General features: G+C 67.3%; 53 protein-coding genes (2 of these 53 only partly in view). 29 read left to right on the forward strand and 24 right to left on the reverse strand.

From position 1 onward, the window contains the following. Both AC4AMJ_RS11840 and AC4AMJ_RS11845 read right to left on the reverse strand, forming a co-directional pair. Positions 1 to 229, reverse strand: partial view of an ABC transporter permease gene (locus tag AC4AMJ_RS11840; protein WP_489918118.1) — the start only. 1,409 nt of this gene lie to the left of the window's left edge; the window shows 229 of its 1,638 coding nt (coding positions 1-229); its start codon is at positions 227 to 229; its stop codon lies off the left edge, out of view. Beyond that, a complete protein-coding gene (locus AC4AMJ_RS11845; RefSeq protein ID WP_489918119.1) occupies positions 193 to 1,221 on the reverse strand; it encodes a thiamine ABC transporter substrate-binding protein in 1,029 nt (342 codons plus the stop codon). The genes AC4AMJ_RS11840 and AC4AMJ_RS11845 overlap by 37 nt, the downstream gene beginning before the upstream one ends. Positions 1,222 to 1,406: 185 nt before the next feature. Here AC4AMJ_RS11845 and AC4AMJ_RS11850 point away from each other — a divergent pair, with 185 nt between their 5' ends. The 4 genes from AC4AMJ_RS11850 to AC4AMJ_RS11865 all read left to right on the forward strand — a co-directional run bounded on the left by AC4AMJ_RS11850 (position 1,407) and on the right by AC4AMJ_RS11865 (position 5,506). Then, the gene (locus AC4AMJ_RS11850; RefSeq protein ID WP_489918120.1) at positions 1,407 to 2,390 is read left to right on the forward strand and encodes an Rv1157c family protein; all 984 of its coding nucleotides are present in this window, start codon (positions 1,407 to 1,409) and stop codon (positions 2,388 to 2,390) included. 319 nt (positions 2,391 to 2,709) lie between these two features. Next, positions 2,710 to 3,537 carry a hypothetical protein gene (locus tag AC4AMJ_RS11855; protein ID WP_489918121.1) on the forward strand — a complete coding sequence of 276 codons (828 nt, stop codon included), beginning with the start codon at positions 2,710 to 2,712 and terminating at the stop codon, positions 3,535 to 3,537. Positions 3,538 to 3,569: 32 nt separating this feature from the next. Continuing rightward, positions 3,570 to 4,793 carry a lipase family protein gene (locus AC4AMJ_RS11860; protein ID WP_489918122.1) on the forward strand — a complete coding sequence of 408 codons (1,224 nt, stop codon included), beginning with the start codon at positions 3,570 to 3,572 and terminating at the stop codon, positions 4,791 to 4,793. Beyond that, the gene (locus AC4AMJ_RS11865) at positions 4,790 to 5,506 is read left to right on the forward strand and encodes a lysoplasmalogenase family protein (protein WP_489918123.1); all 717 of its coding nucleotides are present in this window, start codon (positions 4,790 to 4,792) and stop codon (positions 5,504 to 5,506) included. The genes AC4AMJ_RS11860 and AC4AMJ_RS11865 overlap by 4 nt, the downstream gene beginning before the upstream one ends. Positions 5,507 to 5,519: 13 nt before the next feature. Here AC4AMJ_RS11865 and AC4AMJ_RS11870 read toward each other — a convergent pair whose 3' ends face one another. Further along, on the reverse strand, positions 5,520 to 7,040 hold the full coding sequence (locus AC4AMJ_RS11870) for a sugar porter family MFS transporter (RefSeq protein WP_489896440.1): 1,521 nt from the start codon (positions 7,038 to 7,040) through the stop codon (positions 5,520 to 5,522). Positions 7,041 to 7,171: 131 nt separating this feature from the next. After that, positions 7,172 to 7,699: a hypothetical protein gene (locus tag AC4AMJ_RS11875; protein ID WP_489918124.1), complete on the reverse strand. Its 528-nt coding sequence runs from the start codon at positions 7,697 to 7,699 to the stop codon at positions 7,172 to 7,174. A 32-nt stretch (positions 7,700 to 7,731) separates the two neighbouring features. On the opposite strand from AC4AMJ_RS11875, the gene AC4AMJ_RS11880 reads away from it, so the two are divergent. After that, the gene (locus AC4AMJ_RS11880; RefSeq protein ID WP_489896442.1) at positions 7,732 to 8,295 is read left to right on the forward strand and encodes an HhH-GPD-type base excision DNA repair protein; all 564 of its coding nucleotides are present in this window, start codon (positions 7,732 to 7,734) and stop codon (positions 8,293 to 8,295) included. Positions 8,296 to 8,367: 72 nt separating this feature from the next. Beyond that, positions 8,368 to 9,294, forward strand: a complete 927-nt coding sequence (locus AC4AMJ_RS11885) for a hypothetical protein (RefSeq protein ID WP_489918125.1) — start codon at positions 8,368 to 8,370, stop codon at positions 9,292 to 9,294. Here the strand turns inward: AC4AMJ_RS11885 and AC4AMJ_RS11890 are convergent. Further along, entirely contained in the window at positions 9,264 to 10,607 is a 1,344-nt protein-coding gene (locus tag AC4AMJ_RS11890; RefSeq protein ID WP_489918126.1) for a WS/DGAT domain-containing protein, read from the reverse strand. The two genes, AC4AMJ_RS11885 and AC4AMJ_RS11890, sit on opposite strands and share 31 nt — an antisense overlap. A 212-nt stretch (positions 10,608 to 10,819) precedes the next feature. Next, positions 10,820 to 11,338: a hypothetical protein gene (locus AC4AMJ_RS11895; protein ID WP_489918127.1), complete on the reverse strand. Its 519-nt coding sequence runs from the start codon at positions 11,336 to 11,338 to the stop codon at positions 10,820 to 10,822. A 127-nt stretch (positions 11,339 to 11,465) separates the two neighbouring features. Between AC4AMJ_RS11895 and AC4AMJ_RS11900 the strand changes: the two genes are divergently transcribed. From AC4AMJ_RS11900 to AC4AMJ_RS11915, 4 genes are all read left to right on the forward strand, one after another. Further along, entirely contained in the window at positions 11,466 to 13,853 is a 2,388-nt protein-coding gene (locus AC4AMJ_RS11900) for an acetyl-CoA acetyltransferase (protein WP_489918128.1), read from the forward strand. Between the two features lie 109 nt (positions 13,854 to 13,962). Next, the gene (locus tag AC4AMJ_RS11905; protein ID WP_489896447.1) at positions 13,963 to 15,261 is read left to right on the forward strand and encodes an AI-2E family transporter; all 1,299 of its coding nucleotides are present in this window, start codon (positions 13,963 to 13,965) and stop codon (positions 15,259 to 15,261) included. 157 nt (positions 15,262 to 15,418) lie between these two features. Continuing rightward, positions 15,419 to 16,654: an acyl-CoA dehydrogenase family protein gene (locus tag AC4AMJ_RS11910; protein ID WP_489918129.1), complete on the forward strand. Its 1,236-nt coding sequence runs from the start codon at positions 15,419 to 15,421 to the stop codon at positions 16,652 to 16,654. Between the two features lie 24 nt (positions 16,655 to 16,678). Continuing rightward, positions 16,679 to 17,821, forward strand: a complete 1,143-nt coding sequence (locus AC4AMJ_RS11915) for an acyl-CoA dehydrogenase family protein (RefSeq protein WP_489896449.1) — start codon at positions 16,679 to 16,681, stop codon at positions 17,819 to 17,821. Between the two features lie 62 nt (positions 17,822 to 17,883). Here AC4AMJ_RS11915 and AC4AMJ_RS11920 read toward each other — a convergent pair whose 3' ends face one another. Then, complete coding sequence (locus tag AC4AMJ_RS11920) at positions 17,884 to 18,651, reverse strand: hypothetical protein (RefSeq protein ID WP_489918130.1); 768 nt, start codon at positions 18,649 to 18,651, stop codon at positions 17,884 to 17,886. Between the two features lie 132 nt (positions 18,652 to 18,783). Between AC4AMJ_RS11920 and AC4AMJ_RS11925 the strand changes: the two genes are divergently transcribed. After that, on the forward strand, positions 18,784 to 22,011 hold the full coding sequence (locus tag AC4AMJ_RS11925; RefSeq protein ID WP_489918131.1) for an ATP-binding protein: 3,228 nt from the start codon (positions 18,784 to 18,786) through the stop codon (positions 22,009 to 22,011). On the opposite strand, the gene AC4AMJ_RS11930 is transcribed toward AC4AMJ_RS11925, so the two are convergent. From AC4AMJ_RS11930 to AC4AMJ_RS11940, 3 genes are all read right to left on the reverse strand, one after another. Then, positions 22,004 to 23,731 (reverse strand): class I adenylate-forming enzyme family protein, encoded by a 1,728-nt coding sequence (locus AC4AMJ_RS11930; RefSeq protein WP_489918132.1) that lies wholly within the window; start codon positions 23,729 to 23,731, stop codon positions 22,004 to 22,006. The two genes, AC4AMJ_RS11925 and AC4AMJ_RS11930, sit on opposite strands and share 8 nt — an antisense overlap. Before the next feature lie 124 nt (positions 23,732 to 23,855). Then, complete coding sequence (locus tag AC4AMJ_RS11935) at positions 23,856 to 24,632, reverse strand: SDR family NAD(P)-dependent oxidoreductase (RefSeq protein ID WP_489896453.1); 777 nt, start codon at positions 24,630 to 24,632, stop codon at positions 23,856 to 23,858. Between the two features lie 48 nt (positions 24,633 to 24,680). Continuing rightward, entirely contained in the window at positions 24,681 to 25,343 is a 663-nt protein-coding gene (locus AC4AMJ_RS11940; RefSeq protein ID WP_489896454.1) for a TetR/AcrR family transcriptional regulator, read from the reverse strand. Between the two features lie 107 nt (positions 25,344 to 25,450). Between AC4AMJ_RS11940 and AC4AMJ_RS11945 the strand changes: the two genes are divergently transcribed. Further along, the gene (locus tag AC4AMJ_RS11945) at positions 25,451 to 26,803 is read left to right on the forward strand and encodes a cytochrome P450 (protein ID WP_489918133.1); all 1,353 of its coding nucleotides are present in this window, start codon (positions 25,451 to 25,453) and stop codon (positions 26,801 to 26,803) included. Positions 26,804 to 26,814: 11 nt separating this feature from the next. Here AC4AMJ_RS11945 and AC4AMJ_RS11950 read toward each other — a convergent pair whose 3' ends face one another. Then, positions 26,815 to 29,079, reverse strand: coding sequence for a glycoside hydrolase family 3 C-terminal domain-containing protein (locus AC4AMJ_RS11950; RefSeq protein WP_489918134.1), 2,265 nt, complete (start codon positions 29,077 to 29,079; stop codon positions 26,815 to 26,817). Between the two features lie 109 nt (positions 29,080 to 29,188). Here AC4AMJ_RS11950 and AC4AMJ_RS11955 point away from each other — a divergent pair, with 109 nt between their 5' ends. From AC4AMJ_RS11955 to AC4AMJ_RS11975, 5 genes are all read left to right on the forward strand, one after another. Beyond that, on the forward strand, positions 29,189 to 31,489 hold the full coding sequence (locus AC4AMJ_RS11955; protein ID WP_489918135.1) for a carbon starvation CstA family protein: 2,301 nt from the start codon (positions 29,189 to 29,191) through the stop codon (positions 31,487 to 31,489). Further along, positions 31,486 to 31,680: a YbdD/YjiX family protein gene (locus AC4AMJ_RS11960; RefSeq protein ID WP_489918136.1), complete on the forward strand. Its 195-nt coding sequence runs from the start codon at positions 31,486 to 31,488 to the stop codon at positions 31,678 to 31,680. The genes AC4AMJ_RS11955 and AC4AMJ_RS11960 overlap by 4 nt, the downstream gene beginning before the upstream one ends. Positions 31,681 to 31,810: 130 nt before the next feature. After that, positions 31,811 to 32,914 carry a hypothetical protein gene (locus tag AC4AMJ_RS11965; protein WP_489918137.1) on the forward strand — a complete coding sequence of 368 codons (1,104 nt, stop codon included), beginning with the start codon at positions 31,811 to 31,813 and terminating at the stop codon, positions 32,912 to 32,914. 15 nt (positions 32,915 to 32,929) lie between these two features. Then, positions 32,930 to 33,562 (forward strand): HhH-GDP family DNA glycosylase, encoded by a 633-nt coding sequence (locus tag AC4AMJ_RS11970; RefSeq protein WP_489918138.1) that lies wholly within the window; start codon positions 32,930 to 32,932, stop codon positions 33,560 to 33,562. 278 nt (positions 33,563 to 33,840) lie between these two features. Continuing rightward, positions 33,841 to 34,158, forward strand: coding sequence for a transglycosylase family protein (locus AC4AMJ_RS11975; RefSeq protein WP_489896460.1), 318 nt, complete (start codon positions 33,841 to 33,843; stop codon positions 34,156 to 34,158). Between the two features lie 36 nt (positions 34,159 to 34,194). Here AC4AMJ_RS11975 and AC4AMJ_RS11980 read toward each other — a convergent pair whose 3' ends face one another. Further along, complete coding sequence (locus AC4AMJ_RS11980) at positions 34,195 to 35,436, reverse strand: cation:proton antiporter (protein WP_489900971.1); 1,242 nt, start codon at positions 35,434 to 35,436, stop codon at positions 34,195 to 34,197. Between the two features lie 107 nt (positions 35,437 to 35,543). Here AC4AMJ_RS11980 and AC4AMJ_RS11985 point away from each other — a divergent pair, with 107 nt between their 5' ends. Continuing rightward, a complete protein-coding gene (locus AC4AMJ_RS11985) occupies positions 35,544 to 36,278 on the forward strand; it encodes a hypothetical protein (RefSeq protein ID WP_489918139.1) in 735 nt (244 codons plus the stop codon). A gap of 79 nt (positions 36,279 to 36,357) precedes the next feature. Next, positions 36,358 to 36,855, forward strand: coding sequence for an acyl-CoA thioesterase (locus tag AC4AMJ_RS11990; RefSeq protein WP_489896462.1), 498 nt, complete (start codon positions 36,358 to 36,360; stop codon positions 36,853 to 36,855). Positions 36,856 to 36,948: 93 nt separating this feature from the next. Here AC4AMJ_RS11990 and AC4AMJ_RS11995 read toward each other — a convergent pair whose 3' ends face one another. The 3 genes from AC4AMJ_RS11995 to AC4AMJ_RS12005 all read right to left on the reverse strand — a co-directional run bounded on the left by AC4AMJ_RS11995 (position 36,949) and on the right by AC4AMJ_RS12005 (position 38,725). After that, positions 36,949 to 37,335, reverse strand: a complete 387-nt coding sequence (locus AC4AMJ_RS11995; RefSeq protein ID WP_489918140.1) for a hypothetical protein — start codon at positions 37,333 to 37,335, stop codon at positions 36,949 to 36,951. A gap of 155 nt (positions 37,336 to 37,490) precedes the next feature. Beyond that, entirely contained in the window at positions 37,491 to 38,543 is a 1,053-nt protein-coding gene (locus AC4AMJ_RS12000) for a PHP domain-containing protein (protein WP_489918141.1), read from the reverse strand. Beyond that, positions 38,540 to 38,725, reverse strand: coding sequence for a YtxH domain-containing protein (locus tag AC4AMJ_RS12005; protein WP_489896465.1), 186 nt, complete (start codon positions 38,723 to 38,725; stop codon positions 38,540 to 38,542). The genes AC4AMJ_RS12000 and AC4AMJ_RS12005 overlap by 4 nt, the downstream gene beginning before the upstream one ends. Positions 38,726 to 38,764: 39 nt before the next feature. Between AC4AMJ_RS12005 and AC4AMJ_RS12010 the strand changes: the two genes are divergently transcribed. Continuing rightward, on the forward strand, positions 38,765 to 39,475 hold the full coding sequence (locus tag AC4AMJ_RS12010; RefSeq protein WP_489918142.1) for a guanylate cyclase: 711 nt from the start codon (positions 38,765 to 38,767) through the stop codon (positions 39,473 to 39,475). 26 nt (positions 39,476 to 39,501) lie between these two features. Here the strand turns inward: AC4AMJ_RS12010 and AC4AMJ_RS12015 are convergent, their stop codons facing one another. Continuing rightward, positions 39,502 to 40,560 (reverse strand): oxygenase MpaB family protein, encoded by a 1,059-nt coding sequence (locus AC4AMJ_RS12015; RefSeq protein ID WP_489918143.1) that lies wholly within the window; start codon positions 40,558 to 40,560, stop codon positions 39,502 to 39,504. Positions 40,561 to 40,670: 110 nt separating this feature from the next. On the opposite strand from AC4AMJ_RS12015, the gene AC4AMJ_RS12020 reads away from it, so the two are divergent. Next, entirely contained in the window at positions 40,671 to 41,267 is a 597-nt protein-coding gene (locus AC4AMJ_RS12020) for a TetR/AcrR family transcriptional regulator (RefSeq protein ID WP_489896468.1), read from the forward strand. Between the two features lie 134 nt (positions 41,268 to 41,401). Next, positions 41,402 to 42,718 (forward strand): S1C family serine protease, encoded by a 1,317-nt coding sequence (locus tag AC4AMJ_RS12025; RefSeq protein WP_489896469.1) that lies wholly within the window; start codon positions 41,402 to 41,404, stop codon positions 42,716 to 42,718. Positions 42,719 to 42,874: 156 nt separating this feature from the next. Here the strand turns inward: AC4AMJ_RS12025 and AC4AMJ_RS12030 are convergent, their stop codons facing one another. Both AC4AMJ_RS12030 and AC4AMJ_RS12035 read right to left on the reverse strand, forming a co-directional pair. Beyond that, entirely contained in the window at positions 42,875 to 43,846 is a 972-nt protein-coding gene (locus AC4AMJ_RS12030) for an isopenicillin N synthase family dioxygenase (RefSeq protein WP_489918144.1), read from the reverse strand. Beyond that, entirely contained in the window at positions 43,843 to 44,367 is a 525-nt protein-coding gene (locus tag AC4AMJ_RS12035) for a nucleoside deaminase (protein ID WP_489896471.1), read from the reverse strand. The genes AC4AMJ_RS12030 and AC4AMJ_RS12035 overlap by 4 nt, the downstream gene beginning before the upstream one ends. 86 nt (positions 44,368 to 44,453) lie before the next feature. Here AC4AMJ_RS12035 and AC4AMJ_RS12040 point away from each other — a divergent pair, with 86 nt between their 5' ends. Continuing rightward, positions 44,454 to 46,073 carry a PucR family transcriptional regulator gene (locus AC4AMJ_RS12040; RefSeq protein WP_489918145.1) on the forward strand — a complete coding sequence of 540 codons (1,620 nt, stop codon included), beginning with the start codon at positions 44,454 to 44,456 and terminating at the stop codon, positions 46,071 to 46,073. A 3-nt stretch (positions 46,074 to 46,076) separates the two neighbouring features. Here AC4AMJ_RS12040 and AC4AMJ_RS12045 read toward each other — a convergent pair whose 3' ends face one another. Further along, positions 46,077 to 47,498, reverse strand: coding sequence for a purine-cytosine permease family protein (locus tag AC4AMJ_RS12045; protein ID WP_489918146.1), 1,422 nt, complete (start codon positions 47,496 to 47,498; stop codon positions 46,077 to 46,079). A 102-nt stretch (positions 47,499 to 47,600) separates the two neighbouring features. Beyond that, positions 47,601 to 48,053, reverse strand: a complete 453-nt coding sequence (gene cynS, locus AC4AMJ_RS12050) for a cyanase (RefSeq protein ID WP_489896474.1) — start codon at positions 48,051 to 48,053, stop codon at positions 47,601 to 47,603. A 117-nt stretch (positions 48,054 to 48,170) separates the two neighbouring features. Between cynS and AC4AMJ_RS12055 the strand changes: the two genes are divergently transcribed. Further along, entirely contained in the window at positions 48,171 to 48,638 is a 468-nt protein-coding gene (locus AC4AMJ_RS12055) for a PNPOx family protein (protein ID WP_489918147.1), read from the forward strand. 15 nt (positions 48,639 to 48,653) lie between these two features. Further along, entirely contained in the window at positions 48,654 to 50,030 is a 1,377-nt protein-coding gene (locus AC4AMJ_RS12060) for a diacylglycerol/lipid kinase family protein (protein WP_489896476.1), read from the forward strand. 18 nt (positions 50,031 to 50,048) lie between these two features. Here AC4AMJ_RS12060 and AC4AMJ_RS12065 read toward each other — a convergent pair whose 3' ends face one another. Next, on the reverse strand, positions 50,049 to 51,950 hold the full coding sequence (locus tag AC4AMJ_RS12065) for a multicopper oxidase family protein (protein ID WP_489918148.1): 1,902 nt from the start codon (positions 51,948 to 51,950) through the stop codon (positions 50,049 to 50,051). 138 nt (positions 51,951 to 52,088) lie between these two features. Here AC4AMJ_RS12065 and AC4AMJ_RS12070 point away from each other — a divergent pair, with 138 nt between their 5' ends. After that, complete coding sequence (locus AC4AMJ_RS12070) at positions 52,089 to 52,442, forward strand: Fe-S protein (RefSeq protein WP_489896478.1); 354 nt, start codon at positions 52,089 to 52,091, stop codon at positions 52,440 to 52,442. 38 nt (positions 52,443 to 52,480) lie between these two features. Here the strand turns inward: AC4AMJ_RS12070 and AC4AMJ_RS12075 are convergent, their stop codons facing one another. Continuing rightward, positions 52,481 to 53,095, reverse strand: a complete 615-nt coding sequence (locus tag AC4AMJ_RS12075) for a TetR/AcrR family transcriptional regulator (protein WP_489918149.1) — start codon at positions 53,093 to 53,095, stop codon at positions 52,481 to 52,483. A 57-nt stretch (positions 53,096 to 53,152) separates the two neighbouring features. On the opposite strand from AC4AMJ_RS12075, the gene AC4AMJ_RS12080 reads away from it, so the two are divergent. The 3 genes from AC4AMJ_RS12080 (at position 53,153) to AC4AMJ_RS12090 (ending at position 55,360) form a co-directional block, all read left to right on the forward strand. Then, positions 53,153 to 53,536 (forward strand): cytoplasmic protein, encoded by a 384-nt coding sequence (locus tag AC4AMJ_RS12080; RefSeq protein ID WP_489896480.1) that lies wholly within the window; start codon positions 53,153 to 53,155, stop codon positions 53,534 to 53,536. 129 nt (positions 53,537 to 53,665) lie between these two features. Further along, a complete protein-coding gene (locus AC4AMJ_RS12085; RefSeq protein WP_489918150.1) occupies positions 53,666 to 54,556 on the forward strand; it encodes a formate/nitrite transporter family protein in 891 nt (296 codons plus the stop codon). Positions 54,557 to 54,577: 21 nt separating this feature from the next. Next, on the forward strand, positions 54,578 to 55,360 hold the full coding sequence (locus AC4AMJ_RS12090; protein WP_489918151.1) for a maleylpyruvate isomerase family mycothiol-dependent enzyme: 783 nt from the start codon (positions 54,578 to 54,580) through the stop codon (positions 55,358 to 55,360). Positions 55,361 to 55,375: 15 nt separating this feature from the next. Here AC4AMJ_RS12090 and AC4AMJ_RS12095 read toward each other — a convergent pair whose 3' ends face one another. Next, entirely contained in the window at positions 55,376 to 56,389 is a 1,014-nt protein-coding gene (locus AC4AMJ_RS12095; protein WP_489918152.1) for a YihY/virulence factor BrkB family protein, read from the reverse strand. Between the two features lie 77 nt (positions 56,390 to 56,466). Next, positions 56,467 to 56,565, reverse strand: the end of a protein-coding gene (locus tag AC4AMJ_RS12100; protein WP_489918153.1) for an HIT family protein. Its footprint extends 396 nt past the window's final position; the window shows 99 of its 495 coding nt (coding positions 397-495); its start codon lies beyond the right edge, outside the window; the stop codon is at positions 56,467 to 56,469.

The raw sequence follows: 56,565 nt of genomic DNA on the forward strand, positions 1-56,565 counted from the left end.
ACAGCGCCGCCTGATACAGGGTGAACCCCAACAGATCCAGCGCATGGGTTCGTCGCAGCAACTCGCCCACCCCGACGCCTGCGCGCACGTCGACAGCCCGCTTCACCAGCGCCCCGAGCGGCCACATGAAGAAGACCAGGATGAACGCGGCCGGCACGACCCGCAGCGCGAGTGCGCCCAGCCGTCCGGCGGTCACCGTCCGACGGCCTCGCGCCACTGCTGCAGCCACATCTCCCGATTCTGCGCGACGTACGCGGGTGGCAGGCTGACCGTCCACGAGGGCACCGGCGCGCGTTGCGCCCAGCCGTCGGGCAACGGGGTTCCCTTCTGCACCGGGTACACATACATCGACGAGGGCAGCGCCGCCTGCAGGGTGGGGCTGAGCATGAAGTCGACGAGCTTGCGCGCACCCGCGGCGTTGTCGGTGCCCTTGAGAACGCCGACGTACTCGACCTGCCGCCAGCAACTGTCGAGCAGCGCCGAGGTGCCCGGGGTGGCCGCCGGCGACGACGCATACGACAGCACGATCGGCTTGTCGCCCTTGCCCTCGCCTGCCGAGAACAACTGGTTGTATGCGATCTCCCATCCGGACACGACGGTGGCACCGTTGTCGGTCACCGTCTTCCAGTACTGCTGCCACCCCTGGGGAAAGACACCGATGGTGGTGAGCAGGAACGCCAGGCCGGGCGATGACGTACCGGGATCGAGGAGCACGGTCTGCGCCGCATACTTGGGGTCACGCAGATCCCGCAAGCTCTTCGGTGGTTGCTCGTCGTGGGTGGCGTACCAGTTGTCGTCCACATTGAGGCACACGTCGCCGCGATCGACTGCCGTCAACTCGTTGTTCGATCCCGGGATCGCGTAGTCGGCAGCGCCGTTCGCTGCGAGCGGCGACGCATACGGCTCCAGTGCACCGGCGTCGATCGGGCGCGACGCGAAGGTGTTGTCGATGCCGTAGACCGCGTCCGCCTTCGGCGATCCGGGTGTGAGCGACACCGTCGACGCGAGTTGTCCCGCGTCGCCGGATTTGACCACCTTCAGCGTCATACCCGTCTCCTGACGGAACGTGTCGAAGACCGAGTCCGGGAGTGTGAAGGAGTCGTGGGTCAGCAAGGTGACCTCGGCCCCGGGTTCCGAATCATCACCGCAGCCGACGAGAGAGGTGGCGAGGGCCGCCAGGGTGGCCACCACCACGGCGCTTCGGATCACATACGTACGCATACCGACACTGTGCCCGATCCGCCGGGCTCGCCTCGCACGTCGTCTCACCACGGGTTGATCTAACCAGTTCCTCGGCCACGGCACGAACGGGCGGACGCTGATCCCATGAGTAACAATTGCATCAATAACCTCAGGAGTCACACCGCGGGGCGTTAGGCTCCCTGGACAGTGCCCACGATCGAGGCATGCATAGAATGACGCGCGACGCCGATCCGGCGTCGGAGTCACTGACCGCGGAGTGTGTGGCCACGACCGGCCCACACCGACGACCGATTGGACCGGAAACAGTGCGTCTGCCTGTACTCCAGAGCCTGCGCTCCCGCCGAATTCACAGCCCGGCCAGCCCAGTACGGCGCGCCGCGGTGGTGGCGATCAGCATCGCGGCCGCGACCTCGCTGGGGCTGCCCGCCGTCGCCCACGGCGCCCCCGCACCCGCCGCCGAGCAGTTCACACCCGGCAACCTCAAGGTCGACCGGAACGTTCTCGACTCGATGGGCGCCTTCGCACCGGCGATCATCGGCGCGGTCGCCACCAAGGGCCCGGACGGCAAGATCAGCCCGAAGCTCATCGAGCAGGCCAAGTCCTTCGCGGCCACGCCCGGCCTGCCGCCGCAGGTCAAGGAGATCTGGCAGGAGGTCATCGACTTCCTCGGCGAGCCAGGACGCGTGGCACTGGTGCGCCAGAAGGCCGCCGAACGCAAGCCGGGTGAACCGGAGATCCCACAGGGGCCCGGCGCCCCGAAGATCCAGGAATTCCTCTACCCGACGCTCGGTTTCGGCTGCATGCCCGGCAACGGGAGTCCGACCGGAGGCAACTCGCTGGGACGGGCCCTGCTCACCGCGGGCCCGCAGGACGCTCCGGCGCCCGGCCCCAAGCGCGGAGAGGCAGGCTACGTCTACACCAGCCTGGGCACCGGCCCCGCGATCAACAACCCGAACCGCAAGCTGTGGGTGACCTGGCTGAACATCGACAACGGTCGTTCGGGCCAGACCCAGCTGAAGCGCAATCCGAAGATCAACGTCAAGGACGGCCCGGGAACCTTCACCGCCATCGCCAAAACCGGCAAGGGACGCGTGATCTCGACCATCTACGGCGACGTCACCACGAAGAACGACAAGCGCATCAACTCCTGCACGATCGTGCCGACCATCGGTCTCGCCATCGTCTGATCGCCATCGTCTGATCGCGCTCCGCGATCGCCCGCACGACACCCCCGGCCCGCCACGGCCGGGGGTGTTGTCGTCCCAGCGCACCCGGACCCCCGGACGCAACCTGATCGGAACGTGATCCAGAACACACTTTGACCTGCGCAAAGACCAGAAATCGGCCGTCCGGTCGCCTCCTGGTCGCGGCGACGTCACAGGTAGGACTCACGACTTGCCGATTGGCACCACATCGTGCTCTCTTGTAACTTGAGCAACATCTGCAACACGAGTAACACCGGCGGGGTCCCACCCCGGCGGGTCCCGGTCAATGAAGGAGAACGCCATGTCCGGCACCCCTGCGCCACACACGAACCGTCGCCCGCACCGACTGCGGGCCGGTGCCGTCGGCATCGCCGCGGCGGCCGCCGTGGCACTGTGTGGGCCGTTGGTGTCCGCTCCGGCCATGTCTGCCGCGGAACCGCTGGTCGCGCCGGACACGCTGACCATCCCGGCCATCCCCTATGACAGTGAGCTGGCCGCCGCGGTGCGGATGCTCAAGGACGCCGGAGTCGACCGGATGGCGCTCGACGCCGCGCAGGCGATCATCACCAGCGTCGGACAACTGTCGGCCGATCAGGTCGCCGCACGCGGCGCCGCCGCCCCGGCCGCCGGGACCGACCCGATGGCGATTCTTCGCACATTGGGCGTACAGCCACTCAGCCCGTCCGTGGCACCCTTCTGCGCCGCACCGACCGCCGACAACCCGCTCGGCCTCGTCACCGCCGGTGCGGGCGCGGTTCCGGGCCCCTGGCCGATGGCCACCGAACCCCTCGCCCCCCTTCAGGCGCTGTTCGGCATCACGATGCCGAAGCTCAACCTGGTCGACGACGGGCAGACCGCCTACGCGTTCGTGCCCGCCGAGGCCGGCACCGCCTCGGACGGCAAGATGCAGGTGGCCTGGTTCAATGTCAGCACGATGCAGGGTGGATTCGCCGATCTCGAACCCGTGACTAACGCGCCCGTTCTCAAGCTCGTCCCGTTGCTGTCCGGAGTCCGGCTCACACCGGTCAAGACCGGAAACGGAACCGTGCTGTCCGCGGTCTACGGGACGGCGACCAACGGCGGCCGGACCTGTTACTTCCTGCCCGCAGTCGGCATCGTCGAGGCCTGACCTCTCCCTTCACTCGAACCGGACCTGACCCCATGCAGACCTTTCCGTCCCGCCGACGCCTCGCTCGCCACAGACGGGTGGTGCGATCCGCGGCCGCCGCCCTACCGGTGGCCCTCACCCTGATCTGCGGAAGCGTCGGTGTCGCGACCGCGGCACCGACACCCCTGGCCGCCACTGATGCCGCCGGTGTCGCGGCACCCGCTCCGGCACCCGCCGGCGCACAACCCGGGACGGTGTTCGCCAACCGCGACCTGCCGAGGAACCGCCTCGTACCGCGGGCCGGTTCCGGTGATGCCTTCACCTACTGGAGCACCGGCACCGACGGTCGCCCACGGCTGTCGACCGGCGCTGTCCAGGTCCCGGGCGGGCGCGCACCGAAGGGCGGCTGGCCGATCGTGGTGTGGGCGCACGGCAGTCGCGGCATCGCCGACCAGTGCGCGCCGTCCGCACGCCCGACCCAGGACGACAGCGCCGAGATCGGGCGATGGGTCGATCGCGGGTACGCAGTGGTGATCCCCGACTACGCCGGACTGGGAACGCAGGGCACGCCGGAGTATTTCGACACCTATACGACGGCTCACAACATCGTCGACGCGGTCCGCGCGGGCCGTGACGTCGCCGACGGCCTCGCCCGCCGATGGGTGGTCGTCGGCGAAGGGCAGGGCGCGGCCGCGGCCATCGAACTGGCCCGACAGGCGACCCGGTATCAGGGGCCCACCCTGGACTATCGTGGGTCCGCGGCGTCGTCGGTGCCCGTAGAGTTCGACACGCTGATCGGCAACCTCGGTCCGACGACCGGGACGATGCCCGCCGGCGTGTCCGCGGAGATCCTGTTCACGCTCAGTGCGATTCGCAATGCCCACCCGAGTGTCAAGCTGGATCCGTACCTCACCCGGGGTGGGATCGACTGGCTCAACCGTGCTGCCGGGGTCTGTGCGGACGACCTGACCGACGAGATCGCGGGCACATCGCTGGGCTCGCTGTTCAGCCAACCGCTGGCGGGCAACACGGCACTCCTCGACGCGGTCTCCCGTACCCATATGATTCCGATCAAGGGGTTCACCCGACCGGTCATGATGACTCAGAGCCTGTTCGACCAGACCGTCATCGTGCCGCTCTCCCTGCGCTATCTCAACGACGCGCAGGCCGCCGACCGCCGCGTCACCGCCCGCACATACCTGGCGATCAACCAGCAGCAGTCCGAAGCGTTGTCCGACACCGACATCCGTTGGTTCGTCTCGCGGCTGGCGAGGTGAGGGTCGCCGATCCCCGCCGCCGAGCACTGACGCGACGCACCACAGCGTTCGCCTACGTGGCGGCCGCGGCGGCGGCGACGGCGGCCGGCGCCCTCCATCAGCGTCGGCCGGCCGAGTTCACCAAACCGGTTCCACTTCTCCTGTTGGGCGTCCATGCCGCACAGGGCTTCCGACGTCGCAGAGCGATCGACAACGCGCTGATCGCCGGTGCGATCGCATTCTCGGTGGCCGGTGATCGCGCCATGCTCGGTGAGGAGTTCGCCGACGACACCGCCGAGAAGGACCGACATCTACAGGTCGGCGCCACCCTCTTCGCGGGGGCACAACTCTGCTCGGCCGGCGCCATGATCCGTCGCGGTGCACGTCCGACGCCGACCGGAATGCTCACGCGTACGGCGATCCTGGCCGAGTCGGCGAGCGTGCTCGCGGTCCATCGCCCCCGGCTGTTACCGGTGCTGGGCGCCTACGGCAACACCCTGGCATTGATGTCGGCGACGGCCGCCGCGATCACGCGTCCACAGCCGACGATGCGGGCCGGCGGTTGGCTCTTTCTGCTGTCGGATCTGACGATCATCAATCGACGGCACCTGATCCGGGACCGCCGCCTCGCCGCGCTGAGTGAGGCATGGGTCCTGGCAAGCTATTTCGCTGCACAGTGGTTGCTGGTGACCGGCTTGTGCGAGCCGGCCGAAACCGACCCCGGGAGCAGCTGAAACGACCGCCGGGTCAGCCGTGGCTGCCCTTGGCCGCGCGGACGGCCTCGAAATTCGACAGGCGGGTGGCGGCGGCCGCGTCCATGTCCTCGAGCTCCATCCCCTTGGTCTCCTCGACCTTGGATCTGACGAAGAAGAACGACGCCGCGGCACAGAACGCGAAGAAACCGTAGATCCAGCCGAGTCCGAGAACCTTGCTCATCTCGGGGAACAACATCGAAATGGTGAAGTTGGCAACCCAGTTCGCCGCGGTGCAGACCCCGAGCGCGACGCCGCGAATCCGGTTGGGGAACATCTCGCCCAGCATGACCCACATGACGGGACCCCAGGTGGCCGCGAAGAACACGACGAAGAGGTTGGCGCCGATGAGCGCAACCACACCCCAGTTGCCCGGCAGCGTCAGACAATCCGCATTCGTGTTGCCCGCGTTACACACGGTGTCACCGACCGTTCCCGACTGTTTGTACGAGGCCTGGGTGAACGCGATACACGCCATGAGCAGACCGACGAACATGCCGACCGAACCGGCGAGCAGCAGGAAACGACGGCCGACCCGATCGACGAACAGGATTGCGACGAAGGTCATCCCGACGTTGATCGCCGACGTGATGACCGACGTGACGAACGCCTGATCGGTGCTGAAGCCGACCGATTGCCACAGGGTCGTCGAGTAGTAGAAGATCGCGTTGATACCGACGAACTGCTGGAAGATCGCCAACCAGATGCCCACCCACACCAGCGGATGCAAGCCGAAGGACGGTCCTCGGATGTCCTTCAACGACGTACGCGCCTCACGCTTCACCGTGATCCGGATTTCCTTGACACGTTCGAGCGGGTTGGCCTCGCCGGTGACGTCCTGCAGGATGCGAGCTGCTTCTTCATCCCGGTGCTTGCCGACCAGGTAGCGGGGTGATTCCGGGATCAGCAGTGCCAGCACGCCGTAGACGACGGCCGGGACAACGCCCACGAGGAACATCCACCGCCAGGCCTCCAGACCCCACCAGAGATCGTTTTCCGGACCGTCGGCGGCGTTCTGCAACAGCGTGTCGGACAACAGGGCGGCGAAAATGCCCAGGGTGATCGCGAGTTGCTGCATCGACGCCAACGCGCCCCGGTACCGCGCCGGCGAGATCTCCGAGATGTAGGCAGGCGCGATCACCGATGCGATACCGATCCCGATGCCGCCGAGCACGCGCCACAGCAGCAGATCCCCGACGGTCTGGGTGTATGCGGTTCCGACCGCGGAGATGATGAAGAGCGCGGAACCGAGCAGCATCACCCGCTTTCGGCCCCAGACATCGGCGAGGCGACCGGCGAACCAGGCCCCCAACGCGCATCCGAGCAGTGCGATGGCGACCGCGAAGCCCGTGAAGAGTTCGGCCAGCCCGAAGGTGTCCTGGATCGAGTTCACCGCTCCGTTGACGACCGAGCTGTCGAAACCGAACAGGAAGCCACCGACCGCTGCGGCCACCGTCACGCCGATGACCTTCGCTGTGTGCTGCTCAGCGGTTTCGGGATTGTGCGCCTGCGACATCAGCCACGTCCTCACCATCGAGTGCCGCCAGTGGTTGGCGGAGTTCGTTAGTCAGGCTACTAGCCGAATCGCGGTGTTCCGTGGCAATTCTGCGCACTTTTTGGTATCGAATTCCGGCGCGCCGGGTCAGATCAGGCCGACGCCCGCCCGCTGCAGGTCGAGTATTGGGCGTTGACCATCGGTACCACGACCATCAGCCCGATCTTCTGGCGAATGGTGAACGCCACCTGCCCACGTCCCGGATGCAGGTCGACCTGCCAGGTGACGGTCCGCGCCCGGCTCGGCACCGTCACCGAACCTGTCCGGCCAGTGGCCAGATTGCGCCAGGTGACGCGGGTTCCGATGGTGTAGTCCAGGATCGCCGGCTGCGCGCGGTTCGAGGCGATCAACGAGATCGCCGGTCCGGGGAGGCCGTCGGCGGCGCGCGGAATCTGGTTGAACACGTCGACATGAACCGGGATCGGCGGCCCGGGCAAGGGATTGATGCTGTCGCAGCGCAGGGTGGTGACGAGGTTCGGCTCGGTGTACTCCGGGATCGCCTGAGCCGTGTTCGCACCGACCGTGAGGCCACCGACAGCGGCTGCCACAGCGGCGAGCATGACACCGCCGATCCGCCTCCGATGCACGCCCACACCGAGTCCCCTCCATCTGATCCCCATGGGCCGAGTGTAGGGGTCTCTAAGATGAGCCCATGGCGAATCTCCAGATTGCGCAGGACCCGGCGGCCGATGCGCTGCTCTCCGCCGATGCGTTCGCATTGCTGACCGGCATGTTGCTCGATCAACAGTTCCCGATGGAGCGTGCCTTTGCCGGACCGGCGAAGATCCGTGACCGGTTCGGAAGCATGGACCCCGCCGCGATCGCGACGGCCGAACCCGATGCGTTCGCGGACCTGTGTGCCACGCCGCCCGCGATTCATCGATACGGCCGCTCGATGGCCGGACGGGTACAGGCCCTTGCGCAAGTGGTCGTCGACGAGTACGACGGCGACACGGAGCGCATCTGGACCGAGGCGAAAACCGGCGACGAACTGTTCCGCCGACTCCGCGCACTGCCCGGATTCGGCGACCAGAAGGCCAAGATCTTCACCGCCCTGCTCGCCAAGCAGCTCGGGGTGAAGCCCGCCGGATGGACCAAGGTGGTGGGTGACTACGGCAAGGTCGGCTTCCGTTCGGTGGCTGATGTGACCGACCCGGAATCACTGCAGAAGGTGCGCGACTTCAAGAAGGCCGCGAAAGCCGCCAAGAAGGCCTGAGTCGTCGCCGGCTCGACCCGATCATCCGGTTGCCACTCCCGCCCGACCCTGACATCACCTAGTGTCAGATTCATGAACTCGAAGAACGACGGCGCGCGCAGCGTCGTCGAGTGGCCCTTTCGACTCGGCTTCGCCGTGACCGGTGTGGTGCTCACCGCCGCGGAGTCGGCGGTCACCATCACCCGACTGACCGCGACGAGCGTCCAGCACGAGGTCGGCAACGCCCTCGGGCTCTCCGCCGAGGGGCTCGGCGGTGCGCGTACTCCCCTGGCGCTTCTCAATCAGCTGGCCGAGTTGCTCAGCCCGGATCGGCCGTTCGGCCGTATTCTCGCGGCCGGTGGCCCGTTGGAGCGCCTGCTGAATCCCGACGGTGTCATCGATCGCCTCACCGCTCCGGACGGCCTCCTCGAGAAGCTCACCGCACATGGCGGCCTCCTCGACCAGATGACCGAAGAAGGTGGAATCCTCGTTCGCCTGAGCGCCAAGGACGGACCTCTCGATCGGCTCACCCGCCCGGGTGGGGTCGTCGACCAGTTCACCGAGAACGAGGGCATCCTCGAGCGCCTGACCTCGCAGGGCGGGATCGTCGACAAACTGACCTCTCCTGACGGCGTGCTGGAGAAGGTGACCGCCCCCGGCGGCGTGCTCGACCGCATGGCCGACGACGGCGGCCTCCTCGACCAGTTGGTCGGTGAGAACGGTGCCGTGGAGCGCGCGATCGCACCCGGCGGTCCGCTCGACCGGATCACCGAACTGACCGAGGTGATCGGGCAGCTCGCCCCGAACCTGCTCGCCATGCAGGACACCGTGCACGAACTCGCCGAGACGGTCGAATTGCTCAACCAGACGGTCGCGCCACTCGGAGGCCTCGCGGAGCGTCTGCCGAAGCGTCTGACACGGGGTCCGAAGGGCGGCTCGGGTTCCTCGTCGGGAACGCCGTCGATCACCGACGGTTCCGAACGCAACGGCTACTCGCGCGGGGAATCCGACGAACGCTGAGCCGCCCCGATTGCCTTGAGGCGATCGAACGCATCATCGAGCAGACGGACATAGCGGTCCACATCCGGCATGATCTCGGGGCTCGTGGTGATCGACAATGCGATCGTCTCACCGGTCCCGTGCACGCCGTGGGTGAGTCCTTGCATGGGCGACAGAGCGGGGAATCCGGTGCTGAACAGGATCGGCGCACCGGCCAGTTCCAGATCTGCCGGTCCGCGGTACACCGAGGACACGACGGTCACTCCGGTCACCCGATCAGGTCGTCTGGTGGGATCGAATTGCCTTGTTCCCCAGTACGCCAGGACGGCCGGCGTAGCGTCGTCGGCGGCGCGCTCGGCACGTCGCACCGGGTCGTCGTCGGCAGCGCGGACCCGCGCCACCTCTTCGGCGATGGCCTGCGCACGAGTTCCCGGATCCGCGATGTCGCAGTGCAGGTCGATTCCGACATTGCGAAAGTTGTTGCGTGACCGGGATGGTCGATTTCCGCCCACGGTCAGTTCGGCACCGATCGGATCGGCCGGACCGCCGCCGAGGTATGCGGCGAGCGCAAACGAGATCACGGTCAACGCACCGACGGTGACGGTGTGGCCCGACGGAAACCTTGCGCGATCGACGACCACGACCCGAAGAACGCGGTCGGGTCCGGGTTGCCGATTCAGAACCGTCGGCGCATACCCTGCGCCGGGTGCCCTCGGCCGGTCACGAACCGCCCGGAATGCGGTCGCGCCATGCCAGAGCATCTGGCCGACGTGCATCGGCATCGACACCAGCCCCCAGGCGGCCGTCGCCGCACCCATGGCCTGTCGCGGCGGCGCGAACCGGGCGGCCGACCGAGGATGCGGGCCCCCGATCGGTACGCCGCCGAACAGCTCCCGCGCGATCCTCGACACCCGTCGACCATCGCCGAGCGCGTGGCTGATCTGGAGGACCACCACAACGCCGGCACCACAAGGGCCATCGGACACCGGACCGAGCAAGTGGAGACGCCAGGCATGGCGGGTCGGGTCGAGTTGGTCGCCGGTCAGTGCGGCGATGCGCTCGAGACATCCGTCCCAGGTACCGACCGCACCATGGATCACGAACTGATCGTCAGTGATCGGGCAGCCCACCCACAGCGGGTAGTCGAGCACCCCCGGCACGTCCAGCACCGACAGCCCCAGATCGGGGATGTCCTCGGCGCGCCTGAGCAGGTGTTGAGCCAGCGAGCCCAGCGGATCACCCTGATCCGCAAAGCAATACACCAAGAACTGGTCGTTCGGGATCACCCGCGACAACCAGTGGGTTCGCGCGTCCACGGGCGCCATCCGCGTCATCGCTGCACGGTAGCGCACATGGACGCACTGTAGTGACGACGCAGGGGCCGAGGAGGTCCGGAGCGCCGGCGAAGGACCGTCGCGAAGCTGACCGACGTCGCTCCCTCATTACGCGTTCGCTCCCTCGATCGAGGGAGCGAATCCCGAACGAGGGAGCGATAACTCGCAACCATTGCACCCGCCGATCGGCCCCGAGGTCCGCACGGCAAGCGTCAGTCGAGAGTGGGACCGGCCTCGCGGACCTCGTCGACCCGGCCCATCGCCTCTCGGAGATCGGACAACCACGAATCAGTATGTTGTCCAACAAGTTTGACGCACCACGACAAGGCGTCGGCGCGGCTTCGCGCGACACCCGCCGCGACGAGCGTGTCGAGGACCTGACGTTGCGGCTGGCGCAGTCGGGTCATGACCGGCACCGCGAGGTGGGTGAACAACTGCGAGGACTCACCGCAGCGCACCCCCCAGGCAACCTTGCGATCGAACCGATGCTCGGCCTCGCGGGCAACCTCGATCCGTGCGTCGCGGGTGGACTCGCGGAACCGTGAGATCCGCCCCGCCTCGGCCTGACGTTTCGACGCCTCATCGGCGCCCTCGTCCACATCGGGGGCCGCGATGGTCCCGATGATGGTGATCTCCTCACGATCCACTCGCACCTCGGGCGGACCGCTGAACAGATCGTCGGGCAGGCGTCCCGTCAGCCAACCGCTCACAGAAGTCTCGGTCTCGGTCATGGCAACTCCTCACCATTTGATTACTTGTAATTATTCTTACCACGCAAACCCGCTGCTGTCGCCTGTCCTCGGCCGCAACCCAGGGCCGGTATCGCCACCGGCGACCGATGGCGGATTAAATGGACACATGCCGAGATCTGTTCCAATCAGCGCCCTCGACCCGAACACGCCGGTCATCATCGGAGTCGGGCAGGCGTCCGAGCGTCTCAGTGATCCCGCCTACCAGGCGCTCTGCGAGGCCGATCTCGCTGCGAAGGCCGTCGAGCAAGCTCTCGCCGATTCCGGTGTCGCGGCGCCGACCATCGCGGCCGAGGTCGACACCGTCGTGGGTGTGCGGACGTTCGAGGAGTCCAGCCCGTTGTCATCGAGCCCGTTGGGGCGACCCGACAACATGCCACGTGCGGTGGCCAAGCGCATCGGGATGGACCCGCGGCGAGCGGTACTCGGGGTCACCGGAGGTCAGAGTCCGCAGAGCCTGCTCACCGAGTTCGCCGGCGAGATCCACGCGCAACGATCGTCGGCCGCAGTACTCTTCGGCGCCGAGATCATGTCGACGGTTCGCCATCTGACGGCAACCGTCGCTGACGAGCGCCGGCCCAGCTACGCCGAACAGGTCGGTGGTCAACTCGAGGACCGCGGCGTCGCAATCGCCGGGCTCACCTCCCACCAGGAAGCCCGTCACGGACTCATCGCACCGGTCACGCAGTACGCGGTGCTCGAGAATGCACGGCGACACCGGATCGGCCTGGGGCGAAGCGACTACGCCGCGGCCATGGGAGAGCTGTTCGCTCCCATGTCACGCGTGGCCGCCGGCAATCGGCATGCGGCGGCGCCGACGTCGCGGACACCCGACGAACTGATCACACCGAGTGAGGGCAATCGGATGGTGGCCGATCCGTTCACCCGGCTGATCGTTGCGCGAGATCAGGTCAACCAGGCGGCCGCCGCCGTCATCGTGTCGGTCGGCCTCGCGCGCGACCTCGGGATCGATCCGTCGCGCTGGGTGTTCCTGCACGGACACGCCGACACCCGCGAGCGGACACTGATGCAGCGTCCCGACCTCAGCACCGGCCCGTCCGGATCGGCGGCCGTCCGCCACGCCCTCGACGTCGCAGAGGTCGACCTCGACGGCGTCAGGTTCCTCGACATCTACAGCTGCTTTCCCATTGCGGTCTCCAACATCATCGACCCCCTGGGGCTCGCCGACGACGACCCCCGCGGACTGACCCTGACGGGCGGGCTGCCGTTCTTCGGCGGTCCGGGCAACAACTACTCGATGCACGCCATCGCCGAGGCCGTCGATCGGGTCCGGACGTCGCGCGGCGACCATGCACTCGTGGTGGCCAACGGCGGCATCCTCAGCAAGACCTCGGTCGGCGTCTACAGCGCGTCCCCCGCGAACTGGCGGCCCGGCGACTCGGCCGGGGTGCAGGAGCGTCTGGACGCGGCCCCGGTCGTGCGAGCACGCGATCACGCCGACGGACCCGCCGTCGTCGAATCGTTCACCGTCGTGCCCGGCAGGGACGGCGGGCGCAAGGGCATCGTCATCGGACGGCTGGACGACGACACACGCTTCGTCGGCACGGTGAACACCGACGACGACGCGATGTTCGAACTGCTCGCATGCGACGATCCCATCGGTGCCCGGGTCTACGCCCGATCATCGTCACAGGGCAATCGGGTGTTCACGAATCGGGCGGCGATGCTGCATCGACACCCACCGAGCACTCCGTCGTTCCGCGATCAGTACTCCCACGTCGAGGTGCGCCGCGACGGTCGTCTACTCGAGGTCACCATCAACCGACCCGAGGCCCGCAACGCGTTGCATGCAGCCGCCAACGCCGAATTGGACGAGATCTTCGACGCCTATTTCGCCGACCCGGACCTCTGGGTGGCCATCCTCACCGGGGCGGGCGACCAGTCGTTCTCTGCCGGAAACGACCTGGCCCAGACCACCGGCGCCGGGCTCGAGATCCCGAAGAACGGGTTCGCGGGTCTGACCTCCCGACGAGACCTACCGAAACCGATCATCGCCGCCGTCAACGGGTTTGCCCTCGGCGGCGGTTGTGAGATCGCACTGGCGTGTCACATCGTCGTCGCCGACGAACGCGCCACCTTTGGTCTGCCCGAGGTCAGAGTCGGACTGGCCGCGGTCGCCGGCGGTCTCGTCCGCCTGCCCGCGGCGGTGGGCGGGGCACTCGCCCGGGACATGATCCTCACCGGTCGGCGCCTGGATTCATCCGAGGCACTGACTGCCGGCCTGGTGAGCCGAGTCGCCCCCGCCGGCCAGGTCATGACCCTCGCACGCGAAGTGGCCCAGGAGATACTCGAGGGGTCACCGACGTCCGCACGAGAGTCGTTGCGGGCGATGAGCGTGGCGGCGAGCATCGCCGACGAGATCGATGCCATCGAGGCCACGTCGACCGCGCTCGACAGCCTGCTCGTGAGTCAGGACACCGTTGAGGGCATCACCGCTTTCGCGTCCAAGCGGGCGCCACGCTGGACCGGCCGCTGACCCGTCCACCTTCCAGGCCATCGGCCACACCCGGGGGTACGATCAGCCCGACCATGGGCCGATCGCACCAGACCCACGGTCGTACCGAGAAGCAAAGAGAGGCCCGGGTATGACACTTGACCAGTCGGCGAAGCGGTCGACCGCGGATGAGGCGAGCGGCTGGTCGATCCCTCGCGGCACGATCGTCTTGCTGACGATCACCGGACTGATCGTGACGGTCGGCGGGATGAAGGCGGTATCCGGCCTGGTCGGCCCGATCTTCCTCGCGCTGATGCTGACGGTGGCGGTTCAGCCGATCCCGGCCTGGCTCCGGCGAAAGGGATTGCCGACGTGGCTGGCGTTCGTCGCAACGCTGCTCGCCGTCTACGGAATCCTGTTGGGACTGTTCGGGTCTCTGGTCTTCTCCATCGCCCGGCTGGCGACGATCCTGCCGGAGTACTCCGACAAGTTCCAGCAGCTGATCGACAACTTCCAGAAGACCTTGACCGATCACGGGGTCAGCCCGGAGAAGGTGCACGACATGATCTCCCACATGGACCCGGGCAAGGCGCTCGGCTATGTGACCGCCCTACTGGAGAGCACGTTGTCGGTGACGTCGGCCCTGATACTCGTGATCACGCTGCTGCTGTTCATGTCCGCCGACGCCATCTCGTTCGACAAGAGAATCAATGTTCTCCGCGGCCAGCGTCCCGAGATCGCCGCCGCGTTCAGCTCGTTCGCCCGCGGAACTCGCAGCTACCTTCTCGTCTCGACCGTCTTCGGCCTGATCGTCGCGGTCTTCGACTCGGTCGCGCTGTGGGCCATCGGGATTCCCCTCCCGATCCTCTGGGGCCTGTTGTCGTTCATCACCAACTACATCCCGAACATCGGGTTCGTCATCGGGGTCATCCCGCCCGCACTTCTCGCTCTGCTCGATGGCGGATGGCAGCAGATGCTCCTGGTCATCGCGGTCTACAGCGTGATCAACGTGGTCATCCAGTCGGTGATCCAACCCAAGTTCGTGGGCGACGCGGTGGGACTGTCCACCACCCTCACCTTTCTGTCGCTTGTGTTCTGGGCGTGGGTCATCGGGCCGCTCGGTGCGATCCTCGCCGTGCCGCTGACGCTCATGTCGAAGGCGTTGCTCATCGACATCGACCCGTCCACGCGGTGGGTGGACGTCCTGCTCGCGTCGTCGGCACCCAAGGAACTCGCCGCCCAGGCGGCATCCGTGGGATCGACGGCAGGATCTGCAGGATCGACAGGACCCGCGACAGATGAGCCGGCCGAGTCCGATGCCGGATCGACATCCGCGACGCAGAACCGCGACGCGACGCAGAACCTGGACGCGGCACAGAACCCGGAGAGCCGCGGCACGGAGTCCGAGGGCCCCGACACGGAGTCGGACGGTCCCACCCAGAAGGGCTGAGCGGCCGCCCGGGCCCGCGCCCCCACAGAACGAGCATCCCCGCAGACCCGGGCCGGCCTTCCTACGACGGGCGTCGGTGAAGTACATTCGTCAGATCAGATATATTTGATACGTGGCGCCCGCGTGGGGTCAGTGACGACAGGGGTGACAGCTCGAGATGGATATGACATGGTCGGACGCCGATATCGCGTTTCGCGACGAGGTTCGCGAGTTCCTCGAGGCCAATCTCACCGATGAACTACGTGCCGCCGGGCGACTGCGCACCAGCGTCTACACCGATCACGAAGCATCCATGAAATGGCAGGCCATCCTGCACGAGCGCGGCTGGGCCGCACCGGCCTGGCCGGTCGAATACGGCGGCTGCGACTGGTCGCTCGGGCAGCACTACCTGTTCAGCCGCGAATCCGTGCTGGCGGGTGCGCCCGCACTCTCGCCCATGGGTATTCGGATGGTGTCGCACGCGATCATGGCCTTCGGCACACAGGAACAGAAGGACTTCTTCCTCCCTGGCATCCTCGACGGCAGCGTCTTCTTCTGCCAGGGCTACTCCGAACCCGAAGCCGGCTCCGATCTCGCGTCGCTCTCGATGGCGGCCGTCAGTGACGGCGACGACTTCGTGGTCACCGGCAGCAAGATCTGGACGACCCATGCCGCCGAGGCCAATTGGATCTTCTGCCTGGTCCGGACCTCACGTCAGGAACGTAAGCAGCAGGGCATCACCTTCCTGCTCATCGACATGACCGATCCCGGAATCGAGGTCCAGCCCCTGGTCATGGCGTCGGGTGAGCAGATCCAGGCGCAGGTGTTCTTCGACGGCGTCCGTGTCCCGAAGCGCAACGTGCTCGGCAAGGTCGACGAGGGCTGGACCGTCGCAAAGTATCTGCTCATCTTCGAACGAGGTGGCGGCGCCGTCGCGCCGGCACTGCAGGTGACGTGCGAGAACATCGCGGAACGCGCCGCATCGGTCACCGGACCCTCGGGTGTACCGCTCATCGACGAGCCGGCGTTCGCAGCGAAACTGGCCGACGCCCGCGTGCGGGCAAAGATCCTCGAGGTCCTCGAGTACCGCACCCTCGCCGCGATGAGTTCGGGCGGCGACGCCGGATCGCTCGCCTCGATGCTGAAGATCATCGGAACCGAGCTGAGCCAAGCGATCACCGAACTCGACCTCGAGGCCGCCGGACCACACGGCCGGGTCTACCAGCCGCATGCGGCGGCGCCGGGCGGACCGATCAACCGCTATGAGCCACCCAGTGATGGCTATGTGAGTGGTGAGGCGTGGCAGGCTGTCGCACCGCTGCTCTACATGAACGACCGCGCGGGTTCGATCTACGCGGGCAGCAACGAGATCCAGCGCAACATCCTGGCCAAGGCCACCCTGGGACTGGGCTAGAGAGACGACGGAGCACAGACAACCATGGACTTCACCCTCACCCCCGAACAGCAACTCCTGCGTGACGGACTGACCAAATTTCTCGGCGCTCGCTATGACCTCGAGGAAAGCCGCGAGGCCGCCAAGGTCGGTGCGGGCTGGCAACCCGAGATCTGGCGTGCCTTCGCTGACGAACTCGGCGTGATCGGCGCGTGCCTACCGGAATCGGTCGGTGGCGACGACGGCGGACCGGAAGAGCTGATGGTCGTGACCGAAGCGCTCGGTCACGGTCTCGTGGTCGAGCCCTTCGTGGACGCGGTCGTGCTCGGCGCGCGACTTCTCGAGCGGACCGGGCATCAGCGAGCACTCGCGGTGGCCAAGCAGATCGCCGAAGGCAACGCGATCACCGCGCTGGCTGCGGTGGAGGACGGTTCGGGCGGCATGCTCAACCACGTCACCACCCGGGCGGAGCGCTCCGGCGACACCTGGATTCTCAACGGCAGCAAGGCCGTCGTCACCACGGCGCCGCTGGCAGATCACCTGATCGTCAGCGCCCGGACCGCCGGTGACACGCGGGACCGCGACGGCGTGTCATTGTTCTTGGTCGACGTCTCCTCAGACACGGTCGACGGATTGACCATGCACGCGGTTCGAACCATCGACGACCGGCGTGCGGCGGACCTGACCTTCACCGACCTGGTCGTGGACGCCGATTCCATGATCTCCGAAGGTGATGCCCTTCCGTTGCTCGAGCAGGCGTGGGACGAGGCGACTGCGGCCGTGGTGTCTGAAGCTGTCGGCGCGATGCGAAAGGTGTTCGACGACACCGTCGAATACACCAAGCAGCGTCAGCAGTTCGGACAAGCGATCGGCAGTTTCCAGGCGCTACAGCACCGCATGGTCGACATGTACATCGAACTGGAACAGGCCGTCGCCGCGCAGTACTACGCGATCCTCACGCTCGGTGCGCCGGCGGCCGAGCGTGCCGCGGCGGTGTCCGCGGCAAAGGCCACCATCAGCAGGGCGGCGAGATTCATCGGCCAGAACGCTGTGCAGCTGCACGGCGGAATGGGCATGACCGAGGAACTGGCGATCGGCCACTACTTCCGCCGTCTCACGGCCGTGGAGTACGAGTTCGGTACGGCCGACGCTCATCTCGCTCGTTTCGCCCGGCTGTCCCGCAGCTGAGCGGGCAGACATCAGGGCCGCTGCGCAGCCGGGGGTGCGCAGCGGCCCTGATGTCGTGGCGGTCAGGGGTGTTCCAGACGCGGCAGTCCTGCGCTCCGCCGATCGCGGATCATCAGCACACCGATGGCGATGACCGCGATTCCCCGCGGCGCTTCGTAGATGAAGCCGGAGATCCCCGCGACCGCAGGCAGCGGGAGCATGAACCCGACCATCCCGACGAGTGTCAGCGCGCCGATCCACACCGGAACCGCCCGGTTGCGGATCAGACTGATGCCCAGCACACCCAGACCCGCGAGCATCACGAGACCGCCTACGGTGTTGAGCATCTCGAACGCGCTGGTGCCGACCATCGTGTCGTCGCCGGCGATGATCCAGGCCTTGGCGGGATCGTGGGCGAACGGGTACGCCACGAACAGTTCGACGGTCAGATGGCCGGTCGCGGTGACCAGGTTGCCGACGAAGTAGGCGACGACCCCGATGAACCCGGCGACGCCGGTACGCGGAGCGAGCCAGGCGTACATGCCCGGGAGGCCCAGCAGGAGGAGTGTGGTGCCGACCGCGAGCAGGATCTGTGCCCAGGGCGCGCCGGCACCGAGCAGCGCATCCACCGAATGGGCCTTCCCGGCGACGATCGGGTGCAGTGTGCCGCCGGCGATGCAGGCCGCGCCGCCCGCAGCGAGTGATCCGCCGCTGAGGCGACGAAGGGTCGGCCAGGACGGAGACCGGAACGGGCCGGGCAGGTCGTTCGGGTCCGGCGAGTGGCCAACGGTCGTGGTGGTGTTCGTGATCTTCGCAGAGGGGGTTATGGCAGAGGGGGTGGTGTGTGTCATGTCGTCAAGGTTTGCCTGGGCTGCTGGTGTTAACCTTGTGCGCGACTGGTGCCGTCGTCGACACCACATTCGGACCAGGTCAGCCCGGTTCATCGATGACCGTGCCGACCGCTGACCTACCGGACGGCGTACGTGGGAGATCCCGATCGACACATCCCCATCAGGGTTCTCGGCCCCCTGTCGGTGACGGCTGCCGACGGATCGACCATCGAGATGTCGGCGCGCAAGCACGCGGAACTGCTCACCATCCTCACCGTCGAGCGCAGCGCATGTTCGCCCGCGCGTATCGCCGATCTGCTGTGGCGTCAGAACCCGCCCCGCTCCGCGCCGAACACCTTGCAGGGCTACGTCTCGCGGCTCCGGAAGCTTCTCGAGCTCACCGGATCGGTCCGCATCGACACCGTCCCGGCCGGCTACGTCCTGCGATGCGATGGCGCGGGAACCGACCTCGACCTCCTGGATCGGCTCAGTCAAGACGGACTGCAGCTGATCCGCAGCGATCCGGCCGCAGGCATCGAAAGGCTCACCCGGGCGCTGGCACTGTGGCGTGGTGATCCGTTGATCGAGATCTCCGACATCGCCGACTATGCGCCCGAACTCGTCCGTCTCGACGACATGCGGTCCGAGCTGACCGAAACCGTCGCCGATGCGCACCGGACGCTCGGGGAACATCGCCGCGCGGTGTCGCTGCTGACGCCGTTGTGTCATCGACATCCCTATCGGGAGGTCGCGTCGCGTTCGCTGGCCCGGGCACTGCACGACGACGGACGAACGGCGGACGCGCTCGCCGAGCTCCGACGCCTGCGCGCGGCGCTCGGCGACGATCTGGGTCTTGACCCGAGCGCGGAAACCGCTGCACTCGAGGCCGAACTGCTCTCCCCGACAACCCCCCTCACCGCCCCACCGCCGGTTCCCGACTCCAATGACGCCCCGCGCCTCGTCGGCAGGTCGACCGAGACCGAGATGCTCGACCGCATCTGGCGCAGCGGCGCGACCCGGCCGACCGGTGTCGTCCTGATCGGCCCGTCCGGCATCGGGAAGACCGCGCTGGCCGAGGACCTGATCGCGCGCCACGGCGCCGCACCCCGCCGTTTCGTCGGACGCCCAGACGCCGGTGCGACCGCATTCGGCGCGATCGAGGAATTGATCGGCGGTCCAGCTCGCACCGAGGGGGCGACCGCGAACCTGCTGGCCGACGAACTCACGTCGACGATCTTCTCGGACATCACCGGGAGCGGAAGGGCAGTACTGCTGCTCGATGACCTGCAGTGGATCGACCGCGACTCCGCGGGCGTGCTGGCCCGTGTCCTGTCCGCGCTCCCCGGGGCGCCCGTGACCGTGATCGCCGCCTGCCGGAGTGCCGATGATGCCGGCGCCCAGATCGTGGGATCCGCGCTGCGTCGACATGGTCATTTCAGTGAGTTGCAGGTCCCGGAACTCTCCTCGGAGGACACCGAGACCCTGATCGAACTGCGGTTCCGTGATCTCGGCATCGCACCGCCGGTCGACCGCGGCGAGCTCGCGCGACAGAGCCTCGGCCATCCCGTCATCGCAGAACAGTTGTGCGATGCGGTCGCGCTCGACGCCGGCCGCGATCTGCGACACCCGGCGGTGACCGTGGTCGGACGGCGCCTCGACGAGCTCTCCGCCCCGAACCGTCGATTGTTGACCCTGCTGGCCGTCGCCGGCGGGTCACTTCCGTCCGATGTCCTCGACGCGGTGTCCGACGGCGACGGGGTGACCGCGGGCGCCGATGGCGCACGGAGCGGATTGGCCCGGCTCGACCCCGACGGCACACTCCGGGTCGCCCACGACTCCGTCCGCGAAGCCCTCGTCGCGACAACCTCGCGGACGCAACGGATCGACGCCCACGCACAGCTGGCCGCCGCACTCGCGACAACTCGCCCGGACGAGCCGGCGGCTGTCGCCCTGCACCTCTGCGAATCGGCAGTGGATGCCGACTCCACCGCACGCGCGGCACTCGCCTGCCTCACGTCAGCAGCCTCGGCACTCGATGCGGACGCTGATCATCTCGCCCTCGACCTGGCCCGACGCGGCCTGCGCCTACCCGACGTCGACGAATCGGTCACCCTCGAGCTCCATCGCATCGCGGGTTCGGCCGCGACGCGCGTCGGCGAGTTCGCCTCGGCCGAAGCATCTTTCCAGGCGGCCGCCCAACTGAGCAGGTCCCGGGGCGACTGGGCGGGACTCGCGGCGACGGCGCTGTTGTCCGCGCCGCACGGTGTCGGCGGCTACTGGTCGGGCTACGGAGTTGTCCAATCCGCCGACCTCTCGCTGATCCGGGAGGCGTTGGCGCACAGCGATCAGATCGACGCCGAGGAGGCCGCGCGCCTGCACGCGACCGAAGCAGCCAGGCTCAGCATCGTGGGCGTACCCGGCGCCGAAGACCATCTGGCAGCAGCCCAACTGACCGCCGCAGCTGCCGGCGGCGCGGTCGCCTACGAGATAGCGCTCGCCGACTTCCTCATCCGCTGGGGCGCCGACACCGTCGAGGATCGTCGCAAGATCGCCCGGGCCCTGTACGAGATGTCCGCGGGGGACGTCCATCGCCGGGCGACAGCACTGCATCTCCAGCGTGTCTGCGCCCTCGAGGCGGGCGATCTCCGGTTGGCACGGCGCATCTCGACCGAGTACGCACGTCTGGTCGACCGTCGCGACGGAAACGATCTGCACACCATGCAGGTGTGGTGGCAGGTGATGCTCGCGCTGCTGCGCGGCGACTACGACGCGAGCCACACACTGGTGGAGCAATTCGTCGCAACGCTGGGCACACTCTCCGAACGCGCCCGGCTGCTCACCGAGGCGTCAGTCCTCACGAGCCGATCGATCGAGGCGTGGCACCGCGGACAGCTCCCGTCGTCCTCGTCGGAGTTCGACACGCTGGTCGACAAGGTCGACGACGACTTCGCCCTCGTGATCGCCCTGGGAGCGGCAGAGGCGGGAGACCTCGACCGGGCGCTGCAGATGGCCACCGAACTCACCTACGACGCCGACCAATGGACCGGACCACGCGTCCAGGTACGCGCTCCCCTGCTCATCGAAGCGCTGTACGCGATCTCGCTCGACCCGGACCACGCACCCGCGGCACGCGACATCTGCCGGCGACTCGAACGGTTCGCCGACAGCTGGTCCAGCGGCCTGATCGTTCAGTGGCCCGGGCTGGTGTGTGTCGGGCCGGCGAGCCTGTATCGCGGCACCGTCCGCACGATCCTGGGTCAGGACGGATCAGACGATCTGCGGGAGGCGGTGCGCATTGCGCGCGACGTCGGGGCCCGACCGTACCTGGCGCGGGCGCAGCAGCGTCTCGCGCGCCTCGCACACCGACCGGCCGTCAGCTGAGCCGAACAATCGCCCCCGGGTCGTCGAGCACCTGCTTCTTCAACACCTTCTTCGCGACCTTTCCGGTCGCCGTTCGTGGCACGTCCACCGTGATATACAGCGCCTCCGGGCATTTGAAGGTCGCCAGACGAACATCGGCGAACGCACGGAGCTCGGCGAGGTCCGGCGTCGCACCGGGACGAGGCACCACCACCGCGCACACCCGCTCGCCCATCATCGCGTCGGGGAGTCCCACGGCGGCGACATCCAGCACGTCGGGGTGCTCGTACAGCACCGCCTCGACCTCGGCGCAGTACACGTTCTCGCCACCGCGGATGATGACGTCCTTGACCCGGTCGACGACGTAGATGAAGCCCTCGTTGTCGATGTAGCCGAGGTCGCCTGTCCGAAACCAGCCGTCCACGAACGACTCCGACGTGGCCTCGGGGTTGCGCCAGTAGCCCTTCGCCACCTGTGGCGACCGGAAACACAGTTGGCCCAGTTCGCCGACTCCGCACGGTTCGCCGGCCAGTCCCTCGATCCGGAGCTCGGCGGTCGGGTTGAGGCGGCCGACGCTGTCGGGGTGGGCCGCATATTCGTCGCCGACGTTGCTCACCACGGCCGAGGTCGTCTCGGTGAGCCCGTAGCCGTTGACGATCTGGACCGACTCACCGAGGACCGTCCGGGCCATGCGCGGCAATTCGGGCGGCACATTCGAGGCGCCGCAGGTGAATGATGCGACCCGGCCGGCGAACTCACGAGATCGAGGATGTTCGAGGAACTCTCGCGCCTGTGTCGGTACGCCACCCAGGCCGGTGACGTGCTCGGCATGGGCGCACCGGATGAAGTCCTCGACATCCCATCTGGGCAAGAGCACGGTCTTCGTGCCGCCCATTCCGCTGCCGACCACCGCGGCGATGCCGCCGATGTGGAACAGCGGGGCCACCATGATCCCCGACTTCTGTCCGGACGGCGGTGGGGTCTGCCGCGCGGAGATCATCTGCTCGCGCAGCGCCATGAAGCCCATGTTCATGACATTCGTGATGATGCCGCGGTGGGTGATCATCACCCCTTTGGGTCGTCCGGTCGTCCCCGACGTGTAGAGGATCGCGGCGACGTCGTCGGGATCGACCCGGGTGGCCGCCGGGCACTCGGTGGGCGCGTCATAGGCCAAGGCCGGATAGGGCGCGTCCCCGGCAACCGCCGTGCTCGCGGTGCGCACACCGATGATCGGGACCATCCGTGGACCGGCTGCGTCGAGGCGGGCGATCCGCTCGGCGTCGGCGATCACGACTGCCGCGTCGGCCTCCGCTATCGCCGCTCGCAGCTCGGTGCCCTTCCACCACGCGTTCATCGGCACACAGATCGCGCCGAGCACCATCGCGGCCCACCAGCCCGTGACGAACTCCGGGACGTTGCGCATCGCCAGGGCCACCCGATCACCCGGGCGCACGCCGAAGTCGGCGGCCAGATGCGCGGCCAGCGAGCGGGCCTGTGCGCGGACGTCATCGAATGTCAGTCGGTCGTCCCGATGCACCAGGTGCTCTCGGTCACCGTGTGCCGCCATGGCATCGAAGATGTCGGGAAGAGTTGCCGGAACGTTCGGATAGGTCCGGACCGGCGTGCCGTCAACCACGATCTCGGCGATCTCGAACGGACCACCGGGGCCCATGAACGGTTCCAGCAGCGGGTCATCGAGGTAGGTCGCGGCGAATGAACCGGCGGCAGGACTGAGGGTCACGGCAGTGCCTTTCAGGGGGTGATGCGCCACACCCTAGAGCACCCGCAGAGGACTTGTCATCGATATGGAGGGAATTATCAGAACATTTACTGTTGTGACAACTGTAATGATCAGAGAGGCCGGTTCAGAGGGCGAAGGAGTAGCCACCGTTCACGGGGATGGTCTGGCCGGTGATCCACGAGCCCTGGTCGCCGGCGAGCAGGACAGCGAGATGGGCGACGTCATCCGGGGTCCCCGGACGGCGGATCACGTAGTTCTGCAACACGGCCTTCGCTCGCGGCGAGTCCGGTTCCGCCCAGAGGGACTCGGTGAGCGGTGTCCGCATGGTCCCCAGCGCGAGACTGTTGGCCGTGACACCGTGTCGGCCTCCTTCCATCGCGATCGAGCGCATGAACCCGGCGGCCCCGGCCTTTGCGGTCGCATAGACGGCGCCGTTGCGATCGCCGGTCCGCGCCGCGTCGGACACGATGGTGATGATGCGGCCCCAGTTCTGCTCGATCATGCGGGGCAGGACGGCGTGCGTGCAGTGCAGCACCCCGTAGAGATTGACCTGCAGGAACGGCGCCCAATCGATCGGCGCCGTCTCATGGAAGCCGCGCGGAACCGTGAAGTCCGACGCGCCCGCATTGCCGGCGTTGTTGACCAGGATGTCCACCCGGCCTGCCGCCGTCACGGCATCGACGACCTCATCGTGCGCCGTGACATCGAAGGGAACGCTCTGCGCGGCACCGCCATTCGCCGTGATCTCCTCGACCACCTCGCGCGCCCGTTCGGCACGCAGATCGTTGACCACGACCTCGGCGCCGGCTTCGGCGAAGGCCAGTGCCAGCCCTCTGCCCACCCCCTGGCCACTTCCGGTGATCAGGACACGCCGCCCACCCAGGTGCAATCCGATACCCATCGGCGCCAATATAGTTGGCCGCTCGGTCGAGATCCAGAGATCGTCGGATCATCCGGTGATGTTGGCACCGATCAGGGCAATGCACGCGGCGACCGCCGGCTCGACGATGGTGTAGAGCGAGCGCTTCTGCTCGACGGCCGAGGCGGCCAGCTCGCGAATCCCGCCCCAGATCATCACGCCCGTCTCATAGGTCATCGGCGAGATTCCCGCGGCGCGCATCCGGGGCGTGTCCGTCAGCGGGACCAACACCGCGATCAGTGACTCCATCGCCTCGATCTGAACCTGCCGAGCCGACTCCCCCAACGCCGGCAACTCGCGAATCCAGCTCCAGGTGACCTCAGGATGCTCCTCACTGACCGCCACATAGGCCTGCACGGCCTGACGGATCTGCACCCGCCACTCCTCGTCGGGATTCACCTCGGCCGCGATCGCCGCGATCATCGCGTCGTTGGTGGTGGTGAGCAACGCGATGAAACACGACTGCTTGTCACTGAACTCGCGATAGAAGGAACGCCGCGATGTCCGCGCCACCCGCACCACGTCCGCGACGGTCGTCTCTCGGTAGCCGCGCTGCATCAGGCACGTGGCCATCGCGTCGAGCAGGCGTTGGCGAACGTCCGGCTCCGACACACCGGCGTCGGACTGGTCTGTCGCAACGTCGGACGAAGCAACGTCGGTGGAAGCAACGTCGGTGGAAGCACTGTGGGACACAAGTCAAAGATACGACGTGGTCCCCCTTGCCCGACCGCGGTACGCACGCGTACCGTCAGATTGGTACAGGCTTGTACCACGAGCTTCCACCGGGGAGGACGCAGGAGATGCACACCACACGACCAGTCGAGGATTCCGCCGGCACCACGGCCCGTGGCGGCCACAACCCGGTCGTACCACCTGGCCCGCACCTGCCGAGGATGCTGCTGGGCGCCGGCTTCATGACCCGCCGCCGGCAGATGGTCGCCGCCCTGGGCCGCAGGTACGGATCTGCGTTCACGATCCGTGTCCCGGTGTTCGGGGACGTGGTCGTCGTCTCCGACCCGGGATTGGCCAAGCAACTCTTCACCACCCCGACCGATCAGGTCATCAACATCCAACCGAACCTCGGTCGTATCCTCGGGCCCGGTTCGATGTTCTCGCTGGAAGGCACCGATCACCGCCGACGCCGACGGCTGCTCACCCCGCCACTGCACGGGCGACGGATCAAACAATACGAAACCGTCGTCGCCGAGGAGTTCGCGGCGGAGTCACGGACGTGGCCGATCGGCACACCGTTTCGCACCCTCGAGCCGATGATGCGGGTGACGCTCAATGTCATCCTGCGCACGGTCTTCGGTGCGCAGGGCCAGGAACTGGCGACCTTGCGCGAGATCATCCCGCCGATGGTGACGGTCGGCTCACGCCTGGCAACGTTGCCCGACACGCGGGTGTCCTTCGGCCGATTCGATCCTCGCCGGCGGTTCGGTGCGCAGCGCGACACCTACGCCGCGGCGATCGACGCGCTGATCACGAAGGCCCGCAACGATCCCCGCCTCGCGGAACGCGACGACATCCTCGCGCTGATGCTGCAGAGTCGCTACGACGACGACTCGGTGATGACCGACGATGAGATCGCCGACGAACTGCTGACGCTGCTCGCCGCCGGACACGAGACCACGGCCACCACACTCGCGTGGGCGATCGAACGCCTGCAACGGAATCCCGCGGTGCTCCACGAACTCGTCGCCGAGCTCGATGCCGGTGGACACGATTTCCGGCTGGCCACCATCATGGAGACCCAGCGCAGCCGCCCGGTCATCGACTTCGCGGCCCGCCACGTCGTCGCCGCGGAGGTGGAGCTGGGACCCTATCGAATCCCCAAGGGGTACAACATTCTGGTCGCGATCTCGCTGCTCCACGATGACAGCCGCGAGTTCGCCGATCCCGAGCGATTCGATCCGTCCCGGTTCGTCGGAACCACCCCGTCCCCCGCGTGGTTGCCGTTCGGCGGGGGCACCCGGCGCTGTATCGGCGCGGCATTCGCCCACATGGAGATGGACGTCGTCCTGCGGGAAATGTTGCGCGACTTCACCATCGAGCCAACCAGGGCCAAGGGCGAGGCCTGGCACTCGCGCGGGGTCGCCTACTCCCCACGACGTGGCGGGATGGTCACGCTGCAACGGCGGCACGCACCCTGACAGTCGCCGGACTACTCCTGCAGACCGGCAAGGGTGGCCTCGTCGAGACCCAGCATCGGTGCGATCCGACCGATGGGGAACGACGACACGAGCATCAGCAACGTCGGGTCGAGGTCGTCGACGCCCATCGTCGCCGCCAGGCGGGACCGCAATTCGGGTCCCGCCGTCGGATGCTCGAGGATCTCACCGAGTGTCGATGACGGACCCACCGCGACAATGCGGTCATCGCCGACCACCTCGATCGTGGACCTCAGGCACAGGTCACGGCTGGATGCGCCGACCTCGACGCGATACACACCGCCCTCGACCACCCAGTCGTCCGCGACCCGATCCCAGTAGCCGAGTTCTGATCTCGGAATCTCGAGTTCGAGGCGTCGGTCGGTCCCGGGTTCGAGGTCGGCGATCCCGATCGCCTTCAGTTCCCGGTGCGGCCGCGCCACCGCGGACTCGTCGAGACCCAGGTAGACCTGGGCCAGCGCCCGTCCGGCCCGCTCACCGGTGTTGCACACCGTCACCCGAACCCTCAGCCCGCGCTCGGTGACCTCGACGTCGATGTCGCGGTAGTCGATCGTGGTGTAGGACAACCCGTGGCCGAAGGGATAGCGCACCGGGAGTGACCGTGCGTCATACCAGCGATACCCGACGAACACGCCCTCGCCGTACCGGACGTGCAACTGCTCGCCGGGAAAGTCCAGAAATGCGGGGCTGTCCTCGATACGCAGCGGAATCGTCTCGGCCAGACGTCCGCTGGGATCGGTACGGCCGTACAGGATGTCCGCGACGGCGCCACCGCCGGCCTGCCCCAGCAACCACGCTTCGAGCACGGCGGGCGCCTCGTCGACCTCCGCGAGGTCCACCACTCCGCCGTTCGAGAGGACCACCACGGTGCGCGGATTGACCTCCAGGATTCGCGCGATGAGCTCGCGCTGCGGTGCCGGCAGTCGCCAGTCGGCGCGATCGAAGCCCTCCGACTCGTCGTGATCACCGAGTCCGAGGAAGACCACGGCGACATCGGCGGCGCGTGCCGTCCGCGTCGCTTCGTCGACGAGCTGCGGGTCGGATTCGGTTGCGTCGACGGCGAATCCAGGAGCAAAGGTGACGGTGTCGGGAGCGGCGAGAGCGCGCATCTCGTCGAGGGCGTTGTCCACGCGGTACGCGTTGATCTTGGAACTCCCGCCGCCCTGGTATCGGGGGGTGCGAGCGAATTCGCCGATGACTGCGACCCGGGCCGCACCCGCCAGAGGCAGGACCGGGCCGCCGGCGCCGACCGCGTCGTTCTTCAGCAGCACCGGGCAACGCCGCGCCACCTCGCGGGCCAGCTGGTGGTGGGCATCCCGATCGTAGGTCGCATCCGCGGATCGGTTGTCGGAGGCGGCGAGGGCCATCGCGACGATTCGTCGAGCCGATTCGTCCAGCGCGGCCTGTGACAGCACCCCGTCGGTCACGGCGTCGCGCAGCGCACCCGGGCCGGTGTCACCGCTCGACGGCATCTCCAGATCGAGCCCGGCGGCCAGCGCCGCGACCCGGTCGTCGACGGCCATCCAGTCCGACACCACCAGACCTTCGAAACCCCACCGGTGACGCAATGTTTCGGTGAGCAGCCACGAGTTCTCGGTGGCGTACACCCCGTTGATCCTGTTGTAGGAGGCCATCACGGTCCAGGGCTGCTCGGTCGCGACGATGTGTTCGAACGCCCGCAGATAGATCTCGTGCAACGGCCGTGGGTCGATGTCCGCACTGACCCGCATCCGCTCGTGTTCCTGGTTGTTGACCGCGAAGTGTTTGATCGAGGTCCCCACGCCGTGACGCTGTACACCGCGGACCAATGCGGCGCCCAGACGGCCGGTGACATACGGATCCTCCGAGTAGTACTCGAAGTTGCGTCCGCCCAGAATCGATCGCTTGATGTTCAGGCCGGGACCGAGGATCACCGCGACCTGCTCGGCGAGGCATTCAGATCCGATCGCGTCTCCCACACGCTCCACCAGGCCCTCGTCGAAGGTCGATGCCATCGCCACCGCGGGCGGGAAGCACACCGCCGGAATCGAATCGTTGAGCCCCAGCGCGTCGGGATCGCCGCCCTGTTTGCGGATTCCGTGCGGGCCGTCGGTCAGCATGAGCGAGGCAACCCCGGCGTCGGCGAGTTCGGCGGTGTACCAGAAGGAAGCACCCGTGGTCAGCGATGATTTGTCGGCGGCCGACAGGCCGGCGACGATGTCGGCGGCCTCCCGCCGACGGTCCTCGGGACGTGACGGTGGCGGCGATGTATTCGGCATCACGTCAGATTGCCGCAGTCGACATCTCGATTCAATGTATCGCGCAAGGCCACCTCGAACCACGCGTATAGTGACCCGGGCCACACTCGAATCGAGGGAGGTAGCGCTGATGACGATGACCGACGATCGCGCCGACGATCCGAACATCGAGTACGTGAAGACCGACCCAGATCTGCCGCCCGTCGCGATCATCGATCGCTCGCCGATGACGACGCCGAAGAAGATCCTGTTCGCCGTCATCGGTGTCATCGGCGCGATCTCGTGGGCGATCGTCGCGTTCGTACGCGGCGAGAACGTGAACGCCGTCTGGTTCGTCCTGGCCGCGGTCTGCACCTACGTGATCGCCTACCGCTTCTATGCGCGGCTCATCGAGATGAAGGTCGTCAAACCCCGCGACGACCACGCCACCCCGGCCGAGGTCCTCGACAATGCGCAGGACTACATGCCCACCGATCGGCGAGTCCTCTTCGGTCATCATTTCGCGGCGATCGCCGGCGCCGGCCCGCTCGTGGGTCCGGTACTGGCCGCCCAGATGGGCTATCTGCCGGGCACGATCTGGATCATCATCGGCGCCGTACTCGCGGGCTGCGTGCAGGACTACCTGGTGCTGTCGATCTCCACCCGGCGACGCGGTCGAAGCCTCGGGCAGATGGCGCGTGACGAGTTGGGTGCGTTCGGTGGAATCGCCGCGATCGTCGCGGTGTTCGTGATCATGATCATCCTGATCGCGGTCCTGGCGCTGGTGGTCGTCAACGCCTTGGCCGACAGCCCGTGGGGTGTCTTCTCGATCGCGATGACCATTCCCATCGCGCTGTTCATGGGCGTCTACCTTCGCTTCCTCCGGCCCGGCCGGGTCAGCGAGGTGTCGGCCATCGGCGTGGTGCTGCTGCTCGCGGCCATCGTCGCCGGACGCTATGTCGGCGAATCCGGCTGGGGCCAGGACTGGTTCAGCCTATCGCCGGTGGTCCTGAGCTGGGCCATCATCATCTACGGCATGGCGGCCGCGATTCTGCCCGTCTGGCTGCTGTTGGCCCCCCGCGACTACCTGTCGACATTCATGAAGGTCGGCACGATCGCACTGTTGGCGTTGGGCATCCTGCTGGTCCGGCCGGTGATGCAAGCGCCGGCCGTCAGCGACTTCGCGTGGAATGGCCGGGGTCCCGCGTTCGCCGGAGCGCTGTTCCCGTTCCTGTTCATCACCATCGCCTGTGGGGCGCTGTCGGGTTTCCACTCGCTGATCGCCTCGGGCACCACACCCAAGATGCTCGCGAAGGAGGGCCAGGCGCGCATCATCGGCTACGGCGGCATGCTCACCGAGTCGTTCGTCGCGATCATGGCGCTGATCACCGCCTGCATCATCGACCAGCACCTCTACTTCGGGATGAACGCACCGAAATCGGTCACCGGCGGAACCCCCGACGGCGCAGCGGAATACGTCAACGGCCTGGGCCTGGGCGGAACACCGGTATCCGGCGAGTACTTCCAACAGGCCGCCGACGCGGTCGGTGAGCCCACCATCGTGTCCAAGACCGGTGGCGCACCGACACTCGCGATGGGGATGGCCGACACGCTGCAGGATGCGATCGGTGGCGAATCACTGCGCTCGTTCTGGTACCACTTCGCGATCATGTTCGAGGCGTTGTTCATCCTGACGACCGTCGACGCCGGCACGCGGGTCGCACGCTTCATGCTCTCCGACGGACTCGGCAATCTGCCCGGCGCCAAGCGGTTCAAGGATCCGTCGTGGCGTCCGGGCGCCTGGCTGTGCACCGTGATCGTGTGCGGGCTGTGGGGATCGATCCTGTTGATGGGAGTCACCGACCCGCTCGGCGGCATCAACACCTTGTTCCCGTTGTTCGGCATCGCCAATCAGCTCCTCGCCGCGGTCGCACTGACCGTGGTCACGGTGGTCCTCTTCAAGCGGGGGCAGGTCAAGTGGGCCTGGGTGCCGGGGCTCCCGTTGATCTGGGATCTCATCGTCACGATGTCGGCGTCGTGGCAGAAGATCTTCTCCGACAACGAGTCGATCGGATACTGGGCGCAACACAATGCCTTCGTCAACGCCAAGGATCAGGGCCTGACGACCTTCAAGACGGCGACGTCGACCGATGAGATAGACGCGGTGATCCGCAACACCTTCATCCAGGGCACCCTGTCGATCGTCTTCGCCGTGCTGGTGCTGATCGTCGCGGTCGTCGGCGCGTATATCTGTGTGCAGGCGGTCCGCAAGGGCGGCCTGCCGACCACCGAGGACGAGGTCCTCGCGTCGCGAATCTTCGCACCCAAGGGATTGCTCACGACACCGGCGGAGCGCGAACTACAGAAGGAGTGGGACGCCTACCTCGCCGAGCAGCACGGGCCGCACCGTCGCGAACCCGCGGGGGCGAGTGGGGAGAGCGGATCGCCGTGATCCGCCGACTGCGTCGCGGCGCCGCCGCACTCTCCTGGTACGTCGGCAGCGTGATGGGTGACCGTGCCTATCGGGACTATGTCGATCACATGGCCAGGACGCACCCGGACCGGCCGATACTGTCCGAACGCGAGTACTGGCGCCGGCGCTACGCCGAGCAGGATCGCAACCCCGGGGCGCGCTGCTGCTGACGGCTGTCGCGTCGCGCCGCCAACCTGGTGGTGTGTCACGGAATGGGTGACCCGTATCGGGGTCACCCATTTCCGAGACGCACCTCCAGGTCGATTGCAGGCAACTCCATGTTCTAGTAGTTCTCGATTGATGGTGCTTCACGACGACGAACGTGGCCGGTCCCGGCGCAACGATCGCGACAGGCCACCCACCGGGGGTCCGGCGGTCCGGATCATCGTCGATCCCGGCGCACCGGCATCCGCGGTCGAGAAGGTCCACGACCGCCTCGATTCACGTCTGCGCGAGGATGCCGGTGTCGTCTCCGTGACGGTCGACATCGAGGCGGTCCCACTGAATCCGGACGGCGGCCTGCTCGAGCCGGACCTGACCGGGGGCGACGACGCGTCGCTGTTCGTCGTCGTCACCGAGTTTCCTCGCATGCGCGATCGCCGTGCGACGACCGCCGAGATCGACCGCCGGCGCGGCGCCGTGATCGTGTCACTGCCGGCGCTCGGGCTCGGTTCGTGGAATCGGCTGGTCCCGGTCATCGTGGATTCGATCGTTCGACTTCGCCACCCGGACGCGACGAACAGAACCCGGCGCACACAGTGGCGGCCGGGCGAGCACACCGACACCGAGTACCTGTCCGGCCCACCGGGCCTCAGCCGAATACGGGTGGTCGCGGGCATGGTCCGCGGCAACCGGCCGTGGCGGCTGATTCCAACACTCACGGGCCTGATGGCGGGCGCCGCCGCCACCGCGAGCTTCGGTGTCTTCTATTCCTCGATCTGGGTCATGGCCAACGTCCTGAGCGCCTGGCGGCTCGCCGGATTGTCCATCCTGTCGATGGTCGTCATGACTGTGTGGCTGATCGTGAACAACCGCCTATGGGAACGGGGTGAACTCCCCGCACCACGCGCTCGGTTATACAACGCGGCGACGACGACAACCGTGCTGCTCAACGCAGTGGTTCTCTATGCCGGACTGTTCGTGGCGACTTCGTGCACTGCATTCGCCGTCATCGACTCCGGATATCTGTCGGAGCAGCTGGGTTTGGCGGCCGCCTCGATCGGCAATTACCTGGACCTGGCATGGCTGGCAACGTCGATGGGCGTCGTCGCCGGCGCGGTCGGCTCCAGTGCCGACAGCTATGACGACATCTTGAATGCCACCTATGGGTCCCGGGAACGCGCCCGACGGCGCCGCGAAGACAATCGCGAACGCCGTCGCGAGGCGGCACGCGAGAAGAGCTGAACGAAAGGCACCGAGATGGCGAAGCAGCAACGGATCGCGTCGACACTCGTCGAACGCGCCGGGCAGACCTATGCCGATGAAGCGGGTATCACGCTCAAGGACACCCCCGCGCCCCTGTTCCAGCTCCTCGTGCTGTCACTGCTGCTGAGTGCGCGCATATCCGCCGACATCGCCGTCGCCGCCGCCAGAGAACTCTTCGCGGCCGGCTACCGCACGCCGGAGAAGATGGCCGCGGCACCCTGGCAGGACCTCGTCGACGCCCTCGGACGCGGTCACTACGTCCGGTACGACGAGAGCACGGCGACCCGCCTGGGTGAGGCCGGTCAGAAGGTCCTCGACGACTATCGAGGCGACCTTCGCCGATTGGCACGGAAGGCGGACCGGGACGTGAGCACAGCCGCTGACTTGCTGCAGGAATTCACCGGCATCGGCCCGGTCGGCGCGGATGTGTTCCTCCGCGAGGTACAGGACGTGTGGGACTGGGTGGCGCCCTACTTCGACAGCCGCGCGCGGTCCGCCGCGACCGATGTCGGAGTGCCCGACGACCCGGCCGAACTGGCCCGCCTGGCCCACGGCCGACCTGCCCTGCTGGCCGCCGCGCTGGTGCGCGCGTCGCGCGACGAGAGCCTGCGCGCGGATCTGGACTGAACGGATCACCTGCGGCCCGAAATGCTGTGACGGACCGCACTCTTTCGGTGTGTTCTTCGTCACCATGAATTCACTTTCAGCATGTGACGGTTTGCCGCCGACATAGCGCCATGCGCAGGGAATTCACAGGAATCTCACGCCTGTTATCCACCCGTGACAAAAATCCCGCAGGTCATCGACCTGGCGTGACCTTTCCGTTATCAGCTTGTACGGTCGCCACCGATCCACAGATCAGCCGCCCAGCCCGATACGGGGCGGCGAATGGAGGAACGAAGACCATGAGCATGAAGAAACTCGCAGTGCGTGCCGGCATCGTCGGCGCCCTGACCCTGGCCCCCCTCGCTGCCGTCGCCGGCACCGCTTCCGCGGCAGGCAACTGGGACGCAGTCGCCCAGTGCGAGAGCGGCGGCAACTGGGCCACCAACACCGGCAACGGCTACTACGGCGGCCTGCAGTTCTCGCAGAGCACCTGGGAGGCCAACGGCGGCTACGGCAACCCGGCCAACGCCTCGCGTGCCGAGCAGATCCGCGTCGCCGAGAACGTTCTGGCCAGCCAGGGCCCCGGCGCGTGGCCGACCTGTGGCGCCTACCTCTGAGGCACTGACCTCGTAGGCGTGGCACCGAACACGCGATCAACTGTGGCCGTTGCCCCCGCTCGTCGGGGGCAACGGCTGCACGCGTTCTCGGGGCGTGATGAGACGGGCCACGAGCGGGAACACCAGCACCGTCGTCGCCCCGGCCGCCACGAGCGTGGAAGCGAGGCCGACCGACATCAGATCCGATGACGTGGCCACCTCGGTCACCGCGACGATGATCGGCAGGCCTGTCGCGGCGTAGAGCGCGAGTTGAGCCCGCTCCCGCCGCTCCACCAGATTCGTCCCGTGCGGTATGTACCGTTCACTCAGCCACACCGGCAATCCACGCGCGACAGCGATCGCCGCGACGAGGCCCAGCCACAACCACGGTGTGCTGAGCACGGCCGAGATGTCGATTCCCATGCCGGAGCTGATGAAGAAGATCGGGATCATCACACCGAAACCGATCACCTCCAGTGACTTGCCGACCTCGTGATTCGCCGGCCCGATCAATCGCTGCAGGATGAGCCCGGCAGCGAACGCACCCAGCACGACGTCGAGATCGAAGACGGCGGCGACCGTCATCAACGCCACCAGCAACAGGAAGACCACACGGATCGGCAGCTGGAGCGTCCCTCCGCTCATGTCGTAGACGGCATAGCGCAGTCCGGGGATGCGCTCGAGAAGCCGCTGCGGCACCGCGCCGATCAGCAGGGCCGCGATCCCGAACAGTACGAGCACCACGACGGCGCCGCCGATGCTGCGGCTGGTGAGCAGCAGCGACATCGCCAGGATCGGACCCAACTCCCCGACCGCGCCGTGAGCCATCACCGACTTGCCGAGAGGTGAGTCGAGCAGCCCGTCCTGTTTGATGATCGGCAGCAAGGTGCCGAGGGCCGTCGACGTCAACGCGATCGCGACCGCGATGTGCGCCGCGAAGTCCTCGTCCGGGATGGCGAACGTCGCCGCGATCAGCGCGATGCCCAAACCGGTTATCCAGGTCAGTCGGGCCACCCGCCCGGACCTGCCGCCCAACAGTTTCGGGTCCAGCTCATAACCGGCGAGCAGGAACAACATCCCGAGCCCGAGTTCACTGAGGATCGCCACACTGTCCTGGGTGGCCCAGCCGAGCACATTGGGACCGATCGCCAGACCGAAGACGAGCAACACGACGACGTCCGGCACGTAACCGCGGAAGATGCGTGACACGATCGGCGCCACCGCGGCGGCAGCGGCGATCCAGAACAACGAGACGATCGCGTCGGTATCCGTGGCCGAGGAAGCCTCGGCGATCACCATCATGCGGTCATCGTGGCATACCCGTGTTCACCGGACCCATCCATGGTCACCTCCCACCCGAACCCCCAGTGCCAGTGAACTCTTCTCCAACGATCCGGAGGTAGAAGATGGGTACGCGCGCACAGGGACGACACCGCCACGTCACGCACAACCGAACGCGCATCGCGACGTGGGTCGCTGCGGGATCGGTGCCCGCGATACTCGCGTTCGCCGGCGCGGGAATGGTGTCGGCGGCAAGCAGCCCGACGCCCCCTGCGCCGGGTGGTCTCGTGCATCCGGCTGCCGGGCAGGGCGATCACCGTGTCGGACCGGGTGTCCGCGAGCTGCCCCGCCACCGCCCACTCCCGCCGCTCGACGTCGGTGCGCTTCATGCGCCGGCGCCGACCGCGCCGGTCCGACCGATCACCGCGCCCACCGGCACCGTACGCTTCGGCGACGTCAAAGCTCCGGCGCCGCAATGGCTCTCACCACAGCAGAGCGGGCAGGTCAACACCGCGGCCGCGGGCGCCGAGGCGCAGATCGCGACCGCGGGCGATTCGGTCGGTCTGGACCCCGCGCGTTCTGACCGCGTCGCCGCGGCCACCGTCGGCGGCGCGACCGCGGGTGCTGCCATCGCCACCGCCACCGTGGGCGCACCGCTTGCCGTCGCCGGCGGCACGGTGGGCGCCGTCGCCGGCCTGGTGGCCGGCGTCCCCTTCCTGCCGGCGGGCCTGGTCGTCGGCCCCGTCGTGGGCGCGGCGATCGGGGCGGCGACGACCGCCGCACCGTTCACGGCCCTCGGCGCCGGGGTCGGTGCCGGTGTCGGACTTGCCCAGGGGTTGGCGGCACCGCCGCACGCGTGACCGATCTCGGTACATATCCGACATGACCGGCGGGTAGATGAAAGGGTGATAGCACAGGCCAGGCGGATGGGAGTTGCGGATGGAGACCCTCGACGACACGGGCGCGGTCTCACCGGCCGACGACACCGACGACGATCGGATCAGTCTGTCGATGTCGTTGCTGATGACACCGGACATGGCGAACTTCACCGGCAACGTGCACGGAGGAACGCTGCTGAAACTGCTCGATCAGGTCGCGTACGCCTGCGCCAGCCGATACTCGCGGCGCTATGCCGTCACGTTGTCGGTCGACCGGGTCATCTTCCGCGAACCCATCCGCGTGGGCGAGGTCCTCACGCTCTCCGCATCGGTGAACCACACCGGCCGGACGTCGATGGAGGTCGGGATCCGGGTGGAGACCGAAAATGTCCGCACCGGGGAACGTCGGCACACGAACAGCTGCTATTTCACGATGGTCGCCACCGACGACGACGGGCGGCCGCACCCGGTGCCGCCGCTCGAGCCGAAGACCGAGGTGCAGAAGCGTCGCTTCCGGGAGGCCCAGGACCGACGCGCCGCGCTGCGTTCCGCGCAGTAGCGGGACGCTGTCGCAGTTCTTCCCCCGCATCCCGCTTTGTCCCCCGACTGCCGTTGGGGGACAAAGCAATACCCGGGGGAAGAACCCGCGGAATCACTCGTCCACGTCTGGGGAATCGTCCTCGTCGAGTGCACTGACGGTGATCCCGTAAGGCAGGAACCGCACCTTCCGGCGCGGGTCGGTGTTGTGCTTGTTGGCCCGCAACGCATCGAGTTCGGTGGCATACACCTGCTCCACGCGAGCGCCGCCGTCGTCGCTCACGACGAAGACCGCCCACACCCCGGTTCCGGTCTCACCGGTGGTCTCCGGTTCGTGTCGGGTCCGTCGCCCGGTGTCGGAGAAGATCGCCGACCACGCACCCTGGCCGCCCGGGCTGGACATGAACTTGTCGACCATGTCCCGGACACCCTCGGTTGCCTCGCGGGCGAATCGGTCGAAATCCTCCGGATTGATCCCGAATGGTCCGTTGTAGTCCGCCATGGGGTCCTCCTGAGAAAGCGGGACGGCGTCGTATGCCGTGTGGCTTCCAGTGTCCACAGAATCCGACGTCTGTGCCACCACGCCACGGGAGCCGGCCCCTGACGGTGCCGAAACCGTTGTCGTGAACGCCGTCGGTCGTCAACCTGCCAGAGCCGTCACCGACTCGATGAGCCGGTCCACTCCAGCACCCGATCCAACGGCCAGGTCGTGACGATCCGGTCCGCTTCGATACCGAGAGCGGCCGCTCGTTGCGCGCCGAGCACTTTGAAGTCCAGTTGGCCCGGCGCGTGCGCGTCGGAGTCGATGGTGAACAGACACCCGATGTCGCGGGCCAACTCGATCAGGTCGTCCGGCGGGTCGACTCGTTCCGGACGAGAGTTGATCTCGACCGCGGTGCCGTGTTCGGCACAGGCCTCGAACACCGAGCGGGCATCGAAACTCGACGGGGGACGTGCGCCGCGGCCGGTGACCACGCGCCGACCGGTGCAGTGCCCGAGAACGTTCACCCGTGGATCGGAGACCGCTGCGACCATCCGCCGTGTCATCGGGCCGGAATCCATCCGCAGCTTGGAATGCACGGACGCCGTCACGACGTCGAGGCGGTCGAGCATCGCCTCGGTCTGGTCGAGCGAGCCGTCGTCGAGGATGTCCACCTCGATCCCCGTGAGGATTCGGCACCCGAGGCCGGGGGTCTGGTCGAGCGTCTCGATCTCGGTGATCTGTCGTGCGAGCCGCTCGGCACTCAACCCGTTGGCCACGGTCAGTCGGGGTGAATGATCGGTGATCGCCAGCCATTCGTGTCCGAGAGCGTTCGCCGCGGAGGCCATCTCGTCCAGCGGCGCTCCGCCGTCACTCCAGTCGGTATGCGCGTGTAGATCGCCGACGATGGCGGTATAGAGGCCCAGTCCGTGCTCCGGCGAGTTGATTGCGGCGTCCTGCAGGTCGGCAAGGTAACCGGGCAGATCACCCGCAACCGCCTCCGCGATCACCGCTGCCGTGGTCTTGCCGACGCCGTCGAGGTCGGTGAGGGTGTGAGCGCCGGCGCGTCGCCGGAGTTCCTCTGCACCGACGTCGGCGGCCGCTCGGGCGGCCCGACGGAATGCCTCGACCCGATAGGTGCTCTGCCGATCTCGCTCCAGCAGCCAGGAGATGCGTTGCAACGCGACGACCGCGTCCACCGGCGCGTCGAGCGGACGGAGCGGATTCACGGATGATCGCCGACGCCCTCGTCGGCCCTCTCCAACGCTTCGGCATGACGTTTGTGCAAGCGTTCGCGCACGTCGTCGGCGGTGTAGGAGTTGCGCTGACGCTGATCCCTTGCGATCAGCACGCCACTCGCGGCCACACCGACGGCACCGGCCAACCCCACCCATTTCCATGCGCTGTGCATGAGCCCGAGGATAGTTGCTGTCGCCTCTATGCTGCTCACGTGCGCAACAGAACCGAGCTCGGTGGTCGCCCGGGTGGCGTCCGCCTCGACGAGGCACTCGAGGAGACCCGTACCGGGGACATCTGGCTGTTCCGCGGCAGGTCCGGACCGGACCGCGCGATCCAGACCCTGACCAACTCGCCGGTCAACCATGTCGCGATGACCGTCGCCGTCGACGACCTCCCTCCTCTGCTGTGGCATGCGGAACTCGGGGACAAACTGCCCGACGTCTGGACCGGCGGCAATCATCGGGGCGTGCAGCTCCACGATGCCCGCGCGGCGGTGGAACAGTGGATGAACCGATACGGTCAGGACTGCTGGCTGCGGCAACTCGGTCCGGACGTCACCACCGCGCAGGAAGACCGACTGCTGCAGGCGATCGCGCGGCTCGACGGCACCCCGTTCCCCGCCACCGCACGGCTGGCCGGCCGGTGGTTCCGCGGCCGGATGCCCAACAGCGTCGACATCGTCCGCGGCATCCCCTACCTCGACCGGGTCGTCCGCGATCGACGCGCGAAACGCCGGCAACACGATGCCGGGCTGCAGGCCGCGTACTGCGCAGAGGTCGTGGCCGTCACCTATCGCGACATGGGTCTGCTCTCGGCGGACAAGGACTCCAACTGGTTTGATCCGGGCCGGTTCTGGAGCGGCGACGTTCTACCGCTGGCTCCCGGTTACCGCCTCGGCGACGAGGTCGCTGTGCGCGGTTGAGCTTCTCGACGTCGACGGCTGTGCCCTCAGAGCGCCGCCTCCACCTCCGCGCGATCGAGCTGCGGATCGGTACCGAGCACATAGCGCGGCTCCGTGTGCACGACGGTCGTGCCCTGGGCGACGCGCGATCGCGCGGCGGCGAACTCGGCCGGCTCGCCCATCGTGGTGCGCAGACCGTTCAACGCCGTCCAGACGACACTGCGGCGTGCCCGGCGCTCGATCGGGTTCGGATGCCGATGCATCACGAGCTGACAGGCCCATTCCGGCATCGTGTCGCGGATCGCCCAGTCGACGGCCGCCTGTGCGGCGTTGGTCAGATTCGGTCCCGTCGCGACCGCATTGCCATGTGTCAGGGCCAGTTTCGGGAGGTACTCGGCCAGGCACGTGAGCGTGTCGGCCTTCGTGGCCGGTAGGTCGGTGCCACCGAGTGCACGGCCGACGCGTACGAATTCCCCGTAGTACCGGTCGAGTTCGGCACCCCGCAACGGCTTCGGGTGATAGATCTCGTGAGCGGTGGCGATCCCCCACACCACGGTCGCGTAGTTCCAGCGCAGCCACGACGGATCGTCGGCATCGTAGGCAAGACCGTCGGGGCGGGTGCCCTTGATCGTGTGGTGCATCGCCCGCACCGTCCGCGCCAGTCGCTCGGCCGTCTCGGTCGAGCCGTATGCCGTGCCGATGAAGAAGGCGACCGAGTGCCCCAGACGCACCGCGGCTCCCGCCGGGTCGATCCGGCCGGTCGGCTCACCGTTCTCGGCCTTCTCGACCAGGCGCGAGTGGTCGACGCCCATCCAGAAGATGCTCGGGTCGAGACGTTCCAGGTACGACGCGCACTGTAGGCCGAAGATCAGGGCGGGTAGGTGCGAATGCACATGCCAGGTGGCGCTGTCGGGACCGAACCATCCGGGATCACCCACGGGTTCGGCGAATTCCATGCCGCGGAAGTACTTTGCCCGGATGTTCTCGTCGAAGCGGTCGTTGAGCCACATCCCGGCGAGTTGATGCGGCAACGGGAACGGAAATGGCATGACATCCAGGCGGCGCACGGCATCCAGGCCTGGCAGGGCACCCAGTGAGAGTGACATCGCAATCGTCCTCGCGGTCAGTGTGGTCACGGTTGTGACCAGACTACAGTCTGGTCACAGTCGTTACCAGACTTGTTGGACGATCGCCCTCGCCGTCGTACGCTGGTCCGATGTCCAGCACCACCCGATGGGCCGGCGTATCGCTGACCGATCGCCGTGCGGAACGACGCGGCCTGCTCCTCGAGGCCGCTTTCACCCTGTTCGGTGTCGGCGGCGCAGCGGCACTCTCGGTCCGCTCGGTGTGCCGCGAAAGCGGACTGAACACGCGCTACTTCTACGAGAGTTTCACCGACACCGACGATGTGCTCGGCGCCCTGTACGACGACGTGGCGCGAGAACTGGGCACCGTCGTCGAGAACTCGATGGCGGAGGCGGATTCGACCATCCGCTCCCGCACCACCTCGGGGATTCGAGCGGTCCTCGGCTTCGGTTCCGAGGACTCACGACGAGGACGGCTGCTCTTCACCGAAGGCCGCGCCCACCCGGTGCTCGCCGCCCGCCGGGCACTCACCCAGGATCTGCTGATGGATCTCGTCCTCGCCGAGACCAGCGCGGCCCGGCGAAGCCCGGACCCGCTCGCCGGTCATGTCGGCGCGACGATGTTCACCGGCGCGATGGCCGAGCTGGCCCAACAGTGGCTGGCCGGCCATCTCGGTGACGATCTCGACGCCGTCGTCGATCGTGCCGTCGCCCTGTTACTGCGCTGATCATCGATTACTGCGCTGACCCTCGGTTACTGCGCTGATCATCGGAGTTTCCTGAGATTTCCGGCAGGAACTTGCCAGGAAACCCGTAGCCCGTTTCTTGCATTCCTCACATCCTCGCCCGGCATCGTGGTGACGTGAACGATTCTCAGCCGACCGACGGTGAAACCGGCCCGGTCACCGAACCCTTCAACCCGCAGTATGGGCAGATGCCACCGCATCAGCCGTGGGCAGCGCAGCCTGTCGGCACCTACCCGCCACCCACCCCCACCCGATCGCGCGGTGGGGTCACCAAGCCGATCATCGCGACCGCACTGCTCGCCGGGCTACTCGGCGGCGCGGTAGGCGTCGGCGGCAGTGCCCTGCTACGCAACGACTCGAACTCCGCTGCGCCCGTGCTGAACTCGGCTCCCGCGGCAACGGCGAACGCTGCCGACGTGAAGCCCGGGTCGGTCACCTATGCCGCCCAGGTCGCGTCCAAGTCGACCGCTGACATCAAGGTCGCCAGCAGCCAGGGCACGGCAGTCGGCAGTGGGATCGTGTTGTCACCGGACGGCTACGTGTTGACCAACAACCACGTGGTGGCCGCGGCCGGCAACGGCAGCACCATGCAGGTCACCACCAGCGACGGCAAGACCTACGACGCGAAGGTCACCGGCACCTCGCCGTCATACGATCTCGCCGTCATCAAGCTCGACGGCGCGTCCGGGCTCACCCCCGCGACACTCGGCGACTCGAGCGGACTGCAGGTGGGCGAGCAGGTGGTCGCCGTGGGGAGCCCCGAGAACCTCTCCAACACAGTTACTTCGGGAATCGTCAGCGCATTGTCGCGCACCGTCACCGCAGGCGACGAAAGCGGATCCGGGGTCACCGTATACAACGGGCTGCAGACCGACACCCCCATCAACCCGGGCAACTCCGGCGGCCCGCTGGTGAATCTCAAGGGCCAGGTCGTCGGCGTCAACTCGGCGGTCGACACCGGGCAGAGCGCAAACGGCGGCGTGCAGGCCTATGGCCTCGGATTCGCCATCCCGATCAATGCGGCCAAGCGCATCGCCAACGAGCTGCTCCAGGACGGCCAGGCGACCAAACCTGTTCTGGGCGTGTCCGGTTCGCTGGCATCCTCCAGCGATGCGGTGACCGGGGCGAAGATCTCGTCGGTCCAGCAGGGCGGCCCCGCAGCCGACGCCGGGATCAAAGCGGGCGATGTCATCACCAAGATCGGCGACACGCCCATCAGCGACTACGCCGATCTGATGGCCCAGGTGCTGACGCACGCTCCCGGCGAGACCGTGCCGGTCACCGTGGGCTCGGGCAATGACGCGCGGACGGTCCAGGTGAAGCTGGGAAGCACCGTCGACAAGGAACAGACGACGATTCCCGAGTCGGGCGGCCAGTCCGACGGGCCTCGACTGCCCTTCGGTGGCGGCAGCCCCTTCGGCCTGGTCCCCTGAAACCCCTCAAACCCCCCGGGGAACGGGACGGCTCCGTCGATCACTTGATCGACGGAGCCGTTTTGATCAACGGCGCATTGTGATCAACGGGCCGTTTTGATGAACGGCGCGGTTTTGATCAACGGGGCCGTTGCGCCGCTCGATCGCCCCCCGACATCACCCGACGGTGATGGCGTCGAGTCGCTCCTTGATGAAGTCCCCGGCGGTGACCGGCGGCAGTTCCTCGCGACGGCCGATCGGCGGGCCGACGGGTGTCACCACGGCATCATGATTCAACTCGTAGAAGAAGATCAGTGACACCAGATCCTCCTCGGGTGCATCCGGTTGCGGCGGCAGGACGCGGTGTCGCCCGGCCGACCATCGACCTCCGGACCAGTACTCCAGCAGGTCACCGATGTTGATGGTCAGGGCGTCCGGATCGTATGGCGCATCGGCCCATCCGCCCTCGGCGCTGTACACCTGCAACCCGCCGGCGCCCGGTTCACGGTCGAGGACGGTCACGGTCCCGAAGTCGGTGTGCGGCCCGATCCGGAACTGCCCGGGCTCGGGCTCGCCCACCACCGCCATCGGCGGATAGTGATTGATGTTCGACGTCCAGGTCGCGTTGCCGGCCAGCCCCCGGAACGGGTTGGTGTCACCGGCAAATCCCAGCGACGCCGACATCAGCGCCAACAGATCGTCGGAGAGCGCCTTCACCTGAGCAGTCCAGGCGGTGAACAGCGAGGCCAGGCCGGGCGTCTCGGCCGGCCAGACGTCGGGCGCGAACCAGTAGTCGTCGATCTCCGGAACGCCCACCGGGGTCTGCGCGCCCGAGTTGTAGGTCTCCTTGAGGTCGGGCGGTGTGTCGGTGCCCTCGGCGTAGCCGTTGGCCTCCATGCCCGGACCGATCCATCCGCGCCCACCCACGCCGACGGAGTACTGCTGCTTGACCTCGGCGGGCATCGCGAAGAACTCGCGTGCCGCCGCCCGCAGCTGCGCAGGCAGCGCGGGCTCGATCCCGTGGCCGGTCACCAGTAGGAAACCTGCCTTCTGCAACGAGTCGTCAACCGCGGCGCAGACCTGATCGGCCGCCGCGCCGCCGGCCCGCCACTGCTCCAGGTCGACGGTGAGGATCGGGCTGTCGGTCATGCTGTCTCCTGAATCGCGTTCCCGGTGTGATCGGGGGTGCTGCCGGCGTCCGCGACGCCGATGTCCTCATTCCACAGGGTCGGGTGGGTGGAGATGAAATCAGACATCATCGCAACGCACCGGTCGTCGTCGACCAGGGTCACGGCGACACCGAGTTCCGCCAGCCACTCCTCACCGCCGCTGAAGGTCCGGTTCTCCCCGATCACCACGGCTCCGATCCCGAACTGCCGGATCAGCCCGCTGCAGTACCAGCACGGCGCCAGAGTGGTCACCATGATCGTCGAGGAGTAGTCGCGCTGGCGTCCGGCAGCCCGGAATGCGTCGGTTTCCCCGTGCACCGACGGATCGTCGTGCTGGACCCGGCGATTGCGACCTTCGCCGAGCAGGGTGCCGTCGGCAGCGAAGAGCGCCGCACCGATGGGGATGCCGCCTTCGTCGAGTCCGATACGGGCCTGACGGTAGGCGGTCTCGAGCAGAACGGCCGGATCGATGTCGGAGGCGGCGCCGGTACGGATCGTCATGAGACGAGCCTGCCGCGCCATCACCGCCCGGACAACTGACAGTTCGTCGCGCTGCACGCAGACTCTGGCGTGCATATCGTCATGGCATGTCTGCTGTTTTTGCGACCTCGCTCCGGTTGCGTGATGTCATCGAAAGCCATCTTCGCGAAGCCGACCCGCATGTGCTGACCGCGCACGATCGCCTCGACGAACCGGTCGGATGGGTGCACTCCAGTGAGATCTTCGAGATCGGACCGCTCCTGTCCGGCGGTGAGCTGCTGCTCACCACCGGCCTCGGGCTCAGCGGGCTGGACGCGGGCACCCGGCGCCACTATGTCCGGGACCTGGCCGAACGCGGCGTCGCCGGCCTCGCGTTCGAGGTCGGCCGGACCTTCGACGCGATCCCGGAGGAGATGGTCCGGGAAGGGTCCGCCGCCCGGCTGCCGATCATCGAGCTGCGGCGCGTCCTGCCGTTCATCGAGGTCTGCCGCAACGCCAACACCGCCATCGTCTCCGGTGAACTGGGCGAGCTGCGACTGCGCGCACGGCTCGACGAGGCGCTGCACGCCGACCTCGTGGCGTCCGGCGGCGTCGCCCGCATGCTCGAACATGTCGCCGAGGCGACCGGTCGGCCGATCGTGCTGATCGGCTCCGGCGGGGCGTTGCTCGCCGCGCACGGCGTGGACGACGATCGGTCGGCGTGGCGCATCGTCGACACCGCCGCGACATCGGTCCCGATCGTGGTGCGCGACCGCGAGATCGCCCGGCTCGTCGCCGGCGGCCTGGTCATGCCGAAAGCCCCCGTCACCGGAGACCCGGCCCCCGTCGGTTCACCCGCTCCGGCACTGCCGACGCGCGTCCTCACCGCCCTGCTCGAGGTGGCGTCCGGACCGGTCGCGGCGACACTCACCCGTTCCGGCACACGAGGTTCCGCGGTCGGCACCCGGCTCGTGGAAGAGATCGTCGGAGGCCGGGCGATCCGACGATCGGATCTGTTCGCCCGACTGGTCAGCTCCGGGATCCCCGTGGGGCAGTCGACCCGCCTCGTCACGGTCGCCGCCGAGGCTCCCGACCCGAGGATGGCCGAGGCGGCACTCGCCCGGGCCGGTTCGTCGTTGTCCGGTCTGGTCCAGGCAACCGTCGACGCCACCGTGTACGCCCTGGTGCTGTCGACGTCGGCCGACGATCCGGTGGCCGATGTGGCCTCGTCGATCCTCCGGGTCGGCCTACCACCCGGACGGCTGACCGTCGTGGTCGGCGACGGACATCGGTTGGACACGATGCCGGCCGGCAGCGAACTGTCGGCCGCGATCGCCCGATCACTTCGCCGTAGCGGTGAACGTCTCGAGATCGCCACCACGCTCATCCGCGATGGGGTCACCTCGCAGCGCGTGTTCACCGGCCGTGAGCTCGTCGCCGAGGCCGCCGCCCGAACCCTCGATCGGCAGATGCGCGATGAGCTCGTGGATCTGATCGCTCCCCTGGCCGCGCATGACCACAGCCAGTCGGCCCACCTGCTGACCACGCTGGAAACCCATCTCCGTCACGGTTGCAGCGCCACGCGGTCCGCCGGGATGCTGCACATCGGCAGGCAGAGCCTGTATCAGCGACTCGAGCGGATCCGCGGCCTGCTGGGCTTCGATCCAACCGACCCGGGCACCTACCCGTCGGTGCTGCTCGCGATCAGCGCGCTGCGCGCGCAGTCGGCGAGCTCGACCGACTGCTAGCGCTCAGCGGTACTCGCGCTGTGACTCCTCGACGCGTCGGCGGGCCAGGATCAGATAGCCGACGAACGCGATGACGAATCCGACGAACGCTCCGATGTCACCGAGCTCGGGCACCGCGCGTACCACGTACCCGACGAACCTCTCCTGGTTGCAGAACAGCAGGACCGACACGACCAGCGCGATGACGAAGGCGGCGACCCCACCCCAGTTGCGGTAGCGCGGATCGTAGAGCATCGCCAGCGAGGGCGGTTCCTTGCGAAGCAGCCGGTCGGCGAACACCACGCCGAGCCAGGGGCCGATCCAATAGGCGACCAGCAGCAGGAACGCCTCATACGAGGCGGCGGCGTCGGCGAGGGCCCACCAGGCGACGAGGAACCCGACCACGCCGAAGAAGACGGAGACCAGCGCGCGCTGGAGTCCGACGTGCAGCTTGAAGCCCATGGTCACGAACGCCATCGCGCCGGAATAGACGTTGATCGCATTGGCGGCGACCGCGCCGACGGCGATCGCCAACAGGGTCAGGTCGGCGACGGCGGACGGGAAGTTCGCGGTGAAGGCCTCGGTCGGATTGTCCGACGTGGGATCGCCGATGGTGACCGACGCGGCGCCGACGATCATCAGGAAGCTGCACGAGACGAACAGGCCGGCCGACGCGAAGAGCCCGGTCTGGCGCTTCGACACGGTCGGCGGCAGGTAACGGGTGTAGTCGGCCGCGTACGGCGTCCAGCCGGCCGTGTAGCCGAAGGCGGCGCCCATGGTCAGCAGGAACCCGGCGAGCGAGAACCCGCCGTCGGCCGACGGTGCGGAGACGTGTGACTTGCTGAAGATGATCACCGCACCGATGACGAAGACCACCGCCAGAACCGGCGCGGCCAGACGCTCGAACCGCTGCACGAGGTTGTGCCCGAAGAACGCGAACGCCGTCTGGGCGATGACGATCACGATCAGTCCGACCAGTGGGGTCATGCCGAAGAGAGTCGACAGGGCGAATGCGCCGCTCACACTGTTGGTCGCGAACCAGCCGACGCCGCACATGATCGCCATGAAGGTCGCCGGCAGCACGTTGCCCCGGTAGCCGAAGGCGAGCCGGCCGAGGACCATCTGCGGGACTCCGTGCAGCGGCCCCTCGGCGGAGAGCAGGAAGTGCGCGATGGCGCCCAACAGATTGCCGAGCGCCATCGCGGCGACGGCCTGCCAGAACGACAACCCGAAGTAGAGCACCGAGATCACACCGACGAAGATCGTCGCGAACTCGAGGTTCGGCGCGGTCCAGGTCCAGAACAGACCGCGCGGTTTGCCATGGCGCGCGTCGAGCGGGATCGGCTCGTTTCCACCCGGCTCGACAGCCAGGACCTTGTCGCCGTAGCCGGCCTGCGGAGCGGTCGGGGCCGCGTCGGAGTTGTCGGTGGGTGTGCCGATGGTCATGACGCCAACTCTGCTGCGCGGCGCCTCGCGGAGGCAACTGACGAAATGTCAGGCGCGCTGCCCGTTCGACACGACATAACGACGCGCGTCGACCTCTCGGATCTACCACCGATAGTCGAGGAATTTCCCGTCGAAGGTGACCACGACCCGGTCGCCGTCGGGATCGGCGCGGCGGGAGAAGTCGACCTTGAAATTGATCGCGCTCATGATCCCGTCGCCGAACTCCTCGTGGATGAGTTCCTTGAGGGCCGGACCGTAGACGGCGAGGGCCTCATGGAACCGGTAGATCGTCGGGTCCGACGACACCGAGTCGTCGGCGATCCGCATGGGCTGTCGCGCCAGGCTCTCGGCGACACCCTCCCCCAGTCCGAGCAGTTCGCATACGATCATGGCCTTGTCGATCGGGACCGGATGCTGACCGAGTAGTGCCGCCACCGTCCAGACCACCGGGGCGTCGATCCGTTCGGCGATCGCAGCCCACGAGAGCCCCTGTCGTGTGCGAGCGGCGATGATCAACTCGGCGGCGTCGGACTTGGGCATGATCGGTGCGGTCATCACAATCTCCTGGATATCTGGACAGCGGACGGACATCTCCACCTTGCGCCCACAGTTCCGCTCGCGCCACGCGAGAGATCAGCCGTACCGCCGTCTGACCTCGGGTAGCCTGACAGCGTGAGCGGCTCCACATCCCAACGGGCGCAGACGATGAAACTGCAGAACGTGGCCAACCATGTCGTTCGCGTCATGCTGGCCACTCCGTTGCTCAACCGCGCAGTCGGTTCCCGTCTGATCACGCTGTATGTCGTCGGCCGGAAGTCCGGTCGCCATTTCTCGGTACCTGTGGCGTACACCGAATACAGGGGGAAACTCCTGCTCGGCACCCCGTTCGCCTGGGGCAAGAACCTCCAGACCGGCACACCTGTGGAGATCAGGTTCCGGGGAGATCGCCGCACCGCGGACGTCGAGGTGTTCACCGACGAGGCGAGCGTCGTCGAGCACTACGCCGTCATCTGTCGTGGCAACGAACAATTCGCGAAGTTCAACACGATCGGGATCGACGCCGACGGGGAGCCGAATGCCGAGGATCTCCGTGCGACCTGGCAGGCGGGTGCGCGTTCATTTCTGCTCGAACCACGCTGAGCCGCTGGAATCACAGTGACGCAGACCTATCCGGCGTCTGACCGTCCTACCGCGACACCGGCACCCGCACGTCGGATCAGCGCGATCATGGCGCTCGGTGCGGTCGCCGTATCCGCTGTCATCATCTTGATGTTCCTGATCCACAGCGGCTTTCACATTCTCCTCGGCCTGGCCGGCCTGGGCATCGCGGCCGCGGGCGCGTGGTGGATGGTGACCGAACGCGCGCTGCGCCGACTCGGGGGTGCAGTTGCCGTTCTGGTCGGCCTCGTCGTCGTCGCGTTGTCTTTCGCGAACTCGTTTGCCGAGCCATCGACGCTGCTCCCCCGGCTCGTGACCACGATCGCGCTGATCGCACTCGCGACGGCTTGCACCCGGTACGCGCTGGTCCCCGATCTGCATGCACTGGAGCGCGAGCGGGCGCCGCGGCCACCATCCTCACCCGTGCTGATCTGCAATCCGAAGTCGGGCGACGGCAAGGTCGAGCGGTTCGGCCTGGTCGCCGCAGCCCGTGACATGGGTGTCGAGGTCATCGTTCTCGGACCCGACGATGATCTCGAACAACTCGCACGCGACGCCGTCGCCCGCGGCGCCGACTGTCTGGGCATGGCCGGTGGCGACGGATCGCAGGCTCTCGTCGCGTCGGTCGCCGTCGAACACGACCTGCCCTTCGTCTGCGTGAGCGCCGGTACCCGCAACCACTTCGCACTCGACCTCGGACTCGACCGCGCCGATCCACGTGACAACCTGCGCGCGTTTCGTGATGCCGCCGAGCGGCGGCTCGACTACGCGACGGTCAACGGCCGACTGTTCGTCAACAATGTCTCTCTCGGTGTGTACGCGACCATGGTGCAGCAGGAGTCCTACCGGGCCGGCAAGGCACAAACTGCCGTCGGCATGCTCCCCGATCTCATCGGCCGGACGTCGAAGCCCTTCGACCTCCAGTTCACTACGCCGACCGGGGAGGAACTCGACGGGGCATTCCTGATCCTGGTCTCGAACAATCCGTATGCGACGAGCGCATCGTTGGAGGCGGTGAGTCGGCCCGAACTCGATTCCGGCCTCCTCGGCGTCGTCGCCGTGTCGGCGACGACCGCCGCGGACGCCGCCCGCCTGATGACACTCTCCGCGGTCGGACTCCGCCGTTCGAGTCCGTCCTGGCACGAGTTCACCACGGACTCCTTCGAGGTTCGATCCCGCGGCGGCCGCGCGTTCGCCGGGATCGACGGCGAGGCCGTCGATCTGATCACACCCCTGCGGTTTCGCTGCCATCCGAGCGGGCTGCGCGTGCTCGTTCCGGCCGACAACGACGCGGTCAACGCAGCACGCCGCGCGCGGGGCGTACATCTGCGCGCACTCGTCGACGTGGCGGCCGGCCGGACACCGAGACTGTGACTGATCGGGCCCAAAATGTCAGTGATGCGATCGGCCCCGCTCCGGCGGCCTCATGTCCGGCCGGCGCCCCGGGTCTGCACCTCGAGGTGACCGGGGCCGTCCAGCCGCGACCACCCGCATCCGCTGCATCATCTCGTTGTCCTCATGATCGGTCAGATGACAGTGCCACACATAGCCTTGCAGGCGTTCACCATCGAGGCCATCGAACTCCGCGTCGGGGTCGAAGCCCAGTTCACCCTCCGTGGGCCATCGCACCAGAATCCGAGTGACCTGATCGGGCGGGCACCGCACCGTGTCCTTCCAGCCCACCTCGTAGGGTGCCGGGGCGAACAGTCGACTCGTCACGTACGGCGTCGGTGTGGGAGTCCAGCGCGTTCCGAAGGCCGGCGGCGGATTGTCGGCCAGGTAGCGCACTCTGTCGAAGTCCCAACGACCCACGACGCGGAATTGAACGAGGTGCAGATGCATCGCGTGGGTCTGCATCGTCACATCGGCATTCACCAGATCCCAGTACTCGACGGCACCCTGTTCGGGGTGTGCGAACTCGGTGGTGTGAAACGGCAGATTGTCGATGTTCATCGCGAGAACACCCAGCCACGTCGGATTGTCCGGATTGACGGTCACGTTGAGCGTGGCCACTCTGATCTTCGGGGTCGCATCGCCTCGGACACGTGGCAGCGCGGGCGGGCACCCGAGTTGCCCACGGAGACGAGTCGGCAGCCTCCGGTGGGCACCGCGACGCGGCCCGACGTCAAACCGCATCACCGGCCGCACCACCGCAGCGCCGATCGCTTGGCCCACCGACGAGATCTGCATCGTGTTGATCATCTGAATCTGCTCGCCGGGACGCCGGTCGCTGAAATCGATCAGGATGTCGTAGCGCTCGGCGGGTGAGATGTCCAGCGCGCGAACCGGTACCGGCGCATCCAGAAGCCCGCCGTCACTCCCGATCACCCAGAACGGTGCGCCGTCGGACAGTGCCAGCCGGTAGTCGCTGAGTTGACTCGCGCTCAGGACCCGGAATCGATAGATGCCACGGTCGACCGACATACGCGGCCAGACCGTGCCGTTGACCACCATCGTGTCGCCGGCCATACCGCCCGTTGCATGCCCTGCTGCCACCATCGGGGTGTTGCCGTAGCGGAGGTGCCCGTCGGGATGGAAAAGCTTGTCGCACAGGGTCAGTGCAACCTCGTACTCCTCGGCGGGCAATCCGAGCGGGTTGTCGCGCGCACCGGTGTCCCAGGGGTCGCGGACATGATAGTGCGCCGACAGCCCGGCATAGATACTGAGCCGTGTCGTGCCCATCGAATGATCGTGGTACCACAGCGGTGCGGCCTCGTCGGGATTCCCGAACCGGTAGGCCACCGACCGTCCGGGCCGGAACGGCGATGTCGGATAACCGTCGTCGGCAGGCCGATTGGGCGCTCCGTGCAGATGGATGACCAGCGGCGGCCGGCGCCTGTCGAGCTCGGAGGCCCCGTGCAGCGTCGGGTCCACGTCGGCGGCCAGCGGGTGATACGCCATCTCGTTGACGAACGTGATCCGCGGTTGCTCGCCGGCCTGCGTCTCGATCGTCGGGCCGTGGTGACTCAGTCCGCCGAAGCCGAGGCTTGGCGATGGATTCAGGTCACGGTGAAACTGGTGCATCGCGGTGGCGACCACGATCCGTTCCGGCGCCGCGATCACCGGGAGCCGCGGCAGATCGTCGACGAAGGGCGCGAGAGCCGGCGAGCGGTAGGTCAGGAAAGGGACGCCGGGAACAGTCGGTTGCTCGTGGTCGCGCGGCGGTGCGTACGGTCTCGGCGCCGCCGCGGCAGCACCCGGGGTGACTGCCCACGCTCCGGCGATTCCGGCCGCCCGCAGGAAGATTCGCCGCGTCATCGGGCCTGAGCCGCCGTCCCGCGGAATGTCGGGCATGTGTTCCCCACCTCCGGTGCCCTCGGCACTGCCTGCGTGCGCCGGACACCGAGAGTCTAGTCTCGTGGCCCTGCGTTCGTAGTCGACATCGGCACGCCCGGATGGGGCGGTGCGACTCTCGGGGATATCCTCGGCGGCGTGGATGTACTACGCAACGTCATAGTTCTCGTGCACATCGCGGCATTCGCTGTGACGTTCGGCGCGTGGGCTGCCCAAGCCGCGGCCCGCCAGTATCGATTCACCCGTCTGATGGACTACGGTCTGCTGCTGTCGCTGATCACCGGCGCCGTGCTGGCCGCACCGTGGCCGGCCGGCATCGAACTCGACTACGTCAAGATCGGCGTGAAGCTGGCGATCCTGGTGGTCCTCGGAGGAGTGCTGGGGATGGGCAGCGCGCGACAACGTCGCACCGGCGAGGCCGTCCCTCGTCCGATGTTCGTCGCCGCCGGTGTGTTGTCGCTGTCCGCGGCGGGGGTGGCGGTGATCTGGTAGGCCCACCCGGATCGGCCGCCACATCGCTCCGCTGTGGATCAGCGTCCATCGAGTGCCGCTCGCAGCACGGCGGTCGCGTTGGCCCTCAGTACATCCTTCGCTTCGGCTGGCTCGAGCCCGGCGACATCGACCAGCCACACCCACGGTTCGATCCCGACAGTCGCGCGTAGGCGGACGGCCACTCGGCGGATCCGGTCCTCGGTCCACTCGCCCACCTGCGGTCGGAGGGCTTCTTCGAACCAACCGATCGCCCGTCCCGCGCGCAACGGGGCCCCCGCGGCGTCCGGCTGCAGTGACGACCAGAGGGCGGAGCGCAACTGCGCCGACCACCTCTCGATGAGTTCGATCTGGAACTCCACAACCCTCGCCACCCTGTCCTCAACCCGGTCGGGTACGTCGTCGGTGAACAGCTGCGGCTCGTCGATCTGTGGATACGCGGCTCGGATCAACGCCGCACGATCGGGAAAGTACCGGTACGCCGTGGTCCGGGACACTCCGGCCGACTCGGCGACCTCCTCGATCGACGGTGATCCGTCCTGCGCCATGAGCTCATGCAGCGCCGCCACGAGCGCGTCACGCGTCCGCTGCTTCTGACGTACACGACCCCGCGTTTCGTAGTGGCCCGAGGGCTGTTCGGGTCTGGCCGAAGTCATGCCTTCACGGTACACTGATCCCATCGTGGTACTTCAGTCCCATATAAGGAGCCCGCCATGACCGACACGCGCAGCGCGGATGGGATGACCACACGTCGTCTCACCGACCCTCTCGCGACCGACCCGGACCTGTATCACCTCGTCTTCGAGAACGACCGTGTCCGGGTGCTGGAATACCGAGACCAACCGGGCGATGCAACCCACATGCACACCCATCCCGACAGCGTGATGATCCCGTTGGCGAACTTTCGTCGTCGCCTCACCACAGACGGACGGGAGGCACACGTAGAACTCCAGCCGTTCACCGCTCGATGGCTCGATGCACAGAGCCATCGAGGTGAGAATGTGGGCTCGACGCCGAGTCATGCGATCTTCGTGGAACTGAAAGATCCACACGGGGCGCGGGACGTCTCCGACGATGCCCTGGGTCCGAGCGCGTAGGGCGCCTGCGCCTCACACACTCGTTCACGCGTGAGAGAAGGTCGTAACAGCGGGTTCCGCAAATGACACAAATACGACATGTCGTCTCGGTTGACTGGCCCGCGTTCACTGTCTACCTGAGGAGCTCTCATGTCGTATGTGAAGCCGGCCGAGTTCGTGACCGCAATGGTCGATGCGGGCGAGGCCAAGGCGTTCATGTCCACGCGCGACACCCTGATCCGCGCCTACATGGCGGGCGCCATACTCGCTCTGGCCGCAGCGTTCGCGGTGACCATCACGGTTCGGACCGGTGAGCCCTTGCTGGGCGCGGTGTTGTTCCCGGTAGGTTTCTGCCTGCTGTACCTCATGGGCTTCGACCTGTTGACCGGTGTCTTCACCCTGGTTCCCCTCGCGCTCATCGACCGACGGCGAGGCGTGACGGTCAAGAGCATGTTGCGCAACTTCGGCCTGGTGTTCGTCGGCAACTTCTTGGGTGCGTTCACCGTTGCGGTGATGATGGCGATCATCGTCACCTACGGCTTCAGCGTGGATCCCGACGCCGTGGGACAACAGCTGGGCCAGATCGGCGAAGCCCGAACCCTCGGTTATGCCGAGCACGGCGCCGCGGGAATGCTCACGCTCTTCGTGCGCGGTGTGCTCTGCAACTGGATGGTCTCCACCGGAGTCGTCGCCGCGATGATGTCGACGTCGGTGCCGGGCAAGGTGATCGCGATGTGGATGCCGATCATGTTGTTCTTCTACATGGGATTCGAACATTCGATCGTCAACATGTTCCTCTTCCCATCCGGGTTGATGCTGGGAGGCGAGTTCTCCATCGGCGACTACCTCATGTGGAACGAGATCCCCACGGTTGTGGGCAATCTGGTCGGCGGTATCACCTTCGTCGGGTTGACCCTCTACATCACCCACGGGCGCACCGGTGCGTCACGAAAGGTTCCCGAAGGCACCACTGAACTCGATGTACACAGCGTCGACGAGGACAAGGCCGGTGCGAACGGCCGGGCGGTCGTCTCCGACTGACAGTTCTGGCACGATGGTCGCATGGACCGGCTCGCCGTCATCGCGCGCGAATCGCAGCGATTGGCCGATGTGTTGTCCGCGATCGATCCGCAGACTCGTTGCCCGACCTGCCCGGACTGGAATGCCTCGGCTCTCCTGTGGCATCTGACCAATGTCCACTTCTTCTGGGCCGGCATTCTCGAGCGCGGCATTCTCGACGCGGCCGAGCTCGGCGCCGTCGAGCAGGCCAAACCCCGGCGCCCGGACACGATGGAGGACATGCTGGCGCTGCGTGAGCAGGCGACGTCGGCGCTCATCGACCAATTGGCGAATCGAGCCGACTCCGAGCCGTGCTGGTCGTGGTTTCCGCCCGACCAGACCGTGGGGTTCACGCGCCGCATGCAGACCTACGAGGCCACGATGCACCGTGTCGATGCAGAGCTGGCCGCCGCCGCGCGGCCGGGCCCGATCGGCACGGATGTGGCGGCCGGCGCCGTGGATCATGCCGTCGACGTCATGTGGGGCTGGATGCCCGCCGGCGCGCGCTACCAGCCCGACAGCGTGGTGGAGTTCGTCGCCACCGACACCGAACAGACCTGGTTGGTCGAGGTCGGTTCGTGGTCCGCTCCGGCGCACGACTCGGGCGAACTACTCGAGGGCCGCCGAGCCGTCCGTGCGACCGGAGGCAACCCGACCGCGACTGCAGGTGCACCGGTCGAGGACCTGGCCCTGTGGTCATGGACCCGGGGCGGATCGGTCGCGGTGAGTGGTGATCCGGCGGCCCGAGCCGCGCTGGACGCCCTTGTGACGCAAGGGATGCCGTAGCCGAGCAGAACACTTCTAGCGAAGCTCGTCGGGCGTCTCGTCATCCGCACCACGTCCGGCTGCCCGGCGCACGCGCCGAAATGATGACCGCCCGATCTCGACTGCGGTACGACGGCGTGGCGGTGGCCAGCCATTGGCGGGATGGGCCTTTTCGATCTCGGCATTCAACTCGGCCCCAAACAGCAGGGCGATCGCGACAAGCCACACCCAGACCAGGATCGCGAGCGGCGCCGCGACGGGGGCATACACGGCGTCCCCACCGAAGGCGGTGTCGGTGTAGTGGCGCAGGACCGCACTGAACCCCAGGCCGCCCGCGGTGGCCAACAGCGCACCGGGAAGGTCGCGGTGGAAAGGTGTCCGGCGCGGCGTCGCCCAATGGAACAGCGCCGCCACGGTCAGGGTGAGCCCCACAACGGCCACCGGCCAATAGGCAAGCCTCCAGACCTCCCCCAGCGGCAACGCCTCGAGACCCCAACGGCGTTCGACGATGTACCCGAGCTGCGGACCAGCGACGACCAGCGGCACCAGCAGCACACCGATGACGAGCCCGACCACCGAGAACAACAGACCGAGAACCCGAGCCGTCCACGTGGGGCGGTCTTCCTCCAGGTCATAGGCGATGGTGATGGCCAGGACCACGACGCGCAGGATACGGCTGGCCGAGAAGACCGCGACGACGAAGGAGATCGAGAACAGCGACGGTGAACCCTCGATGAGCAGACGATCCAGCATCGCGGCAATCACGTCGTCGACGGTCTGTTGCCGAAATATCTGGGCGGCAATCTCTTCGATCCGTTCGACCAACTGCACGCGGGCGCCTGATCCCAGCACCGGGTCCAACAGACCCGCGAGTGAGACGACGGTGAGCATCACCGCAGGCAGGCTCAGCAGCACCCAGAACGCGATCTCGCTGGCGAGGCCGGTGATGCGGTCGTCGCCGGAATCCTTGACCGTTGCGACCGCGAGGTCGATCGCCACCCGGAGACGTCGAGGCAGGCGGGACCTCAGCCGCTCTGCCACCACACGCATCGCTGAAACGGTAGCAAGCTGACACGAGGATGATCGGCGCCATGCCGATCATCTCCGACGCCGTCGCCGTGCGTGGTCTACACGTCGAAGCGGAAATCGGGTGATCGCCGCAACCGGTCGACCTCTGCAGCCAACGCAGCACGCAGATCATCGTGCTGCGGCCCGAGTGCGACATC

It is taken from the genome of Gordonia sp. LMA484 (assembly GCF_058129505.1).

Coding starts and splice junctions, on each gene's coding strand:
- AC4AMJ_RS12095 (WP_489918152.1), bottom strand. CDS start 56,389: ATGCGTGTGGTGGCAGAGCGGCTGAGGTCCCGCCTGCCTCGACGTCTC.
- AC4AMJ_RS12065 (WP_489918148.1), bottom strand. CDS start 51,950: ATGCCCGACATTCCGCGGGACGGCGGCTCAGGCCCGATGACGCGGCGA.
- AC4AMJ_RS11860 (WP_489918122.1), top strand. CDS start 3,570: ATGCAGACCTTTCCGTCCCGCCGACGCCTCGCTCGCCACAGACGGGTG.
- AC4AMJ_RS11910 (WP_489918129.1), top strand. CDS start 15,419: ATGGATATGACATGGTCGGACGCCGATATCGCGTTTCGCGACGAGGTT.
- AC4AMJ_RS11970 (WP_489918138.1), top strand. CDS start 32,930: ATGGCGAAGCAGCAACGGATCGCGTCGACACTCGTCGAACGCGCCGGG.
- AC4AMJ_RS11885 (WP_489918125.1), top strand. CDS start 8,368: ATGAACTCGAAGAACGACGGCGCGCGCAGCGTCGTCGAGTGGCCCTTT.
- AC4AMJ_RS11990 (WP_489896462.1), top strand. CDS start 36,358: ATGGAGACCCTCGACGACACGGGCGCGGTCTCACCGGCCGACGACACC.
- AC4AMJ_RS11870 (WP_489896440.1), bottom strand. CDS start 7,040: ATGTCGCAGGCGCACAATCCCGAAACCGCTGAGCAGCACACAGCGAAG.
- AC4AMJ_RS11945 (WP_489918133.1), top strand. CDS start 25,451: ATGCACACCACACGACCAGTCGAGGATTCCGCCGGCACCACGGCCCGT.
- AC4AMJ_RS12015 (WP_489918143.1), bottom strand. CDS start 40,560: ATGTCACTCTCACTGGGTGCCCTGCCAGGCCTGGATGCCGTGCGCCGC.
- AC4AMJ_RS12020 (WP_489896468.1), top strand. CDS start 40,671: ATGTCCAGCACCACCCGATGGGCCGGCGTATCGCTGACCGATCGCCGT.
- AC4AMJ_RS11890 (WP_489918126.1), bottom strand. CDS start 10,607: ATGACGCGGATGGCGCCCGTGGACGCGCGAACCCACTGGTTGTCGCGG.
- AC4AMJ_RS11905 (WP_489896447.1), top strand. CDS start 13,963: ATGACACTTGACCAGTCGGCGAAGCGGTCGACCGCGGATGAGGCGAGC.
- AC4AMJ_RS11915 (WP_489896449.1), top strand. CDS start 16,679: ATGGACTTCACCCTCACCCCCGAACAGCAACTCCTGCGTGACGGACTG.
- AC4AMJ_RS12075 (WP_489918149.1), bottom strand. CDS start 53,095: ATGACTTCGGCCAGACCCGAACAGCCCTCGGGCCACTACGAAACGCGG.
- AC4AMJ_RS11995 (WP_489918140.1), bottom strand. CDS start 37,335: ATGGCGGACTACAACGGACCATTCGGGATCAATCCGGAGGATTTCGAC.
- AC4AMJ_RS12030 (WP_489918144.1), bottom strand. CDS start 43,846: ATGACCGACAGCCCGATCCTCACCGTCGACCTGGAGCAGTGGCGGGCC.
- AC4AMJ_RS12080 (WP_489896480.1), top strand. CDS start 53,153: ATGACCGACACGCGCAGCGCGGATGGGATGACCACACGTCGTCTCACC.
- AC4AMJ_RS11980 (WP_489900971.1), bottom strand. CDS start 35,436: ATGGTGATCGCCGAGGCTTCCTCGGCCACGGATACCGACGCGATCGTC.
- AC4AMJ_RS11900 (WP_489918128.1), top strand. CDS start 11,466: ATGCCGAGATCTGTTCCAATCAGCGCCCTCGACCCGAACACGCCGGTC.
- AC4AMJ_RS11850 (WP_489918120.1), top strand. CDS start 1,407: ATGCATAGAATGACGCGCGACGCCGATCCGGCGTCGGAGTCACTGACC.
- AC4AMJ_RS11920 (WP_489918130.1), bottom strand. CDS start 18,651: ATGACACACACCACCCCCTCTGCCATAACCCCCTCTGCGAAGATCACG.
- AC4AMJ_RS11875 (WP_489918124.1), bottom strand. CDS start 7,699: ATGGGGATCAGATGGAGGGGACTCGGTGTGGGCGTGCATCGGAGGCGG.
- AC4AMJ_RS11880 (WP_489896442.1), top strand. CDS start 7,732: ATGGCGAATCTCCAGATTGCGCAGGACCCGGCGGCCGATGCGCTGCTC.
- AC4AMJ_RS11950 (WP_489918134.1), bottom strand. CDS start 29,079: ATGCCGAATACATCGCCGCCACCGTCACGTCCCGAGGACCGTCGGCGG.
- AC4AMJ_RS11965 (WP_489918137.1), top strand. CDS start 31,811: ATGGTGCTTCACGACGACGAACGTGGCCGGTCCCGGCGCAACGATCGC.
- AC4AMJ_RS11855 (WP_489918121.1), top strand. CDS start 2,710: ATGTCCGGCACCCCTGCGCCACACACGAACCGTCGCCCGCACCGACTG.
- AC4AMJ_RS11955 (WP_489918135.1), top strand. CDS start 29,189: ATGACGATGACCGACGATCGCGCCGACGATCCGAACATCGAGTACGTG.
- AC4AMJ_RS12045 (WP_489918146.1), bottom strand. CDS start 47,498: ATGACCATCGGCACACCCACCGACAACTCCGACGCGGCCCCGACCGCT.
- AC4AMJ_RS11895 (WP_489918127.1), bottom strand. CDS start 11,338: ATGACCGAGACCGAGACTTCTGTGAGCGGTTGGCTGACGGGACGCCTG.
- AC4AMJ_RS12040 (WP_489918145.1), top strand. CDS start 44,454: ATGTCTGCTGTTTTTGCGACCTCGCTCCGGTTGCGTGATGTCATCGAA.
- AC4AMJ_RS12085 (WP_489918150.1), top strand. CDS start 53,666: ATGTCGTATGTGAAGCCGGCCGAGTTCGTGACCGCAATGGTCGATGCG.
- AC4AMJ_RS11845 (WP_489918119.1), bottom strand. CDS start 1,221: ATGCGTACGTATGTGATCCGAAGCGCCGTGGTGGTGGCCACCCTGGCG.
- AC4AMJ_RS11975 (WP_489896460.1), top strand. CDS start 33,841: ATGAGCATGAAGAAACTCGCAGTGCGTGCCGGCATCGTCGGCGCCCTG.
- AC4AMJ_RS11935 (WP_489896453.1), bottom strand. CDS start 24,632: ATGGGTATCGGATTGCACCTGGGTGGGCGGCGTGTCCTGATCACCGGA.
- cynS (WP_489896474.1), bottom strand. CDS start 48,053: ATGACCGCACCGATCATGCCCAAGTCCGACGCCGCCGAGTTGATCATC.
- AC4AMJ_RS12035 (WP_489896471.1), bottom strand. CDS start 44,367: ATGACGATCCGTACCGGCGCCGCCTCCGACATCGATCCGGCCGTTCTG.
- AC4AMJ_RS12090 (WP_489918151.1), top strand. CDS start 54,578: ATGGACCGGCTCGCCGTCATCGCGCGCGAATCGCAGCGATTGGCCGAT.
- AC4AMJ_RS12005 (WP_489896465.1), bottom strand. CDS start 38,725: ATGCACAGCGCATGGAAATGGGTGGGGTTGGCCGGTGCCGTCGGTGTG.
- AC4AMJ_RS11985 (WP_489918139.1), top strand. CDS start 35,544: ATGGGTACGCGCGCACAGGGACGACACCGCCACGTCACGCACAACCGA.